The sequence below is a fragment of the Streptomyces sp. NPDC088246 genome, assembly GCF_044741025.1.
In the GTDB taxonomy this organism is placed as follows: domain Bacteria; phylum Actinomycetota; class Actinomycetes; order Streptomycetales; family Streptomycetaceae; genus Streptomyces.
The window spans coordinates 57,672-113,786 of the sequence record NZ_JBIURV010000016.1 but is presented as its reverse complement, the minus strand read 5'-3'; the positions used below and the strand labels follow the sequence as shown (position 1 = coordinate 113,786).

Here is a 56,115-nt window from a genome sequence, read left to right as displayed (position 1 = left end):
GGACGCCTGACTCATGATCTCCCTTGCCCCGCCTCTGGTCTCCCGGGAGAAACGGCAGCCTCGGCGGTCGCCGCCCGGCGGGCCCGGGTGTCATGCGCCCAGCCGGAGACTCAACTCTGCTCGCAACGCGGCCACGTCCACCTGGTCGGCAGCCAGCACCGCGACGACCACGCCACCGGCCCCGGCATCCGCATCCGCATCCGTCACCGACTCGTCGAGCAGCGCAGACAGCAAGTGGACCGTACCGACCGTGGGCGACCCGTGCGCGGCGGCGGACAGCCGCGCCATCTCCATGGCCTGCTCGGCGGCGGCGGACCGCCGCACACCGTCGCTGTCGGGGGGCAGCGGCGGACAGGCTCGCCAAAGCCGACGAGACCAGGGAGAATGCCCAGTCTTCATCGCGCGCGGGCAGCGGCCTCGACGTGGCCAGCATCGGCGCGATATTTGGCGGGGCGAACCGGGCGCGCCTGGAATTCGAAGCCATACTTTCGATGATTGAGCGACGGACAGGTCTTCGCAGTCCAACCACGGACGACAACCACCGAAAGGCGCCCTACCTCGGACAGCACACCTCCCTCAACTTGCTGAGATGGAGTGGACAACGTTGGCGGCCACACTTCTCGGTGCGACGGACGGTCGAGGTACCCCTGCGCAAAGACCGCATACGGCGAACCAGCACCCGCCCCCAGCGCGCGACGCGGAGCCGGTTCTGGAGCACGGAGCCGTCGGGCCACCGTCTCGCCAGCTCGTTCTCGGGGCGCTGACCTGCCCAGCGGGCGTCGCAGGCGGCGCGGCTGATGAGCGCGATCCGGCGCGTGCCGGAAGCGTTCAAAACGGAAGCTGCGTCAGACCGTCGCCGATGACACCCCCGTACGCGAGGCGGGCCTGTTCGGTGCCTTCGGCGGCCACGCCGGCGTCACCGACGGCCGCTACGTATACATGCGCGTGAGCGCGGAGCAGACCAACCAGCCCTTGTACGAGCACACCCTCATGCCCACCCACATGCGCGGCCGCTTCACTCCCGCCGAGCTCAAGAACGCCGAGCTGGTTCCGCCGTTCTCCTTCACCAAGGAGGTACCGCTGGTGAAGGTCCCGGGCCACGCCATGTTCAATCCGTACGCCTTCGGAACCTTGCTCCACGACCTGGAAACCGATCCCGAGCAGCAACACCCGCTCATCGACAATGAGTTGGAGCTGCGCATGGCGTCACTGCTCACCGACCTACTGAGGACGCCGGATGCCCCGCGGGAGCAGTACGTCCGCCTGGGCCTGCCGGAGTCGGGCCCGGTCGCCGAGGCTCATCTGCTCCCCTGGACACAGAGCCCCCAGGCCAAGGCGTCCACCGCTCCTCCACCCCGCCCGGAGGACTTCCCCACCGGCCCTCTCAGCGTCCACGCCCCGCTGCGCGACCTGCTCGCGCACACCGAGGGCGAGCGCATCCTGCGAACGCACTTCACAGCACTCCTGGACGGCCCGTTCGCGAACATGGCAGCGGAGTTGTCCCTGCTCCGGATCGCCGCGTTCGCGGTGGGCCTCATCCCCCCGACCTGCTCCAGGCCATCGCCACCGAACTCGCCGCCGTGGACGTGTAACCCTGCCGGACCTGCGAGGAAGGACACCGTGGAGGAGCACGCCGCGAGCCCCGCGGCGCCGCCGGGCGGGAACGACGTTCGCGAGACGACTCCCTCGGCCCGCCCGAAGTACCACACTCATGTTCAGGACACAAGAGACGGGACACCTGCCCCCTACTGGGAGTGAGACGAACGCAGGGCAGACCTTCCATGGATGACGCCCCTGCTTCCCATCAGTGACTGGTGCTCACGAATACCTCTCACCCCAGGGGCATCCGGGCGGCACACGGCTTACCGACAATAAATTTTGTCTTGACAAAATTCTTTGTCAAAAGGATTCTGGAACGGTGCTGGACGTCGCTGTGATCGAAGAACCCGCCGCGGCCGAGGCGTCTCTGGACCCGATACGGTCCCGGATCCTCGCCGCCCTGGCCGAGCCCGGCTCGGCCGCCATGCTGGCCGTCCGCCTGGGGCTGCCCCGGCAGAAGGTCAACTACCACCTGAAGGAGCTGGAGCGTCACGGGCTGGTCGAGCTCGCCGAGGAGCGGCGCAAGGGCAACGTCACCGAGCGGGTGTACCGCGCCACCGCCGCTTCCTACGTGATCTCCCCCAGCGCCTTGGCCGCCGTCAGCCCGGACCCCGCCCGGTCCCCCGACCAGCTCTCCGCCCACTGGCTGCTGGCGCTGGGAGCCCGGCTGGTACAGGAGGTCGGGACGCTACTGACCGGCGCAGCCCGAGTTCGGCGGCGGGTCGCCACCTTCGGCATCGACGCCGAGGTGCGGTTCGCCTCCGCGGCCGACCGGACGGCCTTCGCCGATGAACTGGCCCAGGCGGTGGCGAACCTCGTCGGCCGCTACCACGATGAGGCCGCCCCAGAAGGCCGGAGCCATCGAGTGATCGTCGGGCTCCACCAGATCCCCTCACCGCAGCCCGGCCCTGACGCGAACACGGCCGGCCCGCAGCACCAGTCCGGCGGAACGCACGAGACCGAACCCGAAGCAGGACAGGACAACGCACCATGACGCACCCGTTCGAGATCCAGCTGGAAACAACCCTGCCGACGAGCCCGGAACAGGTCTGGGAAGCGATCGCCACAGGACCAGGTATCGACTCCTGGTTCATGGGACGCAACGAGGTGGAGCCACGCGAGGGCGGGGCCACGGCCATGGAAACCGGGGGCCACCGGGAAGAGGCGGTGGTCACGGCCTACGAGCCCGGCAAACGCTTCGCGACGCGCACGGCCACCGCCGAGGACGGCCGGTTCATGGCCTTCGAGTACCTGATCGAGGGGCGGGACGGCGGCAGCACCGTGCTCCGCGTCGTCCACAGCGGCCTGCTCGGCGACGACTGGCAGGACGAGTACGACGCCCTGCGCCGCGGCTGGCCCTTCCACCTCCACACGCTCCGCGAATACCTGACGCACTTCCCCGGACGCACCGGCGTTCCCGTCTTCGCCCTGGCGCCGTCCGGCGGGCGATCGGCACTGGAGGTGCGGGCGGCACTCGCCCGAGAGCTGTCGCTGACCAGCCCGACCCCCGTGGGCTCGCAGGCACACGCCGCACCGACCGGCCTGCCGCCACTGGATGGCGAAGTGGTCTGGTCCGACGACGAGCGCATGGAGCTCCGCACCGCCGACGGGATCTACACCTTCCACCACAGCTCCGGCATGGCGCTGATGTTCCACCACCTGTTCGGCCCGGACACGGACGGCGCCGAGGCCGCCTGGCAGCGGTGGCTGACCGGACTCCTCAGCTGACCTCCGCGAGCCGCTCAGGACGCCCGTCCACGCGGCGTGTGCCAGATCCCGGTGGAACCGGAAAAGCTGCCTGATGCGGCGCTCCGGGATACATCGTCACTAGACCTCTGCCGTCTCGAACACGACCGAAGCGGCAGCAAACAACCGAAAAAACGGACACGAGACACCAAGGAAATCTCATGCGTACCCTGATCAGCACCGCCTTCATCTCGCTTGACGGCGTCGTGGAGGGCCCCGGCGGCGAACCGGGCTACCGAAACTCTGGATGGACCTTCAAGGACGTCGAGTTCGTCCCCGAGGCGTTCGAAATGAAGGGGCGGGAGCAGAAGGAATCCAGCGCGATCCTCATGGGCCGGGTCAGCTACGAGGCGTTCAGCCCGGTGTGGCCGGACATGGAGGAATTCACCGACTACAAGACCATGCCGAAGTACGTCGTCTCCACCACTCTCACCGACGACCGCCTTGTCTCGAACTGGGGTGAGACCACCATCCTGCGCTCGCTCGACGAGGTCGCCGCACTGAAGGAAACCGAAGGAGGCCCGGTCATCATCCACGGCAGCGCCTCCCTCAACCACGCCCTGTCCGACGCGGGCCTGATCGACCGATACCACCTGCTCGTCTTCCCGCTGTTGCTCGGCGCCGGCAAGCGCCTGTTCAGCACCACGGACAAGGACACCCAGAAGCTGAAGCTGGTCGAGTACGAGGCGTACTCCAACGGCCTGCAGAAGAACGTCTTCGACGTCGTCCGCTGACAACGGCCTTGGGATTGGTAGGAACATCGGTACAGCCGTTGACGCCGAAAACGATCATGGTTGGCTAGCACAGTGATCGTTCCCAGAGCAGGGGTTCGCTGAAAGATCGCCGGTCACAGGCGGGGGCTGGCTACGGTCCGCCTCATGCCGGTGGAGTTCTTGACTGATGATCAGAGATGTACGGGAAGTTCGCCGAGGAGCCGACAAGGCCTGAGCTGGAGCGGTTGTTCTTCCCTGCCGACGTCTACGGGGACCTGATCGCGCTGCGGCGGACGAAGCACCACCAGTTGGGCTTCGCCCTCCGGATGTGCACCGTCCGCTACGTGGGGCTGTTCCTGGAGGACCCTCTCGTGGTGCCGTGGCCGGTGGTCGAGCACCTGGCCGCGCAGCTCGGCATCGAGGACCCGTCGTGCGTGAAGCGGTACACCGAGCGGTCGGAGACGGCGTACGGGCACGCGTGGGAGATCCGGGACGCCTAGGGCTACCACCCGTACGACGATCCGGAGTGGGGCCGGAAGTTCCGGACGCTCCTGCATGGCCGGGCGTGGACGCACGCGGAGGGGCCGGTGGCGCTGTTCAACCGGGCGGTGGGCCGGCTGCGGCGGAACCGGGTGCTGCCGCCGGGTGTCTCGGTGCTGACCCGGCAGGTCTCCGAGGTTCGTAACGATCGCGGAGAAGCGGCTGCACGCCACCGTGGCCAGGGCGGCCAGACGCACGGACCCGGCGCTGCCGGAGGATCTGGTGGCCACGCTGGTGACGCCGGAGGGCGGGCGGTACTCGGAGCTGGAGCGGCTGCGCCGGCCGCCGACACGGACGACGGGTACCGCGTTCGCGCGGTCGCTGGAGAGGGTCGATGTGATCGGCGCGTTCAGTCCCTGGCCCGGCTGCGGGGCCGGGTGGAGAAGATGCTCCCGGAGATCGACCTGCCGGAGCTGCTGTTCGAGGTGCACGGCTGGACCGGGTTCCTGGACGCGTTCGTGCACCTGGGCGACGGCACGACCCGCATGAAGGACCTGACCACCTCCCTGGTAGCCCTCCTGGTCTCGGAGGCGTGCAACATCGGTATGACCCCTGTCGTCAACCCCGCACATGAGGCGCTGCCCCGGGCCCGGCTGGTGCACGTGGACCAGTTCTACCTGCGCGCCGACACGATCTTCTCTGAACTAAGAGGCCCGACCCGTTGGGCTGTTGGATAGCCTGCGGTCGTGGGAACGGGACCGAACACTGACGGCTGGCTGGAAGACACGCGGACGTCTTATGACACCGTGGCTGCTAGTTATGCGGACCTGACGCGTCACATCCTGGATGAAACGCCTGAGGAGCGTGCTGTCCTGGCGTTGTTCGCCGACCTGGTGCGTGCCCAGGGCGGGGGGCCAGTTGCTGACGTGGGATGCGGGACGGGGAGGATCACGGCTCACCTGCATCAGCTGGGCTTGGACGCGTTCGGGATCGACCTGTCGCCCGGGATGATCGAGGTGGCCAGGCGTGATCACCCTGGTCTCCGGTTCGATCTCGGCTCCATGACGGACCTCGCCCTCGCCGACGCCTCGATGACTGGGCTGGTCGCCTGGTATTCGCTGATCCATGTCCCCGACGACGAGCTCAGCTCGGTCTTCGCGCACTTCCAGCGCGTGCTTCGGCCTGGTGGACCGCTGCTACTCAGCTTCCACGTCGGTGATGAGTCGCAGTTGAAGACCGAGGGCTATGGCGGGCACCCGATGAACGTTTACGTCCATCTGCGGCAGCACGGCCAGCTGATTGCATGGCTCAACAATGCTGGCTTCGCCGTCGAGTCGCATAGAACACTCACCTCGGCCGAGAGCAAGCTCGGGGGGATGATTCTCGCGCGCCGCCAGGCTGCTGTCCTAGAAGAGTGAGTTGATCGCTGAGGAAAACTGCAGGTCACTCGCGCCGCCTCATGTAACCGGCTCCGCCAGGGCACTCGGAGCGTGACGTCAGTCTTTGGCTCCGTCGAGGCTGACCGTGGGGCCCTCGACGTCGCCGAGCCATTCTCTGAACTACGAGGGTTCGGTGGCTCGGGTGGCGATCTGGCTGAAGATGGGCAGGCCGAGGTGGACCACGGTGGATCGGCGGGCGACTTCGGCGTCGAGCTGGGTGAGTTTGTCCTCGGCGGCGGCGAGGCTGACACTGAGCCCGTCGACTTCGCCGAGCCAGCCTTCGCGTTCGGCCTCGGTGATCCGGGCGGTGAGGTTGATCCGGATCTCGTCGAGGCGGGGTCGCTCGCGCGGGTGGACGCGGAGCATCGCGCATCGGATGCAGGCTTCTTTGAACAACGAGTTGATCTCTGCTGGGGGACGTCGGGCGCACCCATCAGCTGTTTGGCTTCACATGTTCCCGATCTTGAGCGCTCGTGCCCGTTCACCCCTGTTCTCTGGGCGGATTCGATCGGCGAGACAGTGCCGGTGGGAGACGACGGTGTGGCTTCCCGGTCCGTCGTTGCTGCGCACGTCCAGGACCAGGGCGTCTCCGCCGTGGCTCACCGTGACCCGTTCACCACAGAAGTCGCAGGGCCAGTCAAAGGACTCCAGATCGGCGGGGCGGATGCTGAGCCGCACGGATACCGGTGGGTGCCACCGGTGGATCTGCTCGATGACTGCATCGATCTGCGAGCCAACGGGCGGAAAGCGCGCGAGTAGCTCGTCATGGCTGCCCATGGTCCGGGAGAACTGCTGGATCATGTCGACTGAGGCTGACAGGCCCGCGTCCTCGTAGCCGACGATTTCAACGAGCACGCCCCACGGGTGGTGACTGAGCACCTTGGCGCGAACCGGCTGACCGGGCATAAGCGCCAGGCTCTTCGTCTCGAATCGTTCCATCAACCGCTCCTCTTCGACCTGGAAATCTTGCCTGTGCCCCTGTGAAGCAGCGTCGTTCAATCCTGGCTCAGTCGGCATCGCCGACGGCTGTCCGAGCCGTGCTCATGGCCACGATGTCGATGGCAACTCGCAGGGGTGTCTCTGCCCTGCCGAGCAGGGCCTGCGTAATCGCGATCGCCTGGATGGTGCTCGCACCGCGCTCGGCCAGCAAGGTTTGGACGGCCTCCATCCCTGCGGCCGCGAGCACAGGCCGGCACTCCTCAACCAGCGCGGTCCAACGGGCAGCTTCTTCGTGCGGCAACCCGACGACACCGTCGAACATGACCAATCCTCCCTGGCGCTGCGTAGCCGATCTGACAGTGGACGTGACAGTCGAGGTCTTGCCGGGACGGATGCGTTGTACTCACGTGTCGCCGGAGCTGATTGCCGTGCTCAGAGGCAGCAAGGCGTCATCGTATTGGCGGCGGTCGAACTGGAACGGGCCGAACGCGGTGTAGTCGCGCGTTGCGCGATGGGGCTGCTCGAAGGAGTCCCAAGTCACGAGGTCCGTCGTCACGGTGATGCGGGCCAGGAACGGCTGGCATCCCCACTCATCGCATTCGCAGCCGAGTAACGGCGTCTTCGGTTCGACGGCAGCGCCGCAAACAGCGTGTTGAACCACTCATCCGGGATCGAGCGCGGGATCCGGCGCGGAACACTTGGCCGGTAGCGGCCTACCCGCTCCGGAGCCCAGGTGTCCATCGGGTTGTGGTGCGCGTGCACCCAGTCCGGAGCGTCGGGCCAGGTCCAGCGGGAACGGGTTGAGCAGCGGTCCGGTTCCGGCGTCACGGTGCATGTCGTAGAACCGGCGCAGCACCGTCTCGCTGTGGACGACGGTCGACGGGGCATAGCCCGACCCCGGCATCGGCTTCCCCGTCACCGGATTCGGAGCGCCCACGGACCGACTCGGCCGACGCTTGGCCGAGGCCGCCCTCGGCTTGGCCGTCAGCTGAATCCAGCAGCTGAAGTCCCGCGCGTCCACGCGCGTCGCCCGATCCCACGGCACGTCGACCGCCAGCAGGAACCGCCACCACCACAGCAAGTCCATGCCGTAGGAGCGAACCGTCGCCGCCGCCTTCCCGGCTGCCAGCAGCTCCTGGAAGAAGACTGCGACCGGCTCCACTGCGACACCGTCGCCGTCGACAAGCCGGTAGGGCTCGTACCGCTCGCCGGTCTCCACGAGTCGACCCAGCCGTGGAACCGCCAGTCTCGATAGGTCCCGCTCGGGAACACGATCGTCCGTCACGATCGCAGACCGTACTGCGCGAGAACGGAACTTGTGCCCTGAACTGCACAATCCCCGTGCTTCGTTCAGTCAACGGGGCGTGCTCGTGGACACACTCGCTGCCGAATGACCGGCCGCAGGTGCCGAGGGAGAACTTGCGGCGCTCGAAGTGGCCCAGGAACGCCGAGTAGCCGGTACGGCTCCCACGCGTCACCGGTCTCGATCAGGGCCCCGACTTCGGGCAGCACGAGACCCCTCAGATCCCTGCTGGGCGCCTCCGCGTGCGTCATGCCGGAAGCTAGCAGACAAGCCTCTGACCTGCGAAAACTCTGCTTTTAGTTCAGTTGACATGTCGCCGCGGCGAACGCGAAGCTGATCGAGGCCCAGGGGCAGGTGCCGATCGTGCGGTACTGGGGCGACGGGCTGCGGTTCGTCGTCCTCGTCCGCACCATCAACGCCGTCCCGCCCCCGAAGTACTTCGGGTTCAAGCGCGGCATCACCTGGCTCAACGCCGTCAACGACCAGGTTGCCGGGATCGGGCAGAGGGTTGTGCCCGGCACCCCGCGCGACTCTCTCCACATCCTGGACGCCCTGCTGAACCTCGACGGCGGGGTGAAGCCGGAGACGGTGGCCACCGACAACGCCTCGTACAGCGATATCGTGTTCGGCATCTTCCGCTTCCTGGGCTACAACTTCAGCACCCGGTTCGAGGACCTGGACGACCAACGGTTCTGGCGCGCGTCCCTGCCCGGCGTCGAGAGAGGCACGTACGGGCCTCTGGAGCCGCCGGCCCGCAACCGGTTCAACCTGAACAAGGTGATCACGCACTGGCCGGACATGCTGCGAGTCGCCGGCTCCCTGGTCACCAACCAGGTCCGCGCCTACGACCTGCTGCGAATGTTCGGCCGAGAAGGCCACCCGACCCCGCTGGGGCAGGCGTTCGCCGAGTACGGACGGATCGCCAAGACCGAGCACCTGCTGCGGTTCGTCGACCCGGTCGACGACACCTACCGCCGGCAGATGAACCCTCAGCTCGCCGTGCAGGAGTCCCGGCACAAGCTGGCCCGCGACGTGTGCCACGGCAAGCGCGGCACCATCCACCAGGCGTACCGCGACGGGACGGAGGACCAGCTCGGCTCACTCGGCCTGGTCCTCAACGCCGTCGCCCTCTGGACCACCCGGTACATCGACGCCGCCATCGCCCAGCTGCGCGCCGAGAGCCACGAGATCCGGGACGAGGACATCGCCCGGCTCTCCCCGCTCAAGCACCGCAACCTCAACGTGCTCGGCCGCTACAGCTTCACCGCCTCCACCCCGGCAGGTGGCGGCCTGCGACCGTTGCGCGACCCGGACGCGGCCGGGCTCGACGAGGACGACGACGAGTAGGCAGGCCTGGCATCTCTCCCCGGAAACCGGATCGTTGTCCGGGGTGAGGTGCCGGGCCGGGGAGGGACGGCGAGCGTGAGCACATTCAATGTGAGAGTTGACTCTCACATAACGTGAGAGGAAGCTCTCACGTTATGGATTCCGGGAATCAGCTGGGCGATATCGAGATCACCGATCCGCAGGCGATGCGGGCGTTGGCACATCCGGTGAGACTGGCGATCCTCGACCGCCTCCAACGGCACGGGCCTGCGACGGCCACGCAACTCGCGCCCGATGTGGGAGCAACTCCCTCGGTGACCAGTTGGCATCTGCGGCACCTGGCAGGTTTCGGACTGGTCCGGGATGCCGAGGCCGGGGCGGACCGTCGGCAACGGCGGTGGGAGGCGGCAGCGCGTGGATTCCGATTCGAGGCACGGCAGGATGAGGAGGGCAGGTCGGCTGCGCGGGCGCTGTCCCGGGAAATGTTTGTGCGCTATGGAGATCTACCGAGCAGGTGGGTGGCCGAAGTCGAGCCCAACCTGAACCCGTTGTGGCAGGGGGCTGCTGGTCTGGCCAACACCCGTGTGGTCGTTTCGGCGGAGGAACTTGCGGCGATTCAGGACGGGATCGAGCGGGTGCTTGCGCCTTACGTGACACGCGAACCTGCCGAGCGTCCGGTCGGCAGCCGCGGCGTCCGACTGATGCGTTATGTCCTACCGGAGCAAGACGAAGAGCAGGCTGGCGGGACCCTGTGAGCGCCCCGGAGGTGGGCGGCCCGATACCTCTGTGGCGTGACCGGCGCTTCCGCCGGTTCTGGGCGGGGCAGTCGATTTCGGAGTGCGGCGACCGGATCACCGAACTGGCGCTGCCGCTGATCGCCGTAACAGCGCTGAGTGCCTCGGCCAACCAGGTGGCGTGGCTGACCGCGCTCATCTGGACTCCGAATCTGCTCGCGATCATTTTGGGGGCTTGGGTTGACCGTCGGGTTCACAAACGCCGCCTGATGGTTCTCGCTGATCTGGTGCGCGGTGCGGTGATACTCAGCCTCCCCGTGGCATACCTGCTCGATGTGGTGAGCCTCGGTCAGTTGTATGCCGTGGCGTTGTTGACCGGCACCGCGGCGGTGCTCTTCAACACCGCCTATCCGCCCTTTTTCGTTCACCTCGTGCCCCGCTCGTCCTACGTCGAAGCGAACAGCAAGCTCAGTGCCAGTCGGTCGGTGTCGCACGTGGTCGGCCCGGCGGTCGGCGGCGCTCTCGTTCAAGCGTTGACCGCGCCCGTCGCTGTCGTTGTCGATGCCTTGTCGTATATGGCGTCCGCGGTCCTGATAGGGCGGATCCCGCTCGGTGAATCGCCCACTGGCATCGACGAAGCAGCGGCTCCATCACTGCTACGACGCGCCCGGGAGGGGATGGCCTTCGTCTGGCGGCACCCGGTACTGCGTGCCGGGCTCTGCTGCGCGGTCACTGTCAACTTTTTCACCTTTGTCGCAGGAAGCGGGCTGATGGTGTTGTTCGCCAGCCGCGTCCTGGGGCTGTCAGCCGGAGTTATCGGACTGACTCTGGGCGTCGGTTCAACCGGCGCTCTCCTCGGTGCCATCCTTGCTCCGAGAATCTCGCGACGTATCGGTGTGGGTCGCAGCATCGTTGTGGGAGCCGTGCTGTTTCCGGCACCCATCGCGATTACAGCCGGCGCGGGAGGCCCGCTCTGGGCCCGCGCCGGAGTACTGGCCGCGGCGGAATTCCTCTCCGGACTCGGCGTCATGCTCTTCGACGTCAACCTCAACTCCTTGCAGACCAGCGTCATCCCTGATGGCGTGCGCAGTCGCGTGGCGGGCGCGTTCAGCACCGTCAACTACGGCATACGTCCCATCGGGGCCATCGTTGGCGGCCTGCTCGCCACTGCCTTCGGCTTGCGGGCAACACTGCTCATTGGCGCCGCAGGGGGAATGCTGTCACTGCTCTGGCTACTGGCTTCGCCGATCCCCTGCATCCGCTCCCTGGCTCAGGATGACGTGGCCACTCCATGCGGCGATGCCGATCCGGATAATCGCCCGACGCCTTGCTGACCCCGTGAATAATTCGGCTGGCGAGCGTGGGCAGACCGTCTCACAAACGAACATCTGTGAGAGCTCTGCGAGAGCCCCGGGAGCGATCACGTTTCCGCAGGTCGTTGTTCGCAAAAGCGCTCTCGAGACTGACGTGTTGTGCGAGGCACTTCCGAGAGGCTTCCGCCATGGATCTCACGCTCGATCAGGCCGCATTGGCGGTAGAACGTCAAAACTGCCCGAACTGTGACGCACCCGCCGGCAGCGCCTGCCGCACCCGCGGCGGGAAGACCGCCGCGAAGTACCACACCCCCCGCTTCGTCCTCGTTCCCGCCCTCCGCGAGGAACTGGAGATCCCCGCCCCCGCCGACCGCGCCCCCGGCCGCGCGTGGAGGCAGGGCCCCGCGCTCGCCGTCGTGCCCGCGCCCCGCACCGAGCGGCCGGTACGGATCGGGTACGCGAGGACGTCGACCGCGCGGCAGCAGCTGGCGAGTCAGCTCGAAACCCTTCACCGGGCGAAGTGCCACAAGGGCTTCAAGGAGCAGATCAGCACCCGCGTGAAGGTGCGGCCCGAGCTGGAGGCGGCGCTCGCGCTGGCCCGGCAGTTCAAGACGGCCGCCCCGGAGACGCCGGTCATCTTCACCGTCCACGAGCTCAAGCGGCTCGCGCGCAACGCGGCCGAGCTGATGACGCTGTCCGCCGAGCTCCAGGGCGGCGGCATCCAGCTCGAACTCCTCACCGGCCCCCTCACCGGCATCTACGACCCCAACGGCATGGGCGCCATGTTCTTCGCCGTGCTCGCGGTCGTCGGGCAGATCGAGCGCAACTACATCCGGGAGAAGACCATCGAAGGGCAGGTCGTCGCCGCATCCAGGGCACCACGGCGGACGGCCGAGGGTCATCGACGACGACATGCTCACCTTCACCGTCGCGCTCAAGGACAAGGGCGTCCCCGTCCCCGACATCGCGAAGAAGCTGGTCGTCAAGACCGGGAAGAGCGCGGGCAAGCACCCCTCGGTCGCCTCGCTCTACCGAGCGCTCGCAGAAGCCGAGGCCGCCGCGGTGGACGACGGTCTGCCGCTGCGACCCAAGCCCGTCCGCATCCGCCGACCCGGTGAGCCGCTCACCCCCGAGGAGATCGATCTCTGCGCGCGCCTCCAGGCCCAGCCTCACCCGAACGCGGAGATCCGCAGCTAGACCCCGTGATCAATCTCAGCGCCGACGGCTGTACCGATGTTCCTACCAAGGCCGGACAAGGCTTTGACTCTCGCCCTGCCGTCGCCTCCTCCTACGCGACACTCACGAGACACTGGCGGTGGCACCGTGGCGACCAGTACACCGCATCGCTGCGGTGATCCGCCCCGGCCAGCGGAGGGCAGATCGACGCTCGGCACCTCCCGCTCGAAGGCGTCCACTTCGAAGACGACCCCGCGGGCGTCGGCCCGCCCCTCCTCGTCCGAGAACCAGATCAGCCGGTCGCAGGCAACCAGGCGTTCCCGGCCGAGCAGGACGAGGTACAGGCCGCTGTGCCGGCCGGCCTGTTCGCTGAGCGGCTCAAAGCCCGTATCCATTCGCTGACCTGGTGCTTTCCCGGACGTTGTACGTTTGCATGGTCCTGAAGGAGGTGCCAGTGGGGCTCGCTCTCGTCTGCTGTGGGCGAATGCTCTGCCGACGCCCGGGTGAGACGCGCGCCGCCCCGACCTGTCCAGGCAAGAGAATTGTGTCGGCACCTCCGTCGCGAAGCCTCTGCACGACCTCGTCGACCACGACCTGGTCATCTCCGGTCATTGGCCTTTCCTCTGCAGCCATGCCTCGGCCTGGCGGCACGTATCGAGCTCGGGTCGGTCGACACGGGTGCGTCCCTTGACGGGGGCCCCGAAGATGCCGATGGCCTCGCCGATCGCGGCGAGTGCCTCTTCGGTCCTCTGCTCGGTGCCCAGGTCGACGGCGAGGTTCTTGAGGGCGGCCCCCAGCTTGGGCAGCAGGTCGGGTTGCGCGTCCACCAACTGCCGGTACTGCCGGACCGCCTCCTGCCCGACGGTGATGGCGTCAGAGGTCCTGCCGAGTTCCGCGAGCAGGAACGCGTAATTGGCCAGGGACTGGGCGAAGCTCGGCCCGTGGGTGGCGGGCTCCGCTGCCGCAAGTACTTCACCGGCGAGCGGCCGTTCCACGCGCTGCGCGCACGCGGGTTCGGCAAGGGCGAGACCCACTATCAGGAGTTGTCCCGCGAAGAGCTGTTCGCGACGCTGGACCGCCAGGCATTCTTCGTCGCCGGTGAGACCGGCCGTCACTTCACCGCGCCGGTATGGATCAGCGAGTTCGGCATCGGTAGTGACGAGACGAATCCGCAGGCCCGCGCATGGTTCGGTAACTTCGTGGACTATTTGATCGACCGGGACGCCGACTTCGCCTACTGGCCGCTGGTCGGATGGACCGGACACGGTACCTGGTCGATCCTGAACTACGACGCGCAGGGTCGCCGGTCGGGGATTCTCGACGGCAGTGACTGGCGCGCGGCCCACTGGAGCCGTCTCGTCGACGCGCCACAGAAGAACGGCCCGGTCGCGGTCGCCGATACGTGGGACATGCTCAACCTCGATCACGCAGACGCGGTCCAGTCAGTCCGGTCGCGGGCCCTGGGAGACTGGGATCCGGGAGCCCGTAAGGGAGTGTGCCCCGACGGCCAGCGCCTTTCCGGTCTGGCCCACAGGGATGGTCGGGGTCTGTGCACCGACGCCGGAGCTTCCCTGACCGTTCCTGCCGGTGCGCAGCCCACCGTGGTGCGCGACGAACGCCATGTCCAGCAAGGCGACTGGGCCGGTGGTTACACCAAGTACCAGTGCGGAGTGGACCAGTTCATATCCGGGTACAGCCTGCGAGGCCAGGAGGTATCGGCGGTCCTGTGCACTCCCGCGGGCCGCACGCTCGGCATGAGCGGTCGGACCGTCTGGTTCGACCGTGGAGACAACCGTCCTGCCGGGGAGCCGGGTGGCGAGTTCGCCCTGGGCAACTTCAAGGGCCAGTGCCGCACCGATGAATATGTGGCGGGTGTCGCCTTCACCGGCGCCTGGGCCAAGGGGAAGACCCCGGACGCCCTTCTGTGCCGGAAGCTTGAAGGCTGATGCCCGCGATCGGAGAGTACCGACGGCGGCCTCCGGACGGTCCGCTCGGCTGAGCACTGCCGTTCCGCGCATGGATGGCTGAGCAGGCCGCGGGTGTGCGAAGCACGAGCACCGCGGGTGCGCGTGGCGGGGTCACCCCTCCTGAAGGGATGGCCTCGCCATTCCGGCGTTCGGGCGCCCTCATCGCGAGCCTCACTGACGCGGCGGCGCAGGTTGTCAGGGGGGATGGGGTCGAGCACCTGATGTCTTCGGGCTCGGAGAAGCCCCGGAGGGAGCCGGTCAGCGGAACGAGCGCCGCCTGGAGGAGGCGTAGCCGAAGGCCAGTTTCGGCGCGGGAGAGTGTCCTGCAGCCAACTCCCTTCGTATTCAAGGCACAATCCCCAGCGAAATACCTCGCCGCCTTCCGCAGGATCTCGCGCTCCTCGGTCAACTCGCGGACGCTCTTGCGCAGGGTCGCATACTCCGCCACCACCGGCATGGGCGGTTCCGCCGGCACCTCTGCCTGGCATACCCGGGGCCGCTTCTCTCCGGCCGCACCCAGTTCCGCAGCGTCTCCGGTTTGACTCCGGGGCCCGCCAATGCAGCGGCCGGCCTGAACCCCGGGGCGGTCCACTACCACTTCGGTTCCCGCGAGGGCCTGGTGTCCGCACTCTTTCGACGAGAGCTCGGCCCGCTACGGACACAGCGGGGGGAGCACCTGGCTGGTCACCCGGACAGCGACTCCGAGGTCCACGACATGGTGGCGGCCCTGGTCGAGCCATTCGCCGGCCTCGTCCGTACCCGCGACGGCCGCATGCTCTGCCACCTCCTGGCACGTACGGCCCTGCCCGCAGGCCAACTACCCAACGTGTCAACCCTCTTCACGCCGGCCCCCTTCGAAGTACGGATCGGGCGCGCACTGCCCGACCTGTCGCCCCAGGAAGTCACCGAACGCTGCCGGCCGGCCTTCAGCCTGGTGATGGAGACCTACGGACGCCCTCTGGCCAAGCTGCCCACGGAGTCCGCCGCGTTCCCGTCCACGAAGACGGTCATTGCGTTCGTCGCCGCCGGACTGACCGCGCCCAGCGCCGTGCGGACCAAAGCCCCAGCAGACGAAGCATGACGTGCGGGAGTTCCGCAACGGCCCACCCTGGGTCGTACGGAACTTCCGCGCGCAGGCGGGGAGAGATGGCGCCCGCGTCGCGGCTGTTTGTTCGTGGACGGCCGGAAGTCGGCTGTCCGCAAGCAGGGAGACTCATTGCCCGCAGCCGTGCCAGCAGCGCCGTCGTCGGTCCACTCCTGTCCTGCGGTGACGACACCACCGGACAGGCTGAGCACCTGCTCAGCCAGCGCATGAAGCCGGCGATGTCGGAGCTTTCGGCCGTCGAGCGGCTGGGGGACCACAGCAGGTCGGTATCGGTGCTCATCAGCGCCTCCAGGGGCAGGTCGTGCGGGTGGGGACCGGTGCGCGGAGGCCGGCCGGGGAAAGCGCCTACGAGACACAGCGGCATATCTGCAACAGGCGGTGCTCGGCGGCACACGGCTCCCTCCTGCCCGGCGCGGGGGGAGGGAGAGTGAGCAAGGCCGTCGCCGGTCAGGCGGGCATGTCGGACGAGGCTTGGCCGAGCTGGCGGACGAACTCCTCCGCCCGGGGCCATGCGCCGTAGCCGGAGGCAGGGTTGAGGTGTCCGACCGGGCCGAGGTCCACGAGGCGGCTCCCCCATGCCCTGGCGAGATCAGCGACGCGATCGGCAGCGGCCAGGGGGTCGTTCGTGCTCGCCGCGACGATGCTGGGGAAGGGCAGGCGTGTCCGCGGCGTCGGCGTCCAGCCGTTTTCGCGCAGGGCTTCCAGGGTGGGGTAGCCCTCCGGCAGCGGCGTATCGAAGTCCGGCGGCGCCGCCAGCAGTGCGCCCTCGACGGGACGCCGGTGTCGTCGCGCCCAGTGCACGGTGGTCATCACCCCGGCACTGTGAGCAACCAGTACGACGGGTCCGGAGATGTCCGACAGCACCTCGTCCAGTGCGGCGACCTGGGCATCGCGGCTCAGCCTGTCCTTCTCCAGCGGGGGAACGGTTCGGGCGTCGGCGATCTTGTTGGCGAGGACGGTCTGCCAGTGGTCCAGCACATGATCGCGCAGTCCGGGGACGATGACGACCGTCGGCTGTGCGCTGAGACTCATGACTGCAACTCCGGGGTCTTGAGCGCCGGGCCGGGGAGCAGTCCCAGGCGGCGCAGGTCATTTTCGTAGGAGAACTTGCCGATGGTGAAGGCCACGCTGCCCGCGAGCGCGACGAGCGGGATCAACTGCAGTGCGCCGAGCAGGCCCAGGTGGTCCGCGAGCATGCCCGTCACCGCGGGCCCGGGGGCCAGCCCGAGCAGGCTGTTGGCCAGAGTGAGGGTGGCGAAAGCCGTCGCCGCGATGGCGGCGGGGGTCAGATTGGCCACCATGGCGGCCGCCGGACCGGCGGTGCCACCGGCCACCAGGGTCCCGGCCGCGATCAATACAAGCTGCAGCGGGCCGGCCGGCAGGTGGAATCCCGCCATCAGCAGCACGAACGACCCGAGAGCGCACACGATCGCTACGATCCACTTCCGGGCCGCGGCCTTCCGGCTGAGGCGGTCCGCGACGATCCCGCAGAGGATCATGCCAATGCCACTGATCAGCGCGAAGACCCCGGCGGCCAGGCCGGCCTTCGCAGGAGGCATGTCGTAGTAACGGTTGAGGAAACTGGGTATCCACGCGAGCAGGGCCATCGCGATGAACATCTGCAGCCCGCTGCCGATGTAGGCACAGACCACCGAGACCGAGGAGAACAGCTGCGGCAACTGGGTCCGGACGGGGGCGCGTTCGCCGGACACGGCGCTGTTACGGATGGACGCCGGGCCCAGCCTCTTCTCGGTGACCACGAGGCCGTAGACCGCGGCCAGGACCAGTCCGAGGATTCCCATCGCACCGAACGCCCAGCGCCAGCCATGCTCCTGGGCGATCACACCGCCGACCGACACGCCCAGCACGGATCCGAACGACCCCCCCGCCATGAAGGCTCCCGAGAGCGTGGCCCGCAAACCGATGGGGAACACGCTGAGGACCACCGCGATGCCGACGCTCCCGTAGGCCGCCTCTCCGACGCCCACCATGAACCGGCCCAGGAACATCTGGCCGTAGCTTGCGGAAATGGCGCAGCCCAGGGTCGCCAGGCTCCACGCCGTCGCGGCGATGACCAGGATTCTGACCCGGCCCCAGCGGTCCGCCAGAAGCGACAGGGGGAAGGTGAGCACTCCGACCATCAGGGCCACGATGCCACTGAGAGAGCCCAACTCGGCATCGGAGAGCAGCCATTCCGCTTTCAGCAGGGGAAAGACCGCGTTGAGGACCTGTCGCGACATGTAGTCGGACAGCAGAAGCCCAAAACCGAGGGCGAACACCAGCCAGGCATAGCTACGGGATACAGCCGGTGCGGCGGGAGACGTCCCCGGCACCGTTGCGCCGGCAGTGTGCAGTCCCATGGGCATCACCTTTTCGTCTCTGGTCGGGGCTCAGAAAGGTCTGTCGCCGACAATCCCCGCGCGCTCCATCTTGCGGACGGCGGGCCAGTAGTCCTGGACGGCGTAATGCTGGGTGGAGCGGTTGTCCCAGATGGCGACACTGTTCTTCTGCCAGCGCCAGCGCACCTGGTACTCGGGGACGGCCGCCTGGCTGATCAGGTAGTTCAGGAGACTGCCCGCTCCGGGCGCGTAGTCCTGGCCGAACCGCACGTTCTCAGGCGTGTGGTAATTGACGAAGTGCGTGGTGAAGGCATTGACGAAGAGAATCTGCTCGCCGGTCTCCGGGTGAGCACGCACCACCGGATGCTCCGGGTCCGGGAAGCGGGCCTTCAGCTCGTGACGTTGCTCCGTCGGCATCACAGCGCCGAAGGTCGCCTCGATGCTGTGCCGTGCGCGCAGGCCCGCGATCTGCGTCTTGATGTGCTCCGGCAGCCTGCGATAGGCCTCAGCCATGTTGACCCAGATCGTGTCACCACCGACCTCTGGTGTTTCCACGCAGCGCAGCACGGCGCCCATGGGCGGGCACGCGCGCCAGGTTGCGTCGCAGTGCAGCGCGTTCTCGTAGTGCTCGGGTTTGCTGTCCAGATCCTTGTAGATGCGGACCAGCCCTGGGTGGTCGGGGTCGCTGCCGACCACCGGATGGTCCTCCAGCGGGCCGAAGCGCCCGGCGAAGGCGATGTGTTCGGCGCGCGTGATGTCCTGATCACGCAGGAACAGGACCTTGTACTCCAGTAGCAACGCCTTGATCTCGGAGAACAGGTCGCCGTCGCGCGCGGCGTCGCCGAGGTTCACACCGGACAGTTCGGCGCCGATGGTGCAGGTCAGCGGCTCAACCTTGATCGAGGTACGGAGGACGCCCGGACGCACCAGGGCGGGCGTGCCTTCCTTCGGGCGGACGGTCTGGGGCATTGCTCACTCCTGGGGGTCACGTGCGGGGCACGGCGAGCTCAGAGGACGAAGACGGAAGATCCCGTGGTCCGTCCCGCTTCCAGGTCACGATGGGCCTGTACCGCGTCCTGAAGGGCGTAGCGCTGGTTGATCTCGATCTTGATGCGACCTGCCGCGACGTGCCCGAACAGCTCCCCCGCCAGCGCGTCCCGCTCCGCCGGTTCGGCGATGTAGTCGGCCAGCGCGGGGCGGGTCACGAACAGCGAGCCATGGATGGCCAGTTGCATGGCGTCGAGCGGCGGGACTCCGGAGGCCGTGCCGAAACACACCAGCAGGCCGCGGCGTTGCAGCGAGGCCATGGATCCGGCGACGGTGTCCTTGCCGATACTGTCGAAGACGACCGGGACGCCCTTGCCATCGGTCAGTTCACGCACCCGCTCGGCCACGTTCTCGCGCCGGTAGTAGACGATGTGCTCGCAGCCGTGGGCGCGGGCGACCTCGGCCTTCTCCTCGCTGGAGACCGTGCCGATCACCGTGATGCCGAGCAGCTTCGCCCACTGGGAGACGATCAGACCGACGCCGCCGGCCGCCGCGTGGAGCAGCACGGTATCGCCGGAATTCAGCGGGTGGATCCGGCGCAGCAGGTATGCCGCGGTGAGTCCGCGCATGGTCATCGCTGCGGCGGTCTCGCAGCCGATCTCGTCCGGCAGCTTGATCAGTGAATCCGCCGGCATGACCCGCTCCGTGCTGTAGGCACCCAGCGGACTGCCGGTGTAGGTCACACGGTCGCCCTCGGCGACATGCGGCACACCCTCGCCCACGGCCTCGATCACACCCGAGGCCTCCACGCCGAGCCCCGCAGGCAGCGGAGCCGGGTACAAGCCGGTGCGGAAGTAGGTATCGGCGAAGTTGAGTCCGACGGCGACGTGCCGGATCCGTACCTCGCCCGGACCCGGGTCGCCGACGACGACCTGTTCCCACCGCATGACCTCAGGGCCACCGGCTTCATGGAATCGAATGGCGTGTGCCATGACGTGCTCCGTTTGCTCGTGTGTGGGGGCTGTGTGGGGCGGCGGCGGGGCGGGAACCCTGGCCGCCGCCAGGAGGATCGAATCAGCTCTTGAGGTCGCGCAGCATGGAACCGCGCCGGCCGGGGCGGCGGTTGGGCACCATGCCGAGCCGGTCCAGGGTCTCGTCGGCGTCCGAGTACCAATCGCCGATCCTGTAGATCTTCTTCGCCTCCTGTCCGGTGGCGATCTCACGCCCGAGCGCATGGGCGATCTTGACCATCTGCTCGACCTGCTCCACGGAGGACATCCGCTCGCCCTTGTGCCGCCACAGGTTGTCCTCGTTGCCCACCCGCACGTGCGTGCCGAGGGCGATGCCGATCGCGTTCATCGGCGCCACCGCGCGCATGGATGCCTCGATGGTGAGCACGGCGCCGTCCGGGACACGGCGGATGAACTCGATCAGGTCGGCCGGGTGCCGGCCGGCGAACCCGCCGCCGATGGCAACGTAGTTGAGCACCAGCGGCCCGCTGTAGATGCCCTTGCGGATCAGCCGCTCCACGGTCTCCAGCTGTGCCATGTTGGCGAGTTGGAAGTGCGGCTGGATGCCGTTGGCACGGAGCCGCGTGAGGTGCTCGAGGTAGAAGTCCGGCCCGGCCTCGACCACCATGTCCCGATAAGCCTTGTAGTAGCCGGGCTTGGCGATCGAGGTGCCCTCGATGTCCTCGTCGTCGAAAAGCTCGACGATGTTCATCTGGTTGGTATTGATCGCGATCGTCACCTGGTCAGGCCTGGGAGTGATCTCGGCCAGCATGTGGCGAGTGTCGTAGCTGAGCCACTTGGCGTCGCCGCCCTCGTCCTCGGGGGCGAAGGAGATCGACCCGCCGATCTGCAGGACCATGTCCGGCACGGCCTCGCGCAGGCGGGCCATCAGTTCGTTGAACATGGAGATGCGCTTGGATCCGTGGCCGTCCAGCTCACGCACGTGGATGTGCAGCACCGTGGCGCCGGCGTTGTAGCAGTCGACGGCCGCCTGCACATGCTCGTCCATGGTGAGCGGTAGGTCGTCGGCGTCACCGGGCAACCACTCCGGCCCGTAGGGCGCGGCCTGGATGACCAGCCTCTCCTGGTTCTCCGGATACAGGGAGTCGTCGAAGAAGTGCATGGTCCATCTCCTTTGTCGGATGGGTCTTCACTCGCCGCACACATCACTGCCTTCGATGCGAGGCCCGGAGGGCTTGCGAGGAGCGGACGCGGGAATGCAGACGCGGTTCCCGGGCTCGCCGGGGGCTCGGATACGATCGGCGGGCCCGGGAGGGAACATTGGGCTGCGGGCAGGATTTCTGCCCGTTCTCGTGTGATCGGCCATGTCCCTTGCGGTGAGGCAACGTTAAGGGCGGGCCAGGGCGCGCGCTTGACCGAAGGTGACAGAAGACTTGCCGCTTGGGGACATGCTTTGCCCCCCGCGGCCGTCGTCCCCGGACCCGGGCGGGGGCATGCCGGGATTTGGCGTGACCGGCTGTTCCACGCCCCTGCAGAGACCTTGGTGGTCACTCCTCGCCGGAAGGCTGCTGGCTGGTACCGCGGACCCGCCACTCCCTCGGGCTGCAGCCGAACCGCTCGCGGAACCAGCGCGAGAAGGCACTCGGTGCCGAGAATCCCAGAAGTCCGGAGATCTCCGTGAACGAGCGGCGCGGGTTCACCACGAGCTGCTCCGCGAGCTGGGTACGTGTGGCGTTGAGAACGGCGGAGAACGTCTCACCCGAGGCCGCGAGGTGCCGGTGGATCGTCCTTCGGTCGATGCCGAGGCTGTCTGCGACCTGCTCGATCGAACAGCGCCCGGTGGGCAGCAGGACTTCGATCAGCTCACGCACGCGGTCCAGCACGGCTGTGTCCTTCGAGACCGCGATGGACTCGAAATACTGCCGGGCGTAGGTCCGCAGCAGCGGGTCCGACATGGGGTTGGGAGCCTTGAGATCGCTGGCGTAGAAGACGATCCCGTTGAACTCCCGGTCGAATTCCACTACGGGACCGAAGAGGCGCCGGTGGGTACCGGGATCCACCGGCGCGTCGTGCGTGAAGCACACGGACAACGGCTGCCACCGAGCACCGAGAAAGCTGCGGAGAACCCCGTGGAAGGCACCCACGGCCAGCTCCGTGGCCTGGCGGGCGGCCATGGCCTCACCCAGCTCGAGGCTCACCTTGAGGGTGGCCAGGCCGTTCGCCCCGGAGAGCCGGCTGCGGAGCATTTCGTTGTACATGTGCTCATGGCGGACGAGAAGTTCAAGGGCGCTGCGGACATCGGGCTCGTCGCGCAGGACCAGACTGATGGGGCCGAGATTGGAGAAGCTGCGTCGCTCGGCGAGGAGCAGGCCGAAGTCCCCGCGCCGTGAGGCTGCCGCCGAGAGTTCGAGCAGCTGGGTGACCGCCGTGCCGGGGATCCATCTGTCCTGGACCGCGAGGCCGACGGGGTCCAGGCCCACGCGCTTCATCAGGGCTCGCGGATCGATGCCCAGCGACTGGCTGACCTCGACATAGTTGTTCAGCGCTGCATTGCGGACAAGAGGCTTCATGGGCGCGCTCCAGGGGGCTTTGTCCCCAAGTGATAAGTGAGATGTCACGTCACGTCAAGCCATGGGCCACGTCGTGGCCTAGCGTTGCACCACTGCGGTGGGGTTCTCCGCCTGGATACGGCGTCCCGGCCGATCGGAAATCCAGCGGAGAGCACCATCGCAAAAGAGTTCACATGCTGACCTGCCCTGAAAAGGCGGCACGGAATTTCCTGCAGATCAATGAATTCGGGGCAATGACACGCACCGAAGCCGTCAGAGATATTCCGCAAGGAAAGGCGAGAGGTCGTACGGACGATTTCTGTTCCAGTCGGCAATGAGCTCACGAGTCCGAAGAGAGACGTACGACCTGAGGGAGGTCACCATGACGAGCGTGATCAACGTGCTGCGTCGGCCCTGCACCGGGCCGGCCGTGTGGGCGGGTCCGGACCTGGCGGACTCCGAGGAATGGGTCCTGCGGCTCTCGCCGGCGCAGATCGACGAACTCGAGGCGGCCCTGCGCGCGGTGCGTGCGCGGGGCCTTCCACTGCTGAAGATGACCGCCGGCGACTTTCCGCTGCCGACCCTGGCCGGCGAACTGGAACGCATCGCCGACGTACTGGAGAACGGACGCGGATTCGTGCTCGTCAAACGCATTCCGGTCGAGCGATACAGCCAGGCGGCGGCAAGCACCATTTTCTGGGGAGTGGGCCGGCATCTGGGTGTTCCGGTGTCGCAGAACGCATCAGGCCACATGCTGGGCCACGCCCGGGACACCGGCCGTAGCCTTGCCGACCCGGGAACGCGCGGATACCAGACCACAGCGAGGTTGCCGTTCCACACCGACGGATCCGATGCCCTCGGGCTGCTGTGCCTGCGAGCAGCCCGCTCCGGCGCACGGACCGCCGTCGTCAGCTCGGCAGCGGTCTACAACGCCGTCCTGGCACGGCGACCGGATCTGGTCGAGCGACTGTACCGCACACACTTCCTCGATCGCCGGGAGGAGCAAGCCCCCGGCGAGCGCCCGTACGCCGCGGTCCCGCTCGTGTCCTGGAGCGGGGGCAAGCTCAGCATGCGCTACAACCGCTGCTACCTCGAATCCGCACAGCGCTTTCCTGACATCCCCCGCTTGGAGCCGAAGGACGTGGAACTGTTCGACCTCGTCGACGCACTGGCAGGGTCACCGGAGCTCCGGCTAGAGGTCGACTTCGAGGTCGGCGACCTGCTGATCCTCAGCAATCACGCGGTTCTTCATTCCCGCACGGAATATGAGGACTTCGCCGAGCCCGAACTGAAGCGCCACGTCCTGCGGCTGTGGCTGACCGTGCGGCAGGGGCGCAGCCTGCCACCCGACTTCTGGGGAGATCCGCACAGCACCGGCGGCAGTCCCGACCGCGGCGGGGTTGCCCCCCGCGACGTGATCGCGACACAGAACTCCGTGGGACTCGGCGGCTTTCGGCACCAACGATGACCGCCGTCAACCCAGATCGAAGAGGAAAACGCATGAACAACCTCGCCACGCTTCTGACCCGATCCGCCCGGGCCGACGGCGACCGCGTCGCCGTTCGCCAGGATGAGATCGCCCTCACCTATGCCCAACTCAACGACGCGAGCGCCCGGTTCGCCACACTGTTGCAGACCAAGGGCGTCCGGCCGGGCGACCGCGTCGCGTTGGTCATGCCCAACGTCACCTGTTTCCCGGTCGCGTACTACGGCATCCTCCGCTGCGGTGGCGTGGTGGTACCGATGAATCCGCTGTTGAAGGCCCGTGAAATAGCCTTCACACTCCGGGATTCCGGATCGCGGATCGTGGTGACACTCCCGCGGTGCGCGGACCAGGTCGCAACGGCCGCGGCGGAAGTCGGGGCCGACTGCCTGGTCGCCGACTCGACGGCGTTCGACACCCAAGTGCGGGCCGCCGAACCGATGCCCCACGTCGTCGACCGGGCAGAGGACGACACTGCCGTGATCCTCTACACCTCGGGCACGACAGGAACCCCGAAGGGCTCCGAGCTGACCCACCGCAACCTGCTGACCAACGCGGCCACCGCGACCGAGACGCTGCTCCACGTCAGGCCGGGCGACGTACTGTTCGGGGGCCTGCCGCTGTTCCACGCCTTCGGGCAGACCTGCGCTCTCAACACTGCCGTCGCCGCGGGCGCCACTTTGACCTTGCTGCCGCGGTTCGAGCCGGCCAAGGCGCTGGAGATCATGCATCACGACGGGGCCACCGTCTTCCTGGGCGTCCCCACGATGTACACAGCCCTGCTCCGCACCGAGATCCCCGACGGCTACGACCTGTCACCACTGCGCCTGGCCGTTTCCGGCGGCGCTTCCTTGCCGGTCGAGGTACTGCACGACTTCGAACGGGCATTCGGCGTCGCGGTGCTGGAGGGCTATGGGCTGTCGGAGACTTCGCCCGTCGCGTCGTTCAACCCCCCGGACAGGCCACGCAAGGCCGGCTCGATCGGCCTCCCGATCCGCGGGGTCGAGCTCAAGGTCGTGGCGGACGACGGCACCTCGGTGGGCCCGGGCGAGGTGGGTGAGATCGCGATCCGCGGCGACAACGTGATGAAGGGCTATTGGAATCGTCCGGATGCGACCGCGGATGCCATCCGGGACGGGTGGTTCCACAGCGGCGACCTGGCCCGAGTCGACGAGGACGGCTACTACTTCATCGTCGACCGGAAGAAGGACCTCATCATCCGCGGTGGATACAACGTCTACCCACGTGAGATCGAGGAGGTGCTCTACGAACACCCGGCCGTCGCCGAGGCCGCAGTGGTCGGCGTGCCGCACGCCAGCTACGGAGAGGAGATAGCCGCCGTCGTGACCCTCCGGGACGGTGCACGGATCACGGCCGATGAGATACGCGACCATGTCAAACAGCGGGTGGCGGCCTACAAGTATCCACGGATCGTCACATTCACCGACGCACTCCCCAAGGGAGCAACGGGCAAGATCGTCAAGCGGGAGATCGTCGTCGAGCAGAAGGCGTCCACGGACTGAACCGATCTGGTTCGACGGCGGCAACCGCGGGAAGACGCTGCGTGCGCAGCGCGGTGGGCGTGCCCGCAGGTACGGACGGCGTCGCCGGTGCAGGGCGGCACGCGCCCCCGTGCGGCGGAGCACCTCGGAGTGGTGCCCCGGCGTGCGTGGCCGCCCTGTCAGTTCTGGAGTTCCCCGAGCCAGCGCAGGGCGCTCCGGCTCGGCAGGAAGCAGTACTCGCCACCGCGGGTGACGACGAAACGCGGCAGTGGGGTGAGGCGCCGTCGAAGCGGTCGCCGGGGAATGGTGAAGCCGGTGACTCCGTCGTGGGATCCGGTGACGGGGTCTTTGGTGTTGCCCGCGCCGAAGAAGACGCCGTCGTTCATCCATTCCGACTGGACGAACTCGAACTGCCGCCCGAGGTGGGCTCCGATGAACGCGAACATCAGGCCGCGGTCGGTCCCGTCCTCCTCCAGGACCCCCTCGGGCAGCGGCGGACCGTAGGCGGCGCCGCGTCTGATCATGCGGTGCAGTCGCACTTCACCCGCCACCGAGGCGTCGCGGGGGTTGGCCCGGCGGATGTGGCAGCCGCCGGGCGTGATGAACCCCGCAGGATCGTCTCGCTCGTACAGGAAGGTGTTGCGGCGGTCCTCGTCGGTACCAAGAGCGGGGTCGTCGCGCTGCGGACTGAGCGCGAGGGGGGCTCCGCTGCGCCAGCGCCCCATGATCTTGGCCGCGAGCAGTTCCTCGTCTTCGGGAGAAGTGGCGTTGTCCTGCAGATAGCGCCGGAACGCGGCGACGTTCTGGTGGAGCTTACGGAAGACCGCGTAGCTGCCGTTGCGCCCCAGCACCTCCGGCTGCGGGGTCTGGAGACCGCCGATCTCGTCCCGGTAGCCGAGCACGAACTCCCCGGCCTTCAGCGGCGACTCCAGCCGGTTCGACCCGGCGATGCCGCTTCCTTCGACGGCTGGATGGCTGACGCCGTCGCGATAGCCGAAATGCTCGGTCTCGGTGGGCAGCGCGTAACAGTCCTGCCGCCAGATCGCGGTCACACCGGAAAGGTGGTCGTACGCGGGGCGAGCCCGATCGAGGGCCGCCTCCAATCGTTGGGGGTCGGGCGCGACCGCCGTGAGCACCACATGGACATCCGGCGTGCCCAGCGGCGCTTCCCAGTTCTCGGGGCTGCTCTCGCCGACATCGCCCAGCGTTCTGGCCCGGGCGGCCATCCCCTGCCGGAACTCCCAGGCGAACGTGTCCAGTGATGCGCGCGGCACACCCAGGGCCTCCAGACCGTGGCAGGAGACCGCGACACTGACCCAGGTATCCCCCCGGGAACTGACCGAGTCGGCGGCGGAGGTCACCACCGCGCTCGCGCGCCGCATCAACTCCCGCCCATCCGCCCGGTCATCGACGCGGAACACAAGGTAGGTTGCCGCGTAGGGAGTCGGCCGAGGGCTGAGAACCCCGCGCTGAATGTCGTCGAGTTCCAACGCGACTTGCGTAGGCCCGCTCACGGTTCGCCTCCCCGCGACACTACTTCGAAACGAGGTTCCGCCAGAACCTCTGCAGACTTTCGTCGCCACCGAACAGCGAACTGAAGATCGTGGAGTCCGCCAGCAGCACATCGCCGGCCCGCTCACCGCTCGGAGGCATCCACAGGAACATGTTGAACTCGGTGTTGCCGGCCTCGGTGAACGGATGCGGCCTGGAGGTGTCGATCGGCTGCCTGGCCAGCACATGGATGACATCCGGCTCGTCGGTCGTCACGGCGTAATGCGGCAGGTGCATATGGAAGTTGAAGTTCGTCACCCCGTCCAGCCACCCTTTCGCGTCCAGGTCCCTGACCGTGGAGAGCGGGGCGATCTTGTTCTTCTCCCGCACCGCGGGGCGCAGTCCGTAACGGTTTTCGACCGGCACCGCGAGGCCGTGCATCAAGTCCCGCACGTAGGTGGCAAATCGCTGCTGGCGGGGGACCAAGAGATCGCCGTGATGGTGGTACTCCACGTCCCGCACGGCCAGATCGTCCGATGCCCCGACATCATGGTGAGGCCCCAGGACCAGACGGGCGTCCTCCCGGCCGAGGAAGGCCCGCAGTGCCTCAATCTCCTCGGGCCGGGCCTCCTGCCCGGTGACCATGTGGTCCAGCCCGAACACGAAGAGAGTGTCGGTGTCGGCCAGTACGCGCTCGTCGAGCGGAGTCCGGAATCCGGCCTGGTCGATGCGCTGATACACCGGCACGGGGTGCCCGGTGACCTCCTCGACGAACTGCTGAAACGGCACCCAGGCCCAGAAGAACAATTCCAGCGAGCCGGCGATGCCCTGCTGGAAGCGCAACGGGTCGGACCACTTCGGATCCTCGTAGGCAGGCCACGCCACCCGCCTGACCTCCGTCATCGTGGAGAACCGGTTGTCCAGTTCAGCCGGATTTCTGCCTGCCTCGGCCGGATAGCTCCACGAGACGTAGATGCTCACCCGTCGCCGACCAGGGGTGTACTCGCGCGGGACGTGGTTCTGGTTGTAGGTGCGCGCGGTCCTGACCTCGCTCATCTCGTCTCCGATCCGCAATGGGGCATGCACACGGCAGCCCGCTCTCACTGCAGCTGGTCGAGCATCTCCGACAGGGCACCCTTGATCCGCAGAGCCTTCTTGATCTCATCAGCGGACACGTACGGGTACTCCCCGTACTCGATGAAGCTCGGGCAGTGGTGTTCGCGCACAAACCTGACGAACGCCTCAGGGTTGGTCCGCCAGTCCTCGGGGAATCCTTCGAGGTTCTCGAAGGCCGTGTTCACCCCCGCCTTGCCGAAGAGCGCGATGGCGTCCTCGGTGTACTTGTCGAAGTCGGTATCGAAGATCCCCTGATACATGAAGCGCGTGTCGTCGTCGAAGAGCACCCAGCGCAGATAGTGCAACTTCAGTGGCGCAAGGAGAGAGGGGTCTTCCTCCAAAGCCTTGGCCAGAGTGTTGCCGTAGGCACGCATCGCGTCGGCCCGGCCCGGCTTGACCTTCGCGATGATGGTGAACCCGTAACACGCCGGTGTCTTCGGAAACACGGGGCCGTATTTCCCCTGCTCAAGTTGGTCGATCTCGGGGATGACGGCCGCCTGCGGCTTGATCTCCATGTCCGCTCCTCCCGCCACCTGTCGACCGGGAACAATCCCCCTGATTGTCCCACGCAGCAGGCCCATCCGCCTCGTGAGCAGCACTGTCATGGTCCCGGTCGCGCGTGCGGGCAGCACCGTCGGCAGCCTGGCCGGATCCCGGCAGGACATTGTTCTTCGCGGCATCGCTCACCGAGTGCATGGGGCTGCCCCGCCCCTGGGGGCAGGACCAAGTACGTCGACCTTGCCGACAGGCCTGCAATGAGCGACGATCAGGCGCGAGGTACTTCACCTGCGAGAGGGGATCCGTGTCCGACGTCAAGGCCGAGCTCGACCAGCTGATGCACTCTTTCCTCGGTGCGTTCACCAACACCGGCGATAGCCGGCCGAACGTGGACGCTGTCCGTGAGGTGTTCATTCCACAAGGAATGATTGTCAATAACGTCGGGGACGAGCCTGTGATCTACAACCTCGACGCGTTCGTCGAGCCCCGGGAGAAGATCCTCACCGATGGGACGCTGACGGAGTTCTCCGAATGGGGAGTTGCCGAGCGGACCGAGATTTTCGGGTCGATCGCGCACCGATTCAGCGAGTACCGCAAGTCCGGTTTCCTCGACGGCGAGTGGTTCGAGGGATCCGGCCGCAAGACCACCCAGTTCGTCCGGACACCGGTCGGCTGGAGGATGAGCTCAATGGCCTGGGATGACGCATAGGGGGATCTCCCCTTCTGCGCACCGCACGGCCGGGACGCCATGACAGTTGCCCGTGGCACAGGAGTTGAGCGGGCTGTCGTGAGTCCGCCCCGCTCCCCGCGCTGACGAGGGCGGACTGAGCGACCTGCCGCCGCGCCACCTCAAGCACGGTTGCAGTACACCCTGGTGATCAGGCGTGGGGCGGCAGGTGGGTGGCCGGGCAGGCCCCCTGCTGCGGGAGACTGCCCGGCCGGACTGCGTGGCTACCGGACGTCGTAGGCGCGGGTGATGGTCTGGGTGACCGCGTTGCCGTTGGAGTCGGTGAGGGTGGCCTTCAGCATGACCTGCTTGCCGGCGGCGCCGGTGTGGTCGAGGACGGCCGTCCACTTGCCGTGCTGCTGCTCGGTCGGCGCCTGGGTCCAGGTGGTGCCGCCGTCGTAGGAGTAGGACAGCGAGGCCGCTGTGATCGTGCCCGGGGTGTACCCGGCGTGGCCCTCGGCCGACAGGCCGACCTTGATGCCGCTCTGCGCGGGCAGCGTGTTCGTACCGTCCACCGGCAGGTCATACGCTGGGAAGAGGATCGGCAGGCCGCGGGAGTAGACGTCCGGCTCCAGGTGGGAGCGGAAGCTCCAGGTGGTGGTGACATCGGTGGAGCGCAGCCAGTTCCGGTCCGAGGTCGGGATCTTGGACAGGTTCTGGGTGAGCTCGTACGCGGAGTCCTCAGCCGGCACCTTGAACACGTCGTACGGATAGGCGCTGGTGGCGATCTGCTCACCGTTGCGCTTCAGCACCAGGTTACCGAGGTCGCCGAACGACCCGCCGTAGGACCAGTGGTCGCCGGAGGCGTCGAGCCAGAGCGCGCTCTGAAAGCCGATCAGATCGCCCTGCCGCTCGGCGGCCAGCGCCAGCTTGCCGGCGGTGTCACGCGGCGCGGCCGGCCGCAGGAGACCGTGGTACCACTCCTCGGTACGCCGCTCTCCGACCTGGTAGGTGCGCTCCTGGTCGCTCATGAACGCGGCCCACGGGAAGCTGGTCATCGCGCCGTGGAACCAGCTGTCGTCGCCGGTCGTGTAGTAGGCGGTACGGGTACCCGGCACATGGACCGGGTCGAACAGGCTCACCGTGACACTGGTGTTGCTGCTCCAGGAGGGACGGATGAACAGCCCGTCGATGTAGTCGGCCTCCTTGCCCATCGCGTTCCACTTCTCGGTGACCTGGGCCAGCTTGGAGTCGCTCGGCTGGTAGACCCGGTCGGACTGCAGCGGGCCCTGGGTCGGGAACGAGAGGTTGTAGACGTAGGACGAGCCGCCCTGGGAGCCGGTCGCGCGCCAGGTGGGCCGGAACTCGAAGGAGCCCTTCTGAGCGCGCCCGTCGACGGAGGCGTAGAACTTCTGCACGGCGCTGCCGGCCATGAGCGATCCGCTCAGCTGCCAGGTGTCGTCCCACGTGCGGGCGTAGCTGAACGTGGTATGGGTCACCGCCGAGGGGCGGTCGGTGTGCAGGCTCAGCCGGTGGGCCTTGCGAGCGTCGAGGACGACCGTGGTGTCACGGGTGATCCGCAGCTGCGGGCGTCCGAGGTAGCCGATGGATTCGGCCGCGTTGTTCGCATCGTAGGTGGCCACGAAGCCGGCGAGGGCGTAGTCGCCCGGGCGCACGCTGTACGTCTGCTCGGTCGCGCCCTGGTTGCTGCGGCGCTCGCCCTTGTCGGTGTCGAGGCTGACCAGGTCCAGGGAGGAGGCGCCGGTCGCGGGCTTGCCGTTGCGGTCGATGACCTTGACCCGGAGGGTGACCGTTTCCGGCTGGACGTAGAGCGTGACCGGCACGGAGACGTGCGCCCTGCTGCCGGTGGCCATGATCCGGCCGGTGACGGCACCGTACTGGGCGGCCTTGAGATGGGCGGTGGGGTCCATCCGCACCGGCACCTGGACGGTGGCCCCCGCGGGAACGGTCACCTTGCCCTGCTCCAGCTTGATGACGCCGGAGTTGACGTCGCTGCCGTCGTTGCCGCGCACACCGCTGACCTTGAGACTCAGGGCGAGGTCGTCGGAGCTGGTGTTGGTGAAGGGCACCTGCACGGTGGTGCGGTCCGAGGAGTCCTGCGGCCAGTTGTAACTGCCGCCCTGGACGGCGGGCGCGGAGAGCACCTTCTGGTGCACCGCCGCGAACACGTCAAGGACGCCGGACCCGGTCTGGTCGGCGCCGGCGACCTTGCCGTCGGTGCGGGCGGAGGAGACGAGGGCGGCCTTGATCTGCTGCGCGGTCCAGTCCGGGTGGGCCTGGCGGACGATGGCCGCTGCGCCCGCGACGTGCGGGGTCGCCATGGAGGTGCCCGACATCGTCTGGTAGGCGTAGACGCCGCGTCCGCCCGCGTTGGCCGCCGAGATGTCGACGCCGGGGGCGGCGATCTCGGGCTTGAGGGTGTGGGTGACGGCCACCGGACCGCGGCTGGAGAACCACGCGGTGGTGTCGTCACGGTCGACAGCGCCGACGGTCAGCACGCCGGGCGCGCAGCCGGGCGAGGAGACGGTCTCGATGCCCGAGCCGGCGTTGCCGGCGGCGACGACGAACAGGGTGTGCGTGTTCTGCGAGAGCTGCTTCGCGGCCTCGGCCAGCGGGTCGGTGCAGTCGCCGATCGCGGGGTTGCCCAGGCTCATGGAGACGACATCGGCCTGCTGGTCGACGGCCCACTGCATACCCGCGATGATCCAGGAGCTTGCGCCGGAGCCGCCGTCGTTGAGGACCTTGCCGATGAGCAGATCGGTCCCGGGGGCGACACCCTTCTTGCGGCCGTCGCTGGCCGCTCCGGAACCGCCGACCGTGGAGGCGGTGTGGGTGCCGTGACCTACCCGGTCGTTGGTGCTGTTGGAGTCCGTGAAGTTCTTGGACGCGGCGACCCGGCTCACCAGGTCCGGGTGCTCGGCGTCCACGCCCGTGTCCAGCACGGCGACCTTGGTGCCCTTGCCGTCGTAGCCCTCGGCCCAGGCCTCCGGCGCGTGCACCTGCTTGGTGGAACGGTCCAGCGTGGCCTTGACCTTGCTGTCCAGCCACAGCTTCTTCAACGTGGAGGCAGAACGTGAGCGGGTGTCGGTGACGTCCTGCCAGAAGGTGGCGGCGGTGTCCTTGCCGGCCTTGAGCGCGACGCCGTCCACAGCCGGGAGGGTCAGGCCCCGCTCGGCCCCACGAGGGGCCGCCGGCGCGCTGTCGGCAACGTTCACACTGTTCCGGTAGGTGGCGATGAGCGGCAGCGTGTCGGTGTGTGTGTCGTCGTATCCCTGGCGGATCAGCCCAGTGACGTTGAACAGCTGCTCGTCGACCTTGCCCTCGGCGATTGCCCGGGAGGCGCCCTCCGGGTAGACATAGAGGTCCTTACCCATCTGAAAGGTCTGCACAATCGGCTGTGTGCCGTCCTCGCGGGGCAGCACGGCCGCCGAGCTGCGGCCCGACGTGTCCGTGGTCACCAGCACCTTGTCGCCGGTGATGAGCGTGACCGCGACCTGCTTGCCGCCCGTTGCTGCGGCACCGCTGCCCGTGACGGGTCTCTTTCCCGAGGCACCGTCAGGCGGCGTATCCGCCGCCCCGGATGGTGCGACCGCAGTGACGGCCAGGACGGCGGCGGTCGCCGTGCCCAAGGCTATACGCGCTATGGGATGCATGAGTCTCCCTACTTGAACCGTGAACATGCTGCGGCTGCATCCTGGCAGACATACGGATCACTTAGCGTTGCCGTGCGTGACGGGTTTCCCACGTGGCGGTATTCCGTCACGCGGTCAAGTCAATTGGTTCGTCAGCTCGGTGAATCTTCAGGTCCGGCAGGTGGGGGTACACTTCGCCGGGCCGACGCTCGCCCGGATGATCTCGCCGGAGGGGGCCCGCGGGCACATTCCCCCAATCCTCGCCCAGCAGCAGGCCGTGGCCTCCCTCAAGCTCCTCCCGTGACGCCGATACCTCCGGATCCGTGCGGGCTCCGATCCGCCGCCGGGGAACGGGCCCGGCGGCTCATGCGCGAGGTGCGGGTCGGACCACGCGTCGGTCGTGGCTCGCCGGGATGCGAGGTTGCGGGCAAAGGGCTCCGGCGACCAGGCCGGCAGGCAGATCCCGGACGCGACGCAGGCTCCGCACTCCGTCTCCGGGAGCCACTGCAGCCGCGTCAACCCCTCGGCGTGCAACTCCTCGGCCAGGTCGAGGTCGCCGAGGCAGTGAACGTCTGAGAGAGCGATCCTGGTTGGGGGGCGGCCGGCTCACCCGCGCCCTGCACGCCGTCGAGGTCGCCGCTGACCGGTCGCCGACGTTGACAGCCACCGGACCACCGCGGGCAACGGATTCACCGGCGGGCGGGCTCGCCGTCGTCCTGTCCCTCCTCGACAACTCGGCCTTCCGGCCCAGATCTGAACGCGTATTCGTTCAGCCTCGGCGCCGGTCTCGGCTTCGCGGTGCCGTACACAGTCGAGACCGCCGCCGCGCGCCGACCCGACACCCTCCCCCGGATACATCGCCGGCGTGATCGCCGGTGTCGTCACCATGGCCGCCGCCATCGCGATGTCGCTCCTCATCCCCAGGCCGCCGAGAACCGATAGGGACTCGGTCAGGTACCTGTCGGCGTGCGTGCGCGTGCCGCCGCTCCGGTAGGTATCTCCAGCCCGGTTCACGGGCCCGCCGACGGTGAAGCAAGAACCCGCCAGGAGTTGGCGGCCTACCTCGCAGGGGACCACCAACAGATGGAAGGTCCTCGGCTGTCAGGCCGAAGAGGAGGTCAAAGCCAGCCCGCACGCGCAGCGTGCCATCCGAGTTGCAGGCGCGACTCCACTCCGGCAAGGTCCATCAGATGGCGTATCCGCCGCTCCACGGTACGTATGGAGAGACCGAGTTGGGATGCCGCCCGCCGGTCGGAGATCCCTGCCAGCAGCAGAACGAGGACCTCCAGTTCCTCCTCTGTCGGCTGCTGATCGGCTGCCGACTCCTCGTGCACACGCGTGGTAGTGGTATGCATCGGCCGGGCCTGGGCCCATTCCTTCTCGAAGAGATGGACCAGGGCCGTCAGCAGGCCGCTGTGGTGCACCACGATCGCGCTCGGCTCACCGCCGAGGTCCGCCATGTCCAGTGGCACCATGGCGCGCTCCCGGTCCGACACAACCATCTTCAGCGGCAGCGAATCGACCACGCGAAGCTCGAGGCCTGCCGTGACGGCCGCCCGCACGTCCCGCACAACGTTGTGACCGTCGAGGTAGTTCTTGGCAGCCACGACCCGGAAGTCGACCCCGCGGTCCAGCGCGGAACTCTCCGACGTGTCGGTATCCTCGCGCGGCACCGCGATGGGCTCGCCGACGAGGAAGACAAGCAACTCCCGCTGGGCGCCGCGCTGCAGTTGGTGGAACCGGTGTGCGACCTGCTCCACGCCGACGACCACCTCCACGACACCGCCCGCAGTGTGTGCGGCGGTACTGCGGTACTGCTCGGTCAGCATCGAGAACGCGGTCTCGGCCTGGTGCAGTGCGTTGCGCTGCTCGACAAGGAGCGGGGCCAGGGCCACCGAGGGCGGTGTGAGCCGGTAGCGGGCAGGTTGGAGGTCGGCCTCGCAATCGGCCGAGTCGGGTGCCCCGCTCTCGGCCTCGCTGGCGACGGCCACCAGGCCGCGCGCCGCCAGGTCAAGCAGGATGCGCACGCTCTCGGCCTTCTCGAGTCCGGTCTGCCGGGCGAGGTCCTGCGCGGAGGCTGTCGGGTGGGCCAGCAGTGCCGTGTAGATGGCCTCTTCGTCCGGGCCCAATCCCAGCGCCTGCAGCATCCGGCTCCTCCTCGGGCGGCCACCGTGTCCGGCCCTGGCGCAGCTCGCGTGCACCGAGCGGATTCTTCTCAGCCGAATCCTATCTCTCTGTCAGATTGCCGCCATTGGCAGTTTGCCTGGTCGATACCCCGGCCAGGATGCCGATCACCCGAGCTCTGGCCTGCTCGAAAGCCGACGTGCGCGAGGTCCTGATGGCGCTCCTCGCCTGCGAACCCTACCTGGCACCTACCGCCCGGACTCCCGCTGATCACCGACAAGGCGGGCCGGCTCCCCCGCCGAGGCCACGACGTCCGACACCATCTTCCTCCAAGGGCTGCTCGACGCCGAGGACGACCTGACTCATTGCAGGAATCGTCGGCCCGCTCCTGGCAGCAGCCGGGTCCGGTGTCAGCTGTCGAAGCCGAGACCGAAGCGGTCCAGGGTCTTGAGCCAGAGGTTGCGCCGGCCCACGTTCTCGTCCGCGCGGGCGAGGGACCATTTGGTGATGCCGATTCCCAGGGAGCGGACCGGCTCCGGCGGGAAGGGCAGGGGCTTGCTCCGGACCATCTCCAGCGCGGTGCGCCGGGTGCGGTCGCCTGCGAGCAGGTCGAGCATGACCTCCGCGCCGAAGCGCGTGGCACCGACGCCGAGTCCGGTGTAGCCGGCGGCGTAAGCGACCTTCCCGCGGTGACTCGTGTCGAAGAACACGCAGAAGCGGGTGCTGGTGTCGATGGCGCCGCCCCACGCGTGCGTGAAGCGGACCCCTTCCAGTTGCGGGAAGGTCCGGAAGAAGTGCCGGGCGAGGGTGGCGAAGGTCTCCGGCCGCTGGTCGCACTCGGCGCTGACACGGCCTCGGTAGCGGTAGACGGCGTCGTACCCGCCCCACAGAATGCGGTTGTCCGCGGACAGGCGTACGTAGTGGAACTGATTGGCACTGTCCGCGAATCCCTGTCGGTTGCGCCAGCCGACGGAAGCCAGCTGTGCATCGGTCAGTGGTTCCGTCATCAGGGCGTAGTCGTACACGGGCACGGTGTACGGGCGGTGGCGGCGGACCAGGGAGGGGTAGGCGTTCGTGGCGAGCGCCACGCGCGCGGCGTCGATGCGGCCGTAGGGGGTGCGGACGGCGATTCCGGAGCCGGCCTCGGTGAGCTCCGTCGCGGGAGTGTGCTCATGGATGCGCACTCCGAGGTTCAGACACGCCTGCTTCAGGCCCCAGGCCAGCCTGGCCGGGTTGACCATGGCGACGTCGTCCTTGTTCCAGAGGCCGCCGAGGAAAGTGGGTGAGTCGATCTCGGCCCGTACGGCGTCGGCGTCGAGGAGGACCGGGCGGCCGCCGGACCGGGCGGCGCTCTCGGCCTCCTCCGTCAGGCCCGCGACCTGATAGGGCTCGGTGGCCACGACGAGAGAGCCGGTGCGTTCCCAGGCGCAGTCGATCCCGTGCCGTTCGATCGTGTCCTCGATGGCCTGGAGGTTCTCGCGGCCCAACTGCTCCAGCAGACCGATCTCGTTCGGCCAGCGCTGCAGTCCGTTGTTGAGGCCGTGGGTGAGGCTGGCTTCGCAGAATCCGCCGTTGCGGCCTGAAGCCGCTCCACCCACCACCTGCGCCTCGATCAGCACCACGTCGGCGGACGGGTCGCGCTCCTTGGCGATCAGTGCGGTCCACAGTCCGCTGTATCCGCCGCCGACCACGAGGAGGTCGCAGCGGATAGCCCCGACGAGAGCGCGGGCTGCGCGGGGCCGGTCGCGGTCGTCCAGCCAGAAGGGGATCGGTTCGGCGTCCCGGAGCGAGATGAGGGGGTCCATGAGGCGGCTCCTTCGGATTACGGAGGAACGTGCCTCCGAAGTACCGCCATCAGACCGTTTGAGGGATATAACGTCAACGATGTTGTCGTAAGAGCTCGCGGCCGGCCCCGGGCTCATCGACCCCGGCCCCCTTGGTCTCGGCTCCGTCGGCCAGGTCGATCCGGTCCAGCATCTCGTCCCCCTTGAGCGGGACCATCACCCACGGTTGCCTCACGCTCTCCCTCCTGATCCCCCTGTGAGCGAACTGCTGCGGGTCGAGGGCGTCTCGATGGCCGTCAACTACGGGCTGAACAAGGTCCGTTTCCCCTCTCCCGTGCGGGTCGGCCGACGAAAAGCGTGGAGCCGGAGCAATCTCCCGCAGGTCGCCGCGAGGGTCGCCGGTGGACTCCCGGCCCGCCCGCGCACGGCCGATGAACTCGGCGGCGAGGGTGAGCAGCTACCGGTACGAGGAACTGCGGTCAACAGCCGGAGCTGCGCCGAGCCGTCGCACCGAGAGGGCGTCAGCCCCGCGCGACCACCCTCAGGGCCGTCCCCGACGATCCGCCGCTCCGACAGCACGGCACCCTGCGGCCGCCTGCGCCCCACCACCCCTCAGTGATCGCGCCTTACGACAACAACGTTGACATGTAAATGGGCACCTCGGTTGCATGACCGTTCGACGCATCCCTCCCTCTCGCCTTGGAGCACCTCATGGCCAAGCCCGATCTGATCTTCACCCGTGGCCCCATCCACACCGGCGATCCCGCGCGCACCCGGGCAAGCAGCCTGGCTGTCACGGGGGAGCGCATCACCGCCGTCGGCCATGACGAGGTGCGCGAACTGATCGGCCCGGACACCGAAGTCGTCGATCTCCAGGGCAAGTTGCTGCTCCCCGGATTCCAGGACTCCCACATCCACGCCGTGTTCGGCGGCATGGAACTGGCCGAGTGCGATCTGACCGGCACGGTGGGCGTCGAGGACTACCTCACCCGCATACGCTCCTACGCCGACGCGCACCCGGACCGCTCGTGGATCACGGGCGGCGGCTGGTCCATGGAGAGCTTCGACGGCGGACTGCCCACCCGGCAGCTCCTCGACGCCGTGATCCCGGACCGCCCGGTCCTTCTGGCCAACCGCGACCACCACGGTGCCTGGGCCAACACCCGGGCGCTCGAACTGGCCGGTCTCACCCGGGAATCCGCCGATCCCGTCGACGGCCGGATCGAGCGCGAGCCGGACGGCACCCCGAGCGGAATGCTGCAGGAGGGCGCCACCGCCCTGGTCTCCCGGATCGTGCCGCCAAGCACACCGGCGGACCGCCTCGCCGGTCTGCTGCGGGCCCAGAAGCTGCTGCATTCCCTCGGTATCACCGGCTGGCAGGACGCCCTTCTGGGCGTGTTCGGCGGCAAGCCGGACCCGTCCGACGCCTATCTGGCGGCCGCCCGTGAAGGCACGCTCACCGCCCGGGTGGCCGGGGCCCTGTGGTGGGACCGCGAGCGGGGGGCCGAGCAGATCCCCGAGCTGCTGTCCCAGCGAGAGCAGTTGAGCCACGGACGGTTCCGGGCCCGTGCGGTGAAGATCATGCAGGACGGCATCGCCGAGAACTTCACGGCGGCCATGACCACCCCCTACCTCGACGGCTGCGGCTGCGCCACCGCCAACTCCGGTCTGAGCTTCGTCGACCCCGTCGCCCTGCGTTCGTACGTCACCGAGCTCGACGCCCACGACTTCCAGGTCCACTTCCACGCGCTCGGCGACCGGGGGGTGCGGGAGGCCCTGGACGCGGTCGAGGCAGCCGTCGTGGCCCATGGGCGGCGTGGCAACCGCCACCATCTCGCCCACCTCCAGGTGGTCCACCCCGACGATCTGGATCGCTTCGCACGACTCGGCGCCATCGCCAACATCCAGCCGCTCTGGGCCGCACACGAACCCCAGATGGACGAGCTGACGATCCCCTTCCTCGGACCCGAACGGGCCTCCTGGCAGTACCCGTTCGGCTCCCTTCTGCGCGCTGGAGCCACCCTGGCTGCGGGCAGCGACTGGCCCGTCAGCAGCCCCGATCCGATCGCCGGAATCCATGTCGCGGTGAACCGGATGGAACCCGAGGCCACCGACGGGCGGGTCTTCCTGCCGGAGCAGCGCCTCGACCTCGCCACCGCGGTCGCCGCCTACACCGCCGGCTCGGCACATGTGAACGGGCTCGACGACACCGGCAGTCTGCTCCCCGGCCACTTGGCCGACCTGGTGGTGCTGGACCGGGACATCTTCACGCTGCCTCCGGAGGAGATCGCCGAGGCCCAGGTCCTGCGCACCTACGTCGGCGGCTCGCTGGTGCACTCCGCCTGAGGGCCTAGGACGGCCGCCGCGAGGACTCCCGGACCAGCAGGCGCGTCGGCACGAGCACGCCCGAGGGCTCTTCGTCGCCGTTCTCCAGGGCGGAGACGAGGAGTTCGATCCCGGCCTCGGCGACCTTCCGGGGCTGAAGGCTCAGCGTCGAGATCGGAGGTTCGGTGTGCTCGGCCGTACCGTCCTCGCTCACGCACACCACGAGAAGGTCGCCGGGTACGTCGTAGCCGTGGCGGCGTGCCGCCTCCAGGACGAGCGGCGGGCTCAGCTCCGCCACGACGAAGAGGGCATCGGGCCGCTCGGCAGCCGTCAGCGCGCTGTCCACCGCCCGGACCACCGGGCCGTTGCCGGCGTCGGCGGCGTAGGTCACCCGGGCCGTGTGGCCGCGTGCGGCACACCAGCCCCGGTAGGCGGCCAGAACTCCGCGGTGGAAGCGGGTGGTGCTGTCGGGCAGCACGAGCGCCGTCCGCCGTGCGCCCTGCGATCCCAGATGCTCCAGGGTTCCGCGGACCGCCTCCTCGGCATCGACGTCCACCCAGTGCGCTCCAGGTCTGCCGTCCACCGATCCGTCGCTGAAGACGGGGATACGGGCGGCAAGCAGGTCTTCCACCACCCGGTCGTCGGCGACCGGATCGGCAACTATCACCGCTTCGAGCGGCAGGTCGGCCCACTCGCTGTGCAGCGATCCCGCAGGCAGCATCACCAGGGCGTATCCGCGTTTGAGCGCCGCAGCCGCCGTGGCGCCGGTCAGCTGGGCGAAGTACGGCGACTCCAGATACGTCCACGGGGCCCCCGCGAACTCCCCCACGACGTAACCGATCAGCCGGGCCCTTCCCGCACGCAACTGCCGGGCGGTGGCGTTGGGCCGGTATCCCATCCTGCGCGCAGTCTCCCTGGCTTTCTCCCGTACGGCCGGCGAGAGCCTTCCGGTGCCGTTGAGGGCCGCCGAGACGGTGGTCTTGGAGAGGCCCGCCTCGCGGGCGACATCGACGAGACGGACGCGGGGCGGGGCGGTTCGCGAAGTGTGCCCGCCGTGTTGGGGAGCTGAGGTCATGCACTGATGCTGCCACCCTCGCGACCTCAGCAAAACCGTTCCCGCAAAGTCTTGCGCGGGAACGTTCCCGCATTGATACTCGCTCCATCCCCCAGCGCCCGTCACTACACCCGTAAAGGGGTGGGTCTCCTTGCGCATGTCCAGAGCCACCGCGCTGCTTGTCTGTTCCGCCGTCGTCACGGCCACCACCGCCGGCTGTTCCGGCGCGACCAAATCCCAGACCAGCGGCGCGCCCGCCTACACCGTCACCCCGAACTCCCCGGCGGCGAAGGGCTCCCTCGACTCCTTCACCTGGTCGCTGTACGCCGAGCCCTACACGCTCGACTACGCCCTCGCCTACGACTACCCGCCGAACACCGTGCTCGCCAACGTGTGCGAGCAGCTGCTGCGGGTCACCCCCGACATGAAGATCGAACCCGGGCTGGCCGTGAAGTACACGAACCCGGACCCGAAAACCTGGGTGTACACCCTTCGACCGGATGTGAAGTTCCACGACGGATCGACCATGACGGCGGACGACGTGGTCGCCTCCCTCGAACGCCACATGGATCCGGCCACCGGATCCCCGTGGGGCTCGTCCTTCAAGAACGTCGCCTCCATCAAGAAGAGCGGCCCGCTGGAGGTGACGATCCGGCTCAGCAAGCCCGACGTGCTCCTGAACGAACTCATGGCGGCCTCCCCCGGCACCGTCGAGAGCGCCGCCTTCCTGGCCAAGACCGGTAAGGACTACGGCGGCCCCAAGGGCAAGGTCAACTGCACCGGCCCCTACGCGCTCGACAGCTGGGCCCAGGGCGACAGCCTCACCCTGAAGAAGAACACCGCTTACTGGGACCGGTCGCTGACTCCCAAGACCGACACCGTGAAGTTCACCTTCATCGAGGACCCGTCCGCCCGCACCAACGCCTTCCTCTCCGGCACGGCCGACGGCGGCTACATGGTTCCCTCCTCCTCCCTCGCCCAGCTGCGCACCAGCTCCAAGGGCAAGGTGTACTTCGGCCCCAACACGGCGGCCGCCGATCTCTCCGTGCTCGACCTCAAGGGCCCGCTCGGAGACCTCAAGGTCCGTCAGGCCCTCTCCATGGCCCTCGACCGCAAGAACATCATCAAGGCTGCCGCCGGCGGCATCGGCGTTCCCGCGAAGGCGCCCGCCGCGCGCGGCGCGTGGGCGCTGGCGCCCGAGAAGGCCGACGACTACTTCAAGGCGCTGCCCGAGCCCGTGTACGACGTGGCCGGCGCGAAGAAGCTGATCGCCGAGGCCGGTGCCACGGGGCGCAAGGTCACCGTCGTCACCAGTTCGCTCGCCCCGGAGATCAGCGTCGTGGCCAACGCCGTCCAGGCGGCCGGCAAGAAGATCGGCCTCGACGTCCAGCTGAAGGCCGTTGCCCCGGAGGCGTACACCAGCGTCTTCGTCGACCCCGGCGCCCGTAACGGACTGGACCTCGTCATCACCAACGGGTACGACAACACGCCCGACCCACTGGAGTTCTACCAGTACCTGCGCACCGGCGACTTCGGCAACTACGGCAACTGGTCCGACGCCGAGTTCGACGCCCTCTTCGACAAGGCGAACGCGGAGCCCGACTCGGCGCGCCGCGCGGAGCTGACCGCCGAACTCCAGCGCATCGCCGTGCGCGAGCTCCCGATCATCCCGCTGTACGAAGCCCCTTACTCGGTCTTCCTCGGCAGCCGGGTGACGGGCGCCCCGACCGGCATCGCCCAGCTGTACTACCCATGGGCCGCGACGATCGGGGCCGCGCAGCAATGACGCGCTATCTGATGAGCCGCCTCCTCGGCCTGACGGCGGTGCTGCTCGTCACCTCGTTCATCGTCTTCGGCACCGTGCATCTCGCGCCGGGCGACCCGGTGACCTTCCTGCTCCACGGCCGGCCCGCGACCCCGGACGCGGTCGCGGCGCTGCGCGCGCAGTACCACCTGGACGACCCGCTGCCGGTCCAGTACGCGAAGTGGCTCGGCGGCGTCCTGCACGGCGACTTCGGCCGCTCGACCCAGTTCCACCAGGACGTCGGTTCCCTCATCGTCTCCCGCCTGCCGGGCACCGCGCTGCTCGTCGGCTACGCGGCAGTGCTGGTCACAGTCCTCGGTGTGACGGGCGGCATCATGGCCGCCCTGCGCCCCGGGGCCGTGGACCGCGCAGTGCTCCTCGGCACCGGCGTCGCCACGGCCACTCCCTCGTTCGTCAGCGCCATCGCGCTCGTCTCGCTCTTCTCCGTCCAACTGGGCTGGTTTCCCGGGCCCGGAGGCACTCCCGAGGGCCTCGGCGACCGCCTCTACCATCTGACACTGCCCGCCTTCGCCCTGGCGATCACATTCGCCGGACTGCTGGCCCGGGTCACCCGGTCGGCAATGCTCGACGAACTCGGGCGCGAACACGTCGAGGTGGCGCGAGCCCGCGGTGTCGCGGGAGGCGCCGTGGTCCGTCGGCATGTGCTGCGCAACGCACTGGGCCCCATCGTCACCGTCGGCGGCACCATGCTCGCCGGCCTGCTGATCAGCACCTCGATCGTCGAAACCGCCTTCAACGTGTCCGGCATCGGCTCCCTGCTGGTGCAGGCGGTGACAGCCAAGGACTTCGCAGTCGTTCAGGCGATCACCCTGCTCAGCGTGGCGGCGTTCGTCCTTGTCAACCTGATCGTCGACCTGCTGGTGCCGATTATCGATCCCCGGCTGTCCCTCTACGGGGAGGCTTCCCGATGACCACCACCGTCTCCCCCGCGTCCCCCTCCCCGGGTGCGCTGCGCCGCCGCCCGGGGCTGCGCGGACTGCGGGTTCTCGGCCAGGGCCCACTGTTCACGGCAAGCGTCGTCGTACTCGCGGCGCTCGTCCTGATCGCGGTCCTTGCCCCCGTACTCGCACCGTACGACCCCGACGCGCTCGACTTGTCAGCGAGCCTGACAGGCACCAGCGGTGACCATCTCCTCGGCACCGACCAGTCGGGCCGCGACATCCTGTCGAGGCTCATCCACGGAGCGCGGACGGGCCTGCTCGGACCACTCCTCGTGGTCGGTGTCTCGACCCTCCTGGGCACGCTCGTCGGCATGGTCGCCGCCTGGCGCGGTGGCTGGGCCGATGCCCTGCTGTCCCGGTCGATGGACCTGGCCTTCGCGATCCCCGGACTGCTGCTGGCCATCCTTCTGGTAGCCGTACTCGGCTCGGGCATGGCCGCGCCCGTGATCGCCATGGCCGTGGCCTACACCCCGTACGTCGGACGCCTGGTCCGAGGTATCGCCCGCCAGGAGAAGGCCCGCGCCTACATCGAGTCCTACCGCGTACAGGGCTGGTCGGGCTGGACGATCTGCCTGCGGCATCTGCTGCCGAACATCGCACCCACCGTGTTCGCGCAGTCCGCGATGAACTTCGGCTACGTACTGATGGATCTGGCCGCGCTGTCCTTTCTCGGGTTCGGGGTGCAGCCGCCCACGGCCGACTGGGGAGCCATGATCAACGAAGGCCAGTCGGCGATCCAGCAGGGGGCGATGCTGCCCGCGCTCGCGCCGTCCGCGTGCATCGTCCTCGCCGTGGTCGCCTTCGGTATCGTCGGCGAAGGGCTCGCCGACCGAATCGCGAAGCGGGAGCGGTGAGTCCCATGACCGAGTATGAAACCCCCGCGCTGGAGATCGACGGGCTCGGCGTCCGTCTGCCCGGCGAGCAGGCGGCCCGGCCCATCCTCGACGGCGTCACATTGCGGGTCGACGCCGGCGAGACCGTCGGCCTGGTCGGCGAGTCAGGCTCGGGCAAGTCGGTCGCGTGCCGCAGTGTGCTCGGGCTGCTGCCGCCTCGGGCTCTGACGAGTGGTGAGGTGCGGGTCGCGGGCCGCGACGTCCTGACCATGAACCGCGCCGAACTGGCCGGGCTGCGTGCCAGGCAGGTCGCGATGATCTTCCAGGACCCGCGGGCATCCGTGAACCCGCTGCGCCGCGTGGGCGACTTCCTCACCGAGGGACTGCGCGGTGCGGGCACGCCCGCCGCCGCGGCCGAGAAGCGGGCCGAGGAGCTCCTCGACGCGGTGGGCATCCGCGATCCGCGGGGCGCGCTGCGCCGCTACCCGCACCAGTTCTCCGGCGGGATGCTCCAGCGCGTGGTCATTGCGGCCGCTCTCGCGGGTGAGCCCGCGCTGCTGGTCGCCGACGAGCCGACCACGGCCCTCGATGTCACCACCCAGGCAGAGATCATCGCGATCCTCACGCGCCTCCAGGCCGCACGCGGCACCGGAATGCTCTTCGTCACCCACGACCTCGAACTGGCCTCGGCGATCTGCGACCGCGTGTACGTCATGTACGCGGGCCGGATCGTCGAGACCAGCGGCACCGACGCGCTGTTCGACCGCCCGCGCCACCCGTACACGTCGGGGCTCCTCGCCTGCACGCCCCGCATCGAGGCCGGAGCCGCCGCCCCACGCCCCATCCCGGGCCGACCCGTCTCCCTCGCCAAGGCCCCACCGGGGTGCGCCTTCGCAGCGCGCTGCGCCCATGCGCAGCCGCGCTGTTCCGAGGAGACGCCCGAACTTGCGCACCACGGCGACGGACTCGCCGCGTGCCACCGCGCCGACGAAGGGATCGAACTGTGACCGGGGCAACCGGGGAACTCGTCGTTCAGAGGCTGCGCAAGCGGTACGGAGACCACACGGCGGTGGAGGACGTGTCCTTCACCCTGTCGCCGGGCTCCTCCCTCGGCATCGTCGGCGAATCCGGCAGCGGCAAGACCACGACTGTACGGATGCTCGTCGGCCTGGAGCGCCCCGACGGCGGCACCATCCGGATCGGTGGACGTGACCGCTCGGCGCCCGCCCGGGGCAGAGCCGAGCGACTCGCCCGCGCACGCGAGATCCAGATGGTCTTCCAGGATCCGTACCTGTCCCTCGATCCGCGGGTGACCGTGGGCCGGTGCGTCGAGGAGGTCCTGCGCCTCCACTTCCCGATGGAAACGACGGCCCGGCGGGAGCGCGTCGCCGAACTCCTCGACCAGGTCGGGCTCGGCGAACGGGAGGCGGCCGCCCTGCCCGGCAAGCTGTCCGGCGGCCAGCGCCAGCGCGTGGCGATCGCCCGCGCGCTGGCCGCCGAACCGCGCGTCCTCGTCCTCGACGAGGCCGTGGCGGCCTTGGACGTGTCCATTCAGGCGCAGGTCCTCGAACTCCTGGGCAGCATCCGGCACGAGGTCGGCATCGGCTTCCTCTTCGTCACCCATGACCTAGCCGTCGTCCGGCACATCACCGACGAGGTGATGGTCCTCAGGGAGGGGCAGGTGGTGGAGGCGGGCCCCACGGCCGAGATCCTGGACGCGCCTCACCACCCCTACACACGTCTGCTGCTCAGCTCCGTCCCCCGACGCGGCTGGAACCCCGCCGACGCCGCGGCCGCCCGCCGCTCCCTCGGTTGACCAACCCGATCCGGGCCCCGGACGCCGCGGCGTCCCTCAACTTCCTGCCGGGGCCTGGAGGCCCTCGGCCTGGGCGCGGCCGACCAGCTCGTCGATGAGTCGGTCATTCACTGCCCGCGCCGGCTGCGGCTCGGCCGCCTCAACAGATTCGGTTTCGGTCATGTTGTTGCTGGTTCGTCCGCGCGCGTCCCGGCTGCCCGACTCGCCGACAAAGCGTACTCGCCGCGCCGTAACCGCCGTTACCTGCGACGGCGTCAGATCGACTTGCGGTTTCCGCTGCGTCAACTCCTAGGGTCGTCCATGTGGCCGGAGAGACCGGCCCGGTGATGGGAGGCACGGCAATGGCCTGGTCGATCGCGGATGTGGCCCGGTTGTCCGGGGTGACGTCCCGGACGCTGCGGCATTACGACGAGATCGGACTGCTGCCGCCTGCGCGGATCGGAAGCAACGGGCACCGCTACTACGAAGAGGCTGACCTGCTGCGGCTTCAGCAGATCCTGCTGATGCGGGAGTTGGACCTGGGACTGCGCGAGATCCAGGCGGTTCTGGACAGCCAGGTCGACCAGGTGACTGTGCTGCGCGAGCACCACCGGCGGCTGCTCAGGGAGCGTGACCGGCTGGAGACTCTCGTCCGCACGGTCGGGCGGACCATCACCGAATTGGAGGAGGGGAAGGACAACAACGACATGGCAAGGATCAACAGGCCGGAGAACCTGTTCGAGGGATTCGAGCACTCCTCTGCTGAGGCCGAGGTACGCGAGCGGTGGCCGAAGGCGTGGGAGCAGTCCCGACAGGCCATCGAGACGATGACCGCCGAGGATCAGGAGCAGTGGCAGCGTGAGGTTACGGCACAGATGATCCGTATTGCGGAGTTCATGGTGGCCGGCACACCGGTTGCCGATCCTGCAGTGCAGGTCGAAGTGGACGCCCACTACCAGGGCGTCTGCCGGTTCTGGACCCCGAACGCGGCCGCGTACAAGGGACTGGGACGGACCTACGTCGATGACCCGCAGATCCGTGCGAACTACGACAAGATTGCCGATGGGCTGGCCGTCTACCAGCGCGACGCGATGGTCGTCTACGCCGATGCCCGACTGAACTGACCGGCGGCTCACACTGCCGGGGGGCTGCAGACCCCCCGCGACAAGCAACTCTCTCCTACGGCTACGGCCGCTGGCACATGCCGTCGGGCAAGCGCGAGCGGGGCGAGTCCCTGAGCGCCGGGGCCGCGCGGGAGCTGCTGGAAGAAACCGGTGTCCGTCCTGTTCTTCGCCCACGAGAACCGCCGGGCTCGCTGCCACCTGGAGCCTGGCAAGGTTGCCAACCGGCTGATCGGGCACAGCATGCGGAACGCCCTGCACACCATGGGGCACTTCCCGCCCTCCACCCCGAGGACCATGCGGGCCCCCCTCCTGCGGTCAAGTCGGCCAGGAGAACCACCGGGGACCCAGGCAAGAACGTTGCCCAGAAGTCCGGGCTGAACCGCTCCATCAGCCGGGAGGCATGGGGCCGCACGGTCACCATGCCGACATACAAGACCGCCCGGCTCGGCGGCACCCTGCACAAGGTCCCCGCCCCCGGCACCTCCCGACGCTGCTCGGCGTGCGGCTTCACCACGCCCGGCAACCGGGAGAGCCAGGCCGTGTTCGTGTGCAAGAACCCCGACTGCGGCTGGTCGGGCAACGCCGACCACAACGCAGCCCGGAACGTCTTTCACCTGTACCGGATGGGCCTCGCGCTCATCCCGGCTGCCGGGAGGGCAGTCGTCAGGCGCGCGAAGCGCGTCAAGCCCGCTGCCGCAAGGCAAGCAGGAATCCCCCGGCCTCAGCCGGGAGAGCACTTCAATGAGGAAACCTCACTGGCCCACCCTTCCGTCGATACGCTCGCGCAACAGGTCGGCGTGCCCGCAGTGGCGGGCGTACTCCTCGATCCTGTGCACCATCAGCTCCCGAACTGAGGTCCCGTCCTTCCCCAGACGCTCACTCAGATCCGGGCGCTCGGCCAGCGCGGCGTCGGTCTCGGCCTGCTCGCGCTCCAGAGCGGAGTACGCAGCGTCGACCTCGGCCTGCTCGGCGACGACTCCGTCGAAGTCCGCGTCCTTCTCGCCGTACAGCTTCGGCAGTGGATCACCGTCGCTGATCCAGTTGCGCCAGTCCCGTTCCACTTCGGCGAGGTGTCGAAGCAGGCCGAGCAGCGACATCGTCGACGGCGGAACCGACCGACGGGCCAACTGCTCCGCATCCAGACCCTCGCACTTCATCCGCAGGGTCATGCGGTAGTCCGTCAGGAAGCCCTGCAGCGTCGCGAGCTCGCCGTCCGAACTGACTCCTTCGCTGTTGCGCGGGTCGTCGTCCGGGTCAGCCCACATGTCGGGGTGGACGGTTGCTCTGCTCCATCGTCCGGGTTGATCACTCATGCGTTCCATGTTCGTCCATGAGAGCCCGAGTTCACCAGTGAGTTTCCCGAGGTTGATCACTTCCGGACTCCGTTGAGGACGAGGGGGCAGGTGTGCCCCGGTCCGGCTCACCCATGCCGGGCGTGCCGCTGATGTGTCCCACGTACCCGGCCACAGGTCGTCTCATGGAGGCCTGTCGTGGAGGACGACAGCGGCGATGCAGCGCTGCTACGCCTCGATCGGCCCGTACCGAATGCGCACCCAGTGGCGCTGGTGGATGGCACGTCCGTGTGAGGGCATCCCTTCAGAGCGAACGGGTTCCCGGGCGGCGGCGACCATGGTGTCTGGGCGACGGGCATGCTGCGGAGCGTCCAGAGAGCGGACTGGGTGCAGATGGACGCCGATACCGGCAGCCGGCAGATCGCCAAGGGCTACAGCGGGGCCGCGGTGTGGGACGACGTGCAGGGCGGAGTCGTCGGGCCGGCCGTCGCGGCGGGGCGCGGCGACCCGGCGGGGAGCGCATTCCTCGTACCGTCCGAGTCGCTCGTGGATGAGGAGGTGTTGCGCCCGGCATGTCCGTTCCGAAGCCTTGAGGTGTTCGAGGAGGACGCCGAGCTTTTTCATGGACGCGAGGACGGCATCGGGCGGCTGGCCGAGTCGATCGCCCGGCGCCCCCTCAGCGGACAGACAGCCTCTGGGAGTGTCAGGTCCCGGCGGACCGCTCGCTGGTCACACGACGATGCAGGTCATGGCCGCCCACAGCAGGGGCGAGTGCTCGATCCGGCCGCCGGCGCGCCAGCGGTTGAGCTGCTCGCGCTGCCAGCGGCCGAGCCGGTGTACGGGGTCGCGGTGCTCGTGGGCGGTGTCGACGGCGATGATCGCTTCCGACAGCGGGCGCACGGACTCGGCCAGGCCGGCCAGCCGGTGGAAGGCGAAGCTGGTGGGCAGCACCCAGCGGGTGGCGGTGACCAGCTCGGCACCGTTGTGGATCATCGCTGTCGCCAGGCCGAACGACTCGGCGAACCGCAGATCGCCGCCGCTCTCGCAGCCGATGAGGGCGACACGGGACGGCGCGGGCCAGATCCGCGCACCCGGCTCCCCGTCCGCGCGCAGCGGAAGCGTGCCGAGCAGGAGGTCCTTGGCGGACAGCGGCCGATGGGTGCGGATCGGCTCGGCCAGGCCGTCGGTCCCCGGACCGCAGCACAGATGGAGCGTGCCGTCCTCGCTCTGCCCGCCCTCGACCGGCGCGCCGCTCACGTGCCCGACGTACATCAGTCTGCGTGCCCCCTTGCGGAGCATGCCGCTCAGCCAGTCCCGGTCCAGGTCGGTGCGGCGGAATGCCTCGGCCGGGGTGGTGACGGACGGTACGACGGCGCCGGTGTCGAGGCGGCTCTGGACGAACGACAGCAGCTCCGGGTCCGAGCCGGGCGGTCCCAGGACCGAGCCGAGCGAGGAGTCGGCCCGGAATCCGGGCACCCGGGGGTCGAGGACGAGAACGACCGTGTCGGCGTCGGTGTCCGCGTCCGGCGCCGGACGCACGGCGGGATCCTGCCGCTGCAACGACACCGGGGCAGTGGTCACGACGTCCGCCAGATCGATGAGCCGGACATCGTCGTCGTCGACGGCGAGCAGTTCCCAAGGGACCTGGGCGACCCGGGACGACGGCTGAATCCGTACCAGCGGACGGCCCGCCCGCGCCGACACCTGGCGTATCTGCGCCGTCAGCCCTTCCGGCCACAGCGCCTCGGCCAGCACCCGCGCGAGCCGGTGTTCGGTCCGGTGATCGGCCATCGCTCCCGAGTCGAACGCTCGCCGTATCCCCTCCGCTCCGCCGCCCGCCCCCGGCAGCGCGGCGACCAGCGCACCGACCGCGTGGTCGACTTCGTCGCCGGGCCCGCGGCCGGTGCCGAACCCCCGGGCCCCGCCGGCCCACGTCCAGGTCATGAACAGGTCCCCGGCGTCGGCCAGCCGGACCTGGACCACCGGGCGGCTCGTCAGGTCGTCGGTGATCCAGAACGGCACCTCTTCCTCGTTCACGATCGGCCGGTGATAGCGGAACTCGGCCGCCGCGATGTACTCCTGGAGCGCGACGCGGCCGGATTCCGGCGACATCCGCACCTTCGGCGGCGGTGCGACGCGCAGGCCGGCGGAGGCAGCGGCCTCCGCCGCCACACCCCCGAGCGTCATAGGGCCGTCGACATGCCCGTATGCCTTCATGGCCGCACTCGGGAAGACCGATTCGGCGGACTCGGCCGACCCGGAGGGCGAGGTGCGTGTCGCCGACAGCGGCGTACGGTCCAGTGCCAGGGAGGCGCCCGCGCAGCGGTGTTCCACCAGTTCGAAGAGCAGCCCCTGGTCCTGTCGGCGTACGGCGAGGCGGAAGACCAACTGCATGGCATCGTCCGCCAGTTCCAGCCACTGACTGCGCGCGTGGGCGGTGACGAAGTCGTAGCGGGCCGCCTCCAGGGCCAGCGCAGCAGGAAGGGCGAGGGCGAGCGCGGTGGCGATGGACTCCGTCTCGCGGTCGCCGTGGTGCGTGTGGTTCAGGTTGTGCTCAAGGGTTTTCGCGAGCATGAGGTCGACCTGTGCGCACCGCTCGTACACCTCCCGCGCCTGGTACACCTCGCGGGCCTCCTGGGCCAGCCGCTTCATCTCCTCGATGTCGCCCCGGTCATAGGCGTGCTGGGCGCCCAGCAGCATGGTGTCGGCGGCGGCGATCGAGGCGCCGAGTCGTTGGAACCGGGCCAGGCTCACCCCCAGCAGGTCGTCCGCGCCGGTGGTGTCACCGCGCCGGCCGGCGAGAAAGCCACGGGCCTGTTCACAGACCGCCAGGTCACCGAACCGCCCCTGTCGCTCGAAGACCGCGGATGCCTCGGCGAACAACCGCTCCGCGAGGTCGAGGTCGCCCCGGTGCATCGCGGCGTACGCCCGGTGGGCGACCAGCGACTGCAGCTCACCGGTGTCCCCCATCGCCCGGAAGCTGTCCTCCGCGCGGGCGAAGTAGTCCTCGGCCAGGTCGAACCGTCCGGTCGAGGCGCAGACCAGGCCGAGGGCTGTAAGCAGCCTCGGCACGGTCTCCACGACAGTCGCCGGCAGGGTGTTCAGCAGCGCCGAGGCCTGCTCCTCGGCCGCTCCCCACTCGCCCCGCTCCATCAGCAGATGCACCCGGTTCAGGCCGAGTTCGGAAGAACGCAGCCCCTCGGGATCGTCGAACTCGGGCAGCCTGACCGCCGCCTCGTCCAGACACCCCAGCGCCTCGTCCAGGCGCCCGGTCCTGCGCAGCAGGTCGGCCCTGGCGAGCAGCGTCTTCAGCATGATTTCCAGCCACAGTTGACGACCGCGCGGCCCCATCGGCACCGACGCGATGCCGTCGAGCAGGTCGCGGGACCGCTCGACGGCCTCCTCCGCCCCGGCCAGGTCCGTGGCGGTGAGCCGGACGCTCGCGATGTCGGACAGCAGGTGCGCCCGCAGGAACCGCACATCGGGCGAGTCCTCGATGGACTCGGCCACGGTGAGCAACTCCTCGTAGACGGCGCACGCGGCCCCGGGATCAGCGGCCAGCTGATGCTCCTCGGCCAGGGCGAAGCCGCTGTCGAACGGCTCCCCGTACAGTTGCATCACCGCCGCGTTCTCCCCGTCCCCGTCCGGCATCCGTCAGTAGTCCTCGCCCGTGGCAGCAGCGGCGATCTCGGCAAGGAACAGCCCCGAAGACGCGTCGTGCGGCGACGCCTCGTACGCCAGGGGCTGTGCCGCCGTTGCAAGTCGCCGCCGGACCAGCGCGCGGATCGCGTCGCGGTCACCGCGGCCTTCGGGCCCCGGACCCGGGTCGAATCCGGGCAGTAGCACACCCACCTCGAAAAGCGGCGGTATCGCCCCGTCCGGAAGGTGCAGATCCAGATCCGCCCGGCCGGTCCACATGTCGTCCCGTCTGGCGAGGAACACCCGGTCCGGGTGGCCACCGTTCACACGGACCTCCGCGACGAGGGGCGCACCGTCTGCGGGTGCCGCGACGTGTGCGACGACCTCGATCTCGATCCGCCGTCGCGCGCCGAGTGCGCGAACGGTCCAGGACACCGCGTGCTCGGAAGCGTCGACGAAGCCGGGCGGGTAGCGGCGCCAGTCGTTGGTCCCCGAGCCCCGGGCGATCACCCGGCCGCCCGCGAGGAGCAGTTCGCCCGCCGCGAGTGCATAGCCGTCGTGCCGTGCGAACAGCGCGCCGGGGCCGACCGGCGTACCGGCCGGACGGTCCTGGTCCAGGGACGAGCGGAGGCGGTGCAGCGCCGACCCGTCCAGCCCGGCGCTGTCCGCCGCGTCGTCGATCAGCCGCAGGACGCTCTCCAGGTGGCGCGCCGTGTCCGCCTGCTGTGGTGCCGCGCGCCACCACTGGATCAGCAGGTCGAGGGCGGCCTGATGCTCCTCGATCAGTTCGGCCACGCAGTCATCGGGCTGATCACCGAAGTCGTCGAACAACTGCTGGCACCGGTGGGTGAGCGCGGCCAGCTCCAGGCCGAGCACGTCCGGTTCGAGCGCCGGTATCCCGTCCGCGTACGACGCCGGCCACCACCGGTGCGCCCAGTGCCCGAAGCCGAGCCGGGCTGCGCCGCCCGCGAGAGCGGTCACGTCCGCCGTCACCCGAACACCGGCCGGCTCCCCTGCCGCGCAAGCGTGCACGGCGGCGGCGGTGCGCTCGCCGTAGACCGCCCACAGCCACTGCTGCGCCCGCCCCACGTCATGCACCTCCGCCACCGGCAAGCCCGGTTCCCCGAGGACGGGCCAGACCAGAACCGCGCCCGCGACGTCGAGAACGGCCCCGGTGAAGCCGGGACCCACGGCGGCCGCGTCGCTGCCGTCCTCGGACCGGCCGACGACAGGACCGGAGGCGACCCGGATCGTGCCGTCCTCACCCCGCGCGACATGGACGTCGACGCCGGCCTGCGCCATCACGCGCTGCTCCGCTCGGTCGCTTCCGCAGTGGTCGCCGACAGCGTGCGCAGCGCCGACCGGACCCTGGCGCGGTGGTCCATCATCACCGAGCGGGCGACCCCGTCGAGCACTGCCCAGGCCGACGCGATGTCGCCCAGCGGTGCGTCGCGGACATCCCGCCCGTGCAGCCGCACCCACAGCCGCCGCATGTAGGCGGCCCAGGGGGTACGGAGGTCCTGGGCGAGGACGTCCAGGACGCCGCCGTCCGGGTCGGGGTGGGGAGAAACGGTCATCCGGCGTGCACGAAGAACGGAAGCCTCCCGTCGCCAGCGGCTGTTGACGGCCCGGTGCGCCGCTGTCCGCCCCAGCGCGGATTCCTTGCTGCCCAGCGGGTCGAGACCGACCGCGAGCCGGCCGCCGAGGACCACGGCGACGCGCAGGCTCTCGTCGTACAGTCCGAGCGGAGCGCAACTGCGACCGACCTCCCGCCCCACGAGCTCAGGCACCGTCGGCAGTTCCTCGCGCCGGGCCGACGACTGCAGAACCACAAAGAGCCGCTCGAAGAGCGTGCGGTCCAGCGGCGCGGGAAGCGTGGCCGTCGAGGCACTCCGCCCGGCCTCCGGACACGGCGGTACCTGCCACGCGGTCAGCCCCAGATGCACTGGGAGATCGTCGCGGCCCCAGACACCGCTCGCGTCCGCCCACAGGGCCCGGCCGAACAATCCTCCGCGTCCCGCCTCGACCATGGCCGTGTACTCCGTCGAGTTCCGCGACCGCCCCGGCGCGCCGCAGGCTTCCAGCACCTCGGCCGCCAGCACGACCGCCGCGACCGCGTCGGCGGCCGGGGCCGGCTGATGACTCTCCCACGCGGTGGCCAGCTCCCCGTCGAGCCGGGCGCGCCGGACAGCGTCCGCCAGATGGTCTTTCAGCACTTCCACCGTGCGTCCGCCGGCCGCGCCGACCACGTCCTCCACCACGGCCCTGGCCATCGCGTCCGCACCTGCCGAGGGCTTTCCGTGCTCGGTGGCCAGCTCGAAGCACCGCTGGAAGTAAAGATCCTGGGGGTTGCCCGCCACGATGCCCAGAGCCCGGCGGGTCCTCTTGAGCAGCGTGAACCACTGTGCCGTCGCCTCAAGACGCGTACCCGACTCCCGGATCAGCGCGTCCAGGCGCGCGGCCTGCGCCGGTCCGAGGAAGTCCACCGCGAGTTCAGGATGCAGCGCCGGCCTGACGATCAGCGGAAGCACGATCAGCTTGATCGTCCGGGTCAACGGTGCGCCACCGGGGCCGCTCAGCGACTCCAGCCCCGGCCCGAGGCCACGCCAGGCCCGGTCGATGACCATGGCGCGCGGTCGGCGCTCGCCGGTCTGCTGGCTCGGAGGCGGCATGTGAGGAGAGTACGTCGTCCGGGGCAGGCGGGCGAACCTGGGATCGGTAGGTGTCCCCGGCCACTAGCGTCCACACCGTCAGGCCGGGCCGACGGCGAGGAGGGAACCCATGCCCACGACGGTCAACCGCGCGACACCGGCCGTGGGACGGTCGCCCCGGTCGCCGGGCAACTCGTCGGCCGCCCCGGCGGATCGTCGTACGAGGCGACCGGCCAACGGCTCTTCCCCGCCCGCCTGACCGGCTGCCTCCAGGGCGGCCGCGTCGTCACCGTCCCGTACCTGCCGAACGCCGAGAACGAGGTCGCTCTCCGGCTGTCGGCCAACCCCGAGCCCGAACCGCACCGGACATCACCAGAAGGAGAGTCGTTATGGGAATCTTCAGGAAGCGTCGCCAGAACCGCGAGGAACGGGCGGCCGAGATCGCCGGCAAGGTGGCCAGCGGCAAGGGCTTCTACGGTCGCACCACGCGTGCATTCCTCGGGAACGAGGACTTCGCCAGAGTTCAGCAGTCGATCGGGGCGTACAACTCCGCCCTCGATGTCCGGCAGTTGATCGCCATGGGAGCGCCGACCATAGCCGCCGTCGTCGTATCGATCAGCGACACCGGCAAACTCGTCAACTTCGACCCGGTCGTCGACCTGGTCCTGCAACCGTCCGGGACGACCGACCGGATCACCCTCCAGACCATCGTCTCCAAACTGCGGATCCCCCGCACCGGCGACCAGGTGCTGCTGGTGTCCGACCCCGCCCGGCCCGGCGGTTACCTCTACGCCGGGGACGGCGTGGCACCGTGACCCCGACGCCGTTGCACGAAGCGCCGGCGACCGATTCCGTCCTGCTCTCCTTCGACGGCCGGGTGCTGGAGGTGTTCGGCTACACCGACGCCGCCCGATACCACATCGGGGAGGAGCCTCGTCTGGAGTTCCGTCCCGGCCGGAGCCGCAGACTGACGATCACCACCAAGCACGGCAGACGCCACTCCATCCTGTACGACCCGCACCGTCTCGTGGGCCTGCAGGCCCTGGCGGACCGGCTGGCGCGGAGCCGGCCCGAGGGCTCGGAGCACTGACATGGCCGACGACGGGGACAGGGACGGGACCGGCCCCAGGCCGACGCCGATGGCGCAGATATCGCGGGTCGGCCCGGGGGAAGCCACGTTCCTGTACATCACTGCCGCGGTGATGTGCCTGTGCGGTCCGGTCATGCTGGGCTTCGCCGTCCTCACCGGCGCGGAGCTCGTGGTCATGGGCGTCGTGTTCACGGTGGTCCTTGTGCCCCTGGGCCTGGGGTTCTGGGGCAACGCTGTCGTCGGCAGAGAGCACAACCGGCGGCTCGACGCCGTCGGGGTTCCGGCGACCGCGGAGATCACCGACCTGACCGACTTCGACTGGAGCGGGGAGGAATCCGGCGTCGCGGTCGGTCTACGGGTCAGCGGGCCGGGGTTGCGGACGTTCGAGACGACCTGGAAGCGCACGCACCATCCCGCCCTGCGCGTAGGTCTTCGGCTCCCAGCCGTCGTCGACCCGTCCCGTGGCCGGTTCCGTGTCGAATTCTGAGCTGGGTCGCCCTCTGAGGGGATGGCGGCGCGGCCACGCTGTGACGCCTCAGGCC

At 68.8% G+C, this 56,115-nt stretch carries 51 protein-coding genes and 5 pseudogenes; 28 read left to right on the top strand and 28 right to left on the bottom strand.

Annotated features, from left to right (window positions below; all coding sequences use genetic code 11):
• Positions 1-90 precede the first annotated feature (90 nt).
• Entirely contained in the window at positions 91-324 is a 234-nt protein-coding gene (locus ACIPEK_RS22700; protein WP_401998889.1) for a Clp protease N-terminal domain-containing protein, read from the bottom strand.
• Positions 325-945: 621 nt separating this feature from the next.
• Between ACIPEK_RS22700 and ACIPEK_RS22695 the strand changes: the two genes are divergently transcribed.
• The 6 genes and pseudogenes from ACIPEK_RS22695 (at position 946) to ACIPEK_RS22670 (ending at position 5,956) form a co-directional block, all read left to right on the top strand.
• Positions 946-1,758 carry a hypothetical protein gene (locus ACIPEK_RS22695; protein WP_401998886.1) on the top strand — a complete coding sequence of 271 codons (813 nt, stop codon included), beginning with the start codon at positions 946-948 and terminating at the stop codon, positions 1,756-1,758.
• Between the two features lie 160 nt (positions 1,759-1,918).
• Positions 1,919-2,593 (top strand): ArsR/SmtB family transcription factor, encoded by a 675-nt coding sequence (locus ACIPEK_RS22690; protein ID WP_401998883.1) that lies wholly within the window; start codon positions 1,919-1,921, stop codon positions 2,591-2,593.
• Positions 2,590-3,327 (top strand): SRPBCC domain-containing protein, encoded by a 738-nt coding sequence (locus ACIPEK_RS22685; RefSeq protein ID WP_401998880.1) that lies wholly within the window; start codon positions 2,590-2,592, stop codon positions 3,325-3,327. Before ACIPEK_RS22690 ends, ACIPEK_RS22685 begins: the two co-directional genes overlap by 4 nt.
• A 179-nt stretch (positions 3,328-3,506) precedes the next feature.
• Positions 3,507-4,079, top strand: a complete 573-nt coding sequence (locus ACIPEK_RS22680; protein ID WP_401998877.1) for a dihydrofolate reductase family protein — start codon at positions 3,507-3,509, stop codon at positions 4,077-4,079.
• Positions 4,080-4,223: 144 nt separating this feature from the next.
• Positions 4,224-5,233, top strand: a pseudogene (locus ACIPEK_RS22675) (DUF4158 domain-containing protein); the annotation flags it as partial.
• A gap of 51 nt (positions 5,234-5,284) precedes the next feature.
• A complete protein-coding gene (locus tag ACIPEK_RS22670; RefSeq protein ID WP_401998874.1) occupies positions 5,285-5,956 on the top strand; it encodes a class I SAM-dependent DNA methyltransferase in 672 nt (223 codons plus the stop codon).
• Positions 5,957-6,097: 141 nt separating this feature from the next.
• Here the strand turns inward: ACIPEK_RS22670 and ACIPEK_RS22665 are convergent, their stop codons facing one another.
• The 5 genes from ACIPEK_RS22665 to ACIPEK_RS22645 form a co-directional block, all read right to left on the bottom strand.
• Positions 6,098-6,343 carry a hypothetical protein gene (locus ACIPEK_RS22665; RefSeq protein WP_401998871.1) on the bottom strand — a complete coding sequence of 82 codons (246 nt, stop codon included), beginning with the start codon at positions 6,341-6,343 and terminating at the stop codon, positions 6,098-6,100.
• A gap of 81 nt (positions 6,344-6,424) precedes the next feature.
• Positions 6,425-6,916 (bottom strand): hypothetical protein, encoded by a 492-nt coding sequence (locus ACIPEK_RS22660; RefSeq protein WP_401998869.1) that lies wholly within the window; start codon positions 6,914-6,916, stop codon positions 6,425-6,427.
• A 67-nt stretch (positions 6,917-6,983) separates the two neighbouring features.
• The gene (locus ACIPEK_RS22655) at positions 6,984-7,238 is read right to left on the bottom strand and encodes a hypothetical protein (protein ID WP_401998866.1); all 255 of its coding nucleotides are present in this window, start codon (positions 7,236-7,238) and stop codon (positions 6,984-6,986) included.
• A gap of 81 nt (positions 7,239-7,319) precedes the next feature.
• A complete protein-coding gene (locus ACIPEK_RS22650; RefSeq protein ID WP_401998863.1) occupies positions 7,320-7,577 on the bottom strand; it encodes a hypothetical protein in 258 nt (85 codons plus the stop codon).
• Positions 7,578-8,201: a hypothetical protein gene (locus ACIPEK_RS22645; protein ID WP_401998860.1), complete on the bottom strand. Its 624-nt coding sequence runs from the start codon at positions 8,199-8,201 to the stop codon at positions 7,578-7,580.
• Positions 8,202-8,534: 333 nt separating this feature from the next.
• Here ACIPEK_RS22645 and ACIPEK_RS22640 point away from each other — a divergent pair.
• The 4 genes and pseudogenes from ACIPEK_RS22640 to ACIPEK_RS22625 all read left to right on the top strand — a co-directional run.
• Positions 8,535-9,566 (top strand): annotated as a pseudogene (locus tag ACIPEK_RS22640) (Tn3 family transposase); the annotation flags it as partial.
• A gap of 134 nt (positions 9,567-9,700) precedes the next feature.
• Positions 9,701-10,300, top strand: a complete 600-nt coding sequence (locus tag ACIPEK_RS22635) for an ArsR/SmtB family transcription factor (RefSeq protein WP_383071634.1) — start codon at positions 9,701-9,703, stop codon at positions 10,298-10,300.
• The gene (locus tag ACIPEK_RS22630) at positions 10,297-11,613 is read left to right on the top strand and encodes an MFS transporter (protein ID WP_401998857.1); all 1,317 of its coding nucleotides are present in this window, start codon (positions 10,297-10,299) and stop codon (positions 11,611-11,613) included. The genes ACIPEK_RS22635 and ACIPEK_RS22630 overlap by 4 nt, the downstream gene beginning before the upstream one ends.
• Positions 11,614-11,780: 167 nt before the next feature.
• Complete coding sequence (locus ACIPEK_RS22625; RefSeq protein WP_401998854.1) at positions 11,781-12,710, top strand: recombinase family protein; 930 nt, start codon at positions 11,781-11,783, stop codon at positions 12,708-12,710.
• A 75-nt stretch (positions 12,711-12,785) separates the two neighbouring features.
• Here ACIPEK_RS22625 and ACIPEK_RS22620 read toward each other — a convergent pair whose 3' ends face one another.
• The gene (locus ACIPEK_RS22620) at positions 12,786-13,163 is read right to left on the bottom strand and encodes a hypothetical protein (protein WP_401998851.1); all 378 of its coding nucleotides are present in this window, start codon (positions 13,161-13,163) and stop codon (positions 12,786-12,788) included.
• Positions 13,164-13,376: 213 nt separating this feature from the next.
• Entirely contained in the window at positions 13,377-13,763 is a 387-nt protein-coding gene (locus ACIPEK_RS22615; RefSeq protein WP_401998848.1) for a hypothetical protein, read from the bottom strand.
• Here ACIPEK_RS22615 and ACIPEK_RS22610 point away from each other — a divergent pair.
• The gene (locus ACIPEK_RS22610; protein WP_401998846.1) at positions 13,710-14,714 is read left to right on the top strand and encodes a hypothetical protein; all 1,005 of its coding nucleotides are present in this window, start codon (positions 13,710-13,712) and stop codon (positions 14,712-14,714) included. The two genes, ACIPEK_RS22615 and ACIPEK_RS22610, sit on opposite strands and share 54 nt — an antisense overlap.
• A gap of 559 nt (positions 14,715-15,273) precedes the next feature.
• On the top strand, positions 15,274-15,816 hold the full coding sequence (locus tag ACIPEK_RS22605) for a TetR/AcrR family transcriptional regulator (RefSeq protein ID WP_401998843.1): 543 nt from the start codon (positions 15,274-15,276) through the stop codon (positions 15,814-15,816).
• 471 nt (positions 15,817-16,287) lie between these two features.
• On the opposite strand, the gene ACIPEK_RS22600 is transcribed toward ACIPEK_RS22605, so the two are convergent.
• The 6 genes from ACIPEK_RS22600 to ACIPEK_RS22575 form a co-directional block, all read right to left on the bottom strand.
• A complete protein-coding gene (locus ACIPEK_RS22600; RefSeq protein WP_401998840.1) occupies positions 16,288-16,872 on the bottom strand; it encodes an RBBP9/YdeN family alpha/beta hydrolase in 585 nt (194 codons plus the stop codon).
• The gene (locus ACIPEK_RS22595; protein WP_401998837.1) at positions 16,869-18,200 is read right to left on the bottom strand and encodes an MFS transporter; all 1,332 of its coding nucleotides are present in this window, start codon (positions 18,198-18,200) and stop codon (positions 16,869-16,871) included. The genes ACIPEK_RS22600 and ACIPEK_RS22595 overlap by 4 nt, the downstream gene beginning before the upstream one ends.
• Positions 18,201-18,230: 30 nt before the next feature.
• Positions 18,231-19,148, bottom strand: a complete 918-nt coding sequence (locus ACIPEK_RS22590; RefSeq protein WP_401998834.1) for a TauD/TfdA dioxygenase family protein — start codon at positions 19,146-19,148, stop codon at positions 18,231-18,233.
• Positions 19,149-19,186: 38 nt separating this feature from the next.
• A complete protein-coding gene (locus ACIPEK_RS22585; RefSeq protein ID WP_401998832.1) occupies positions 19,187-20,158 on the bottom strand; it encodes a quinone oxidoreductase family protein in 972 nt (323 codons plus the stop codon).
• Between the two features lie 82 nt (positions 20,159-20,240).
• Positions 20,241-21,299, bottom strand: a complete 1,059-nt coding sequence (locus ACIPEK_RS22580; RefSeq protein WP_401998829.1) for a 3-keto-5-aminohexanoate cleavage protein — start codon at positions 21,297-21,299, stop codon at positions 20,241-20,243.
• 385 nt (positions 21,300-21,684) lie between these two features.
• Positions 21,685-22,707: an AraC family transcriptional regulator gene (locus ACIPEK_RS22575; protein ID WP_401998826.1), complete on the bottom strand. Its 1,023-nt coding sequence runs from the start codon at positions 22,705-22,707 to the stop codon at positions 21,685-21,687.
• Between the two features lie 361 nt (positions 22,708-23,068).
• Here ACIPEK_RS22575 and ACIPEK_RS22570 point away from each other — a divergent pair, with 361 nt between their 5' ends.
• The gene (locus tag ACIPEK_RS22570; RefSeq protein WP_401998823.1) at positions 23,069-24,154 is read left to right on the top strand and encodes a TauD/TfdA family dioxygenase; all 1,086 of its coding nucleotides are present in this window, start codon (positions 23,069-23,071) and stop codon (positions 24,152-24,154) included.
• Between the two features lie 32 nt (positions 24,155-24,186).
• Complete coding sequence (locus ACIPEK_RS22565) at positions 24,187-25,692, top strand: long-chain fatty acid--CoA ligase (protein WP_401998820.1); 1,506 nt, start codon at positions 24,187-24,189, stop codon at positions 25,690-25,692.
• Positions 25,693-25,850: 158 nt separating this feature from the next.
• Here the strand turns inward: ACIPEK_RS22565 and ACIPEK_RS22560 are convergent, their stop codons facing one another.
• The 3 genes from ACIPEK_RS22560 to ACIPEK_RS22550 are packed head-to-tail and all read right to left on the bottom strand — an operon-like array spanning position 25,851 to position 28,793.
• Positions 25,851-27,185 (bottom strand): Dyp-type peroxidase, encoded by a 1,335-nt coding sequence (locus ACIPEK_RS22560; protein ID WP_401998817.1) that lies wholly within the window; start codon positions 27,183-27,185, stop codon positions 25,851-25,853.
• A 19-nt stretch (positions 27,186-27,204) separates the two neighbouring features.
• Positions 27,205-28,218 (bottom strand): hypothetical protein, encoded by a 1,014-nt coding sequence (locus tag ACIPEK_RS22555; RefSeq protein WP_401998814.1) that lies wholly within the window; start codon positions 28,216-28,218, stop codon positions 27,205-27,207.
• A 44-nt stretch (positions 28,219-28,262) separates the two neighbouring features.
• A complete protein-coding gene (locus ACIPEK_RS22550; RefSeq protein ID WP_401998811.1) occupies positions 28,263-28,793 on the bottom strand; it encodes a hypothetical protein in 531 nt (176 codons plus the stop codon).
• 287 nt (positions 28,794-29,080) lie between these two features.
• Between ACIPEK_RS22550 and ACIPEK_RS22545 the strand changes: the two genes are divergently transcribed.
• Positions 29,081-29,485 (top strand): DUF4440 domain-containing protein, encoded by a 405-nt coding sequence (locus ACIPEK_RS22545; RefSeq protein ID WP_401998808.1) that lies wholly within the window; start codon positions 29,081-29,083, stop codon positions 29,483-29,485.
• A gap of 242 nt (positions 29,486-29,727) precedes the next feature.
• Here the strand turns inward: ACIPEK_RS22545 and ACIPEK_RS22540 are convergent, their stop codons facing one another.
• The 4 genes from ACIPEK_RS22540 to ACIPEK_RS22525 all read right to left on the bottom strand — a co-directional run bounded on the left by ACIPEK_RS22540 (position 29,728) and on the right by ACIPEK_RS22525 (position 37,239).
• Positions 29,728-33,117, bottom strand: a complete 3,390-nt coding sequence (locus ACIPEK_RS22540) for a S8 family serine peptidase (RefSeq protein WP_401998805.1) — start codon at positions 33,115-33,117, stop codon at positions 29,728-29,730.
• A 1,097-nt stretch (positions 33,118-34,214) separates the two neighbouring features.
• Positions 34,215-35,243: a helix-turn-helix domain-containing protein gene (locus tag ACIPEK_RS22535; RefSeq protein ID WP_401998802.1), complete on the bottom strand. Its 1,029-nt coding sequence runs from the start codon at positions 35,241-35,243 to the stop codon at positions 34,215-34,217.
• A 387-nt stretch (positions 35,244-35,630) separates the two neighbouring features.
• Positions 35,631-37,025, bottom strand: a complete 1,395-nt coding sequence (locus tag ACIPEK_RS22530) for an NAD(P)/FAD-dependent oxidoreductase (RefSeq protein ID WP_401998799.1) — start codon at positions 37,023-37,025, stop codon at positions 35,631-35,633.
• A gap of 73 nt (positions 37,026-37,098) precedes the next feature.
• The gene (locus tag ACIPEK_RS22525) at positions 37,099-37,239 is read right to left on the bottom strand and encodes a hypothetical protein (RefSeq protein WP_401999102.1); all 141 of its coding nucleotides are present in this window, start codon (positions 37,237-37,239) and stop codon (positions 37,099-37,101) included.
• On the opposite strand from ACIPEK_RS22525, the pseudogene ACIPEK_RS22520 reads away from it, so the two are divergent.
• Both ACIPEK_RS22520 and ACIPEK_RS22515 read left to right on the top strand, forming a co-directional pair.
• Positions 37,220-37,356, top strand: a pseudogene (locus ACIPEK_RS22520) (MaoC/PaaZ C-terminal domain-containing protein); the annotation flags it as partial. The gene ACIPEK_RS22525 and the pseudogene ACIPEK_RS22520 sit on opposite strands and share 20 nt — an antisense overlap.
• Before the next feature lie 359 nt (positions 37,357-37,715).
• Positions 37,716-39,350 (top strand): amidohydrolase, encoded by a 1,635-nt coding sequence (locus ACIPEK_RS22515; RefSeq protein WP_401998796.1) that lies wholly within the window; start codon positions 37,716-37,718, stop codon positions 39,348-39,350.
• Between the two features lie 4 nt (positions 39,351-39,354).
• Here ACIPEK_RS22515 and ACIPEK_RS22510 read toward each other — a convergent pair whose 3' ends face one another.
• Positions 39,355-40,404, bottom strand: coding sequence for a LacI family DNA-binding transcriptional regulator (locus ACIPEK_RS22510; RefSeq protein ID WP_401998793.1), 1,050 nt, complete (start codon positions 40,402-40,404; stop codon positions 39,355-39,357).
• A gap of 136 nt (positions 40,405-40,540) precedes the next feature.
• Between ACIPEK_RS22510 and ACIPEK_RS22505 the strand changes: the two genes are divergently transcribed.
• From ACIPEK_RS22505 to ACIPEK_RS22485, 5 genes are read left to right on the top strand one after another with little or no spacing between them, the layout of a single operon-like run.
• Positions 40,541-42,169, top strand: coding sequence for an ABC transporter substrate-binding protein (locus ACIPEK_RS22505; protein WP_401999096.1), 1,629 nt, complete (start codon positions 40,541-40,543; stop codon positions 42,167-42,169).
• The gene (locus tag ACIPEK_RS22500; protein ID WP_401999093.1) at positions 42,166-43,119 is read left to right on the top strand and encodes an ABC transporter permease; all 954 of its coding nucleotides are present in this window, start codon (positions 42,166-42,168) and stop codon (positions 43,117-43,119) included. The genes ACIPEK_RS22505 and ACIPEK_RS22500 overlap by 4 nt, the downstream gene beginning before the upstream one ends.
• The gene (locus ACIPEK_RS22495) at positions 43,116-44,003 is read left to right on the top strand and encodes an ABC transporter permease (protein WP_401998790.1); all 888 of its coding nucleotides are present in this window, start codon (positions 43,116-43,118) and stop codon (positions 44,001-44,003) included. The genes ACIPEK_RS22500 and ACIPEK_RS22495 overlap by 4 nt, the downstream gene beginning before the upstream one ends.
• 5 nt (positions 44,004-44,008) lie before the next feature.
• The gene (locus ACIPEK_RS22490) at positions 44,009-44,989 is read left to right on the top strand and encodes an ABC transporter ATP-binding protein (protein WP_401998787.1); all 981 of its coding nucleotides are present in this window, start codon (positions 44,009-44,011) and stop codon (positions 44,987-44,989) included.
• Positions 44,986-45,798, top strand: a complete 813-nt coding sequence (locus tag ACIPEK_RS22485; protein ID WP_401998784.1) for an ABC transporter ATP-binding protein — start codon at positions 44,986-44,988, stop codon at positions 45,796-45,798. The genes ACIPEK_RS22490 and ACIPEK_RS22485 overlap by 4 nt, the downstream gene beginning before the upstream one ends.
• Positions 45,799-45,834: 36 nt before the next feature.
• Here ACIPEK_RS22485 and ACIPEK_RS22480 read toward each other — a convergent pair whose 3' ends face one another.
• Entirely contained in the window at positions 45,835-45,960 is a 126-nt protein-coding gene (locus tag ACIPEK_RS22480) for a hypothetical protein (RefSeq protein WP_401998781.1), read from the bottom strand.
• Between the two features lie 179 nt (positions 45,961-46,139).
• Between ACIPEK_RS22480 and ACIPEK_RS22475 the strand changes: the two genes are divergently transcribed.
• From ACIPEK_RS22475 to ACIPEK_RS22465, 3 genes and pseudogenes are all read left to right on the top strand, one after another.
• Positions 46,140-46,901, top strand: coding sequence for a MerR family transcriptional regulator (locus tag ACIPEK_RS22475; protein ID WP_401999090.1), 762 nt, complete (start codon positions 46,140-46,142; stop codon positions 46,899-46,901).
• A 56-nt stretch (positions 46,902-46,957) separates the two neighbouring features.
• A pseudogene (locus tag ACIPEK_RS22470) lies at positions 46,958-47,056 on the top strand (NUDIX hydrolase); the annotation flags it as partial.
• A 162-nt stretch (positions 47,057-47,218) separates the two neighbouring features.
• Positions 47,219-47,602, top strand: a pseudogene (locus ACIPEK_RS22465) (zinc ribbon domain-containing protein); the annotation flags it as partial.
• Between the two features lie 51 nt (positions 47,603-47,653).
• Here ACIPEK_RS22465 and ACIPEK_RS22460 read toward each other — a convergent pair.
• From ACIPEK_RS22460 to ACIPEK_RS22440, 5 genes are all read right to left on the bottom strand, one after another.
• Positions 47,654-48,223 carry a DinB family protein gene (locus ACIPEK_RS22460; RefSeq protein WP_401999087.1) on the bottom strand — a complete coding sequence of 190 codons (570 nt, stop codon included), beginning with the start codon at positions 48,221-48,223 and terminating at the stop codon, positions 47,654-47,656.
• Positions 48,224-48,922: 699 nt separating this feature from the next.
• On the bottom strand, positions 48,923-51,844 hold the full coding sequence (locus tag ACIPEK_RS22455; RefSeq protein WP_401998778.1) for a hypothetical protein: 2,922 nt from the start codon (positions 51,842-51,844) through the stop codon (positions 48,923-48,925).
• A gap of 3 nt (positions 51,845-51,847) precedes the next feature.
• The gene (locus ACIPEK_RS22450) at positions 51,848-53,134 is read right to left on the bottom strand and encodes a hypothetical protein (RefSeq protein ID WP_401999084.1); all 1,287 of its coding nucleotides are present in this window, start codon (positions 53,132-53,134) and stop codon (positions 51,848-51,850) included.
• Positions 53,134-54,504: a hypothetical protein gene (locus tag ACIPEK_RS22445; protein ID WP_401998775.1), complete on the bottom strand. Its 1,371-nt coding sequence runs from the start codon at positions 54,502-54,504 to the stop codon at positions 53,134-53,136. The genes ACIPEK_RS22450 and ACIPEK_RS22445 overlap by 1 nt, the downstream gene beginning before the upstream one ends.
• A gap of 78 nt (positions 54,505-54,582) precedes the next feature.
• The gene (locus tag ACIPEK_RS22440) at positions 54,583-54,846 is read right to left on the bottom strand and encodes a hypothetical protein (RefSeq protein ID WP_401998772.1); all 264 of its coding nucleotides are present in this window, start codon (positions 54,844-54,846) and stop codon (positions 54,583-54,585) included.
• Between the two features lie 26 nt (positions 54,847-54,872).
• Between ACIPEK_RS22440 and ACIPEK_RS22435 the strand changes: the two genes are divergently transcribed.
• Genes ACIPEK_RS22435 through ACIPEK_RS22425 form a run of 3 tightly spaced genes read left to right on the top strand, consistent with a single transcriptional unit; the run spans position 54,873 to position 56,060 of the window.
• Positions 54,873-55,298 carry a hypothetical protein gene (locus ACIPEK_RS22435; RefSeq protein ID WP_383079403.1) on the top strand — a complete coding sequence of 142 codons (426 nt, stop codon included), beginning with the start codon at positions 54,873-54,875 and terminating at the stop codon, positions 55,296-55,298.
• Entirely contained in the window at positions 55,295-55,573 is a 279-nt protein-coding gene (locus ACIPEK_RS22430; protein ID WP_401998768.1) for a hypothetical protein, read from the top strand. The genes ACIPEK_RS22435 and ACIPEK_RS22430 overlap by 4 nt, the downstream gene beginning before the upstream one ends.
• 1 nt (position 55,574) lies before the next feature.
• Positions 55,575-56,060 (top strand): hypothetical protein, encoded by a 486-nt coding sequence (locus ACIPEK_RS22425; RefSeq protein WP_401998765.1) that lies wholly within the window; start codon positions 55,575-55,577, stop codon positions 56,058-56,060.
• The last annotated feature ends 55 nt before the right edge of the window (positions 56,061-56,115 follow it).

What these genes read in the sequence shown, in the direction of transcription:
- ACIPEK_RS22425 (WP_401998765.1), top strand. Translation starts at nt 55,575, where the DNA reads ATGGCCGACGACGGGGACAGGGACGGGACCGGCCCCAGGCCGACGCCG.
- ACIPEK_RS22550 (WP_401998811.1), bottom strand. Translation starts at nt 28,793, where the DNA reads ATGGAGATCAAGCCGCAGGCGGCCGTCATCCCCGAGATCGACCAACTT.
- ACIPEK_RS22530 (WP_401998799.1), bottom strand. Translation starts at nt 37,025, where the DNA reads ATGGACCCCCTCATCTCGCTCCGGGACGCCGAACCGATCCCCTTCTGG.
- ACIPEK_RS22460 (WP_401999087.1), bottom strand. Translation starts at nt 48,223, where the DNA reads ATGGAACGCATGAGTGATCAACCCGGACGATGGAGCAGAGCAACCGTC.
- ACIPEK_RS22625 (WP_401998854.1), top strand. Translation starts at nt 11,781, where the DNA reads ATGGATCTCACGCTCGATCAGGCCGCATTGGCGGTAGAACGTCAAAAC.
- ACIPEK_RS22585 (WP_401998832.1), bottom strand. Translation starts at nt 20,158, where the DNA reads ATGGCACACGCCATTCGATTCCATGAAGCCGGTGGCCCTGAGGTCATG.
- ACIPEK_RS22515 (WP_401998796.1), top strand. Translation starts at nt 37,716, where the DNA reads ATGGCCAAGCCCGATCTGATCTTCACCCGTGGCCCCATCCACACCGGC.
- ACIPEK_RS22490 (WP_401998787.1), top strand. Translation starts at nt 44,009, where the DNA reads ATGACCGAGTATGAAACCCCCGCGCTGGAGATCGACGGGCTCGGCGTC.
- ACIPEK_RS22535 (WP_401998802.1), bottom strand. Translation starts at nt 35,243, where the DNA reads ATGCTGCAGGCGCTGGGATTGGGCCCGGACGAAGAGGCCATCTACACG.
- ACIPEK_RS22540 (WP_401998805.1), bottom strand. Translation starts at nt 33,117, where the DNA reads ATGCATCCCATAGCGCGTATAGCCTTGGGCACGGCGACCGCCGCCGTC.
- ACIPEK_RS22600 (WP_401998840.1), bottom strand. Translation starts at nt 16,872, where the DNA reads ATGAGTCTCAGCGCACAGCCGACGGTCGTCATCGTCCCCGGACTGCGC.
- ACIPEK_RS22665 (WP_401998871.1), bottom strand. Translation starts at nt 6,343, where the DNA reads ATGCTCCGCGTCCACCCGCGCGAGCGACCCCGCCTCGACGAGATCCGG.
- ACIPEK_RS22455 (WP_401998778.1), bottom strand. Translation starts at nt 51,844, where the DNA reads ATGCCGGACGGGGACGGGGAGAACGCGGCGGTGATGCAACTGTACGGG.
- ACIPEK_RS22660 (WP_401998869.1), bottom strand. Translation starts at nt 6,916, where the DNA reads ATGGAACGATTCGAGACGAAGAGCCTGGCGCTTATGCCCGGTCAGCCG.
- ACIPEK_RS22445 (WP_401998775.1), bottom strand. Translation starts at nt 54,504, where the DNA reads ATGCCGCCTCCGAGCCAGCAGACCGGCGAGCGCCGACCGCGCGCCATG.
- ACIPEK_RS22510 (WP_401998793.1), bottom strand. Translation starts at nt 40,404, where the DNA reads ATGACCTCAGCTCCCCAACACGGCGGGCACACTTCGCGAACCGCCCCG.
- ACIPEK_RS22655 (WP_401998866.1), bottom strand. Translation starts at nt 7,238, where the DNA reads ATGTTCGACGGTGTCGTCGGGTTGCCGCACGAAGAAGCTGCCCGTTGG.
- ACIPEK_RS22680 (WP_401998877.1), top strand. Translation starts at nt 3,507, where the DNA reads ATGCGTACCCTGATCAGCACCGCCTTCATCTCGCTTGACGGCGTCGTG.
- ACIPEK_RS22500 (WP_401999093.1), top strand. Translation starts at nt 42,166, where the DNA reads ATGACGCGCTATCTGATGAGCCGCCTCCTCGGCCTGACGGCGGTGCTG.
- ACIPEK_RS22480 (WP_401998781.1), bottom strand. Translation starts at nt 45,960, where the DNA reads ATGACCGAAACCGAATCTGTTGAGGCGGCCGAGCCGCAGCCGGCGCGG.
- ACIPEK_RS22580 (WP_401998829.1), bottom strand. Translation starts at nt 21,299, where the DNA reads ATGCACTTCTTCGACGACTCCCTGTATCCGGAGAACCAGGAGAGGCTG.
- ACIPEK_RS22495 (WP_401998790.1), top strand. Translation starts at nt 43,116, where the DNA reads ATGACCACCACCGTCTCCCCCGCGTCCCCCTCCCCGGGTGCGCTGCGC.
- ACIPEK_RS22620 (WP_401998851.1), bottom strand. Translation starts at nt 13,163, where the DNA reads ATGGATACGGGCTTTGAGCCGCTCAGCGAACAGGCCGGCCGGCACAGC.
- ACIPEK_RS22635 (WP_383071634.1), top strand. Translation starts at nt 9,701, where the DNA reads ATGGATTCCGGGAATCAGCTGGGCGATATCGAGATCACCGATCCGCAG.
- ACIPEK_RS22590 (WP_401998834.1), bottom strand. Translation starts at nt 19,148, where the DNA reads ATGCCCCAGACCGTCCGCCCGAAGGAAGGCACGCCCGCCCTGGTGCGT.
- ACIPEK_RS22475 (WP_401999090.1), top strand. Translation starts at nt 46,140, where the DNA reads ATGGCCTGGTCGATCGCGGATGTGGCCCGGTTGTCCGGGGTGACGTCC.
- ACIPEK_RS22595 (WP_401998837.1), bottom strand. Translation starts at nt 18,200, where the DNA reads ATGGGACTGCACACTGCCGGCGCAACGGTGCCGGGGACGTCTCCCGCC.
- ACIPEK_RS22565 (WP_401998820.1), top strand. Translation starts at nt 24,187, where the DNA reads ATGAACAACCTCGCCACGCTTCTGACCCGATCCGCCCGGGCCGACGGC.
- ACIPEK_RS22685 (WP_401998880.1), top strand. Translation starts at nt 2,590, where the DNA reads ATGACGCACCCGTTCGAGATCCAGCTGGAAACAACCCTGCCGACGAGC.
- ACIPEK_RS22450 (WP_401999084.1), bottom strand. Translation starts at nt 53,134, where the DNA reads ATGGCGCAGGCCGGCGTCGACGTCCATGTCGCGCGGGGTGAGGACGGC.
- ACIPEK_RS22570 (WP_401998823.1), top strand. Translation starts at nt 23,069, where the DNA reads ATGACGAGCGTGATCAACGTGCTGCGTCGGCCCTGCACCGGGCCGGCC.
- ACIPEK_RS22555 (WP_401998814.1), bottom strand. Translation starts at nt 28,218, where the DNA reads ATGAGCGAGGTCAGGACCGCGCGCACCTACAACCAGAACCACGTCCCG.
- ACIPEK_RS22435 (WP_383079403.1), top strand. Translation starts at nt 54,873, where the DNA reads ATGGGAATCTTCAGGAAGCGTCGCCAGAACCGCGAGGAACGGGCGGCC.
- ACIPEK_RS22505 (WP_401999096.1), top strand. Translation starts at nt 40,541, where the DNA reads ATGTCCAGAGCCACCGCGCTGCTTGTCTGTTCCGCCGTCGTCACGGCC.
- ACIPEK_RS22575 (WP_401998826.1), bottom strand. Translation starts at nt 22,707, where the DNA reads ATGAAGCCTCTTGTCCGCAATGCAGCGCTGAACAACTATGTCGAGGTC.